The following is a 55,956-nucleotide window of genomic DNA, read 5'->3' as shown; positions in this document are numbered from 1 at the left end:
CGTCGGCGCGTACGTGACGCTGCGCGGCTTCACCGGCGGGTTCATGCGGGACATCGACCTCCATGCCGCACCCGACCGGTACGAGCCGGTCATCGAGCGGATCGGCCGGGTGGGCTACGTGGCCAAGGGCATCGCCTTCGCCGTCTCCGGTGGCCTGCTGGTCTACGCGGCGGCCACCGCGGACGTGTCGACGGCGACCGGTCTGGACGGGGCGCTCAACGCGATCGGCGCCGTCCCGACCGGGCAGTGGCTGCTCACCGCGGTGGCCGTCGGGTTCGCCGCCTTCGGCGGGTACGCGCTGGCCCGGGCACGCTACCCCGACCGCGACCCCTCGACCTGACGACGGACCCTCCGCCGAGCACGACGGCCGGCCTTCAGGAGCCCGCGCCGAGCCTGCGAGGCGTGGGGGAAGGCCGGTCCTTCAGCAGTCCTCGACGACGGTGAAGATGTCCCAGAGGCCGGTGATCTGCAACGGGCGAACGACGGCGCGGGCGGTGCCGCAGCGGACCCGCAGGACCCGGTCGGCGCCGACCGCGGCGCGGTGCGCGGTGGCCAGCGCCGAGAGGCCGGCCGAGTCGAGGAAGGTGACCTGGGAGAGGTCGACCTCCACCGGAGCGGCGCCCGGACGTTCGAGGGCGGCCAGCAGGCATTGACGCAGCCCCGGGGCGGTCGACGAATCGACCTCGCCCACGACGGTGATCCGGCAGCCGTCGGCCGATGTGGTCAGGCGGACGTCGATGCAGTCGGGGTCGAGTTCTACAGGAAATGCGGTCATGGACGCCTCCGGCGGGCCGGGCCGGTGGCGGGACCCACCGGCCGGTGCGTCGGGCAACGTGCACCCGAGCGCGGCTGCTGGTTGAACCGCGCCGCCGACGCTAGGGATCCGATGCGTTGTGCGCAAGAGTCTCTCGGCGTGGCGGCCCCACGGCACCGGGTGACGGGCACCCGGGCGCTGCCGGACCTCAGCCCCAGACCTCCTGGGCGGTCTCCACGACCAGGGCCAGCTTGGCGATCTGCTCGTCCCGGGTGAGGGAGTTGCCCTCGACCGTGGAGGAGAAACCGCACTGCGGGGAGAGCGCCAACTGCTCCAGCGGCACGAACCGGGCCGCCTCGTCGATCCGCCGCTTGAGGTCGTCCTTGGCCTCCAGGTCGGGGCGCTTGGTGGTGACCAGGCCGAGGACGACGCGCTTGCCCGGCGGCACGAACCGCAGCGGCTCGAAGCCACCGGAGCGGGCGTCGTCGTACTCCAGGAAGAAGCCGTCGACGTCGAGGTCGCCGAACAGCGCCTCGGCGACGAAGTCGTAGCCGCCCTCGGCGACCCAGGAGGACCGGAAGTTGCCGCGGCACAGGTGCGTGGTGACGGTGAGCCCCGCGGGCCGCCCGGCGAGCGCGGCGTTGATCTGCCGGATGTAGCGCTCGTGCTGGTGCTCGGCATCCCGCCCCTGACCGGCCAGCTCGGCCCGCTGGGCAGGGTCGTTGAGGTAGGCCAGCGAGGTGTCGTCGAGCTGCAGGTACCGGCAGCCCTGCGCGGCGATGCCCTGCACCTGCTGGCGGTAGGCCGCCGACAACGCATCCCAGAAGGCGTCCTCGTCGGCGTACACGCTCGGATCGATCGCGGCCGCGCCGCCGCGGTAGTGGACCATCGACGGCGACGGGATGGTGAGCTTCGCGGTCTGACCCTCCCCCACGACCGACTGCAGGTACCCGAAGTCGGCGGCGAAGATCGGCTCGTCGATCGACAGCGGGCCGTCGACGTGCAACCCGGCCGGTGACCAGTCGATCGAACCGTCGGCGTTCTTGAAGTGGACCGGCCGGCCCCCGCCCTCGACCCGGGTGATCCCGGTGATCGCGTAGATGAAGTCCATGTGCCAGGTGCTGCGGCGGAACTCGCCGTCGGTCGCCGTCGCGAGGCCGGCGTCCTGCTGCAGCCGGACGACGTCGGCGATCGCCTCGTCCTCGACGGCGCGCAGCCCGGCGGCGTCGAGCTCCCCGGCCGCGAACCGGGCGCGGGCGTCGAGCAACCCCGGGGGTCGCAGCAGGCTCCCGACGTGGTCGGCGCGGAACGGGGGGCCGGAGGTGTCGGACATGCCCGCCAGCATGCGCCGGCCCGGCCGGTTCCGGGGCGCGGTCGGGCCGCTCCCGAGGGGAGGCCCGTCGGCCGTCGGAGAACAGGCGGATACTGGTGGCATGTCGAAGCGGGTCGTCGTCGCCGGGGCCATCTGGGTCGTCCTCACCGTCCTGGCGTTCCTCGTCGACCCGATCCTCGGCGCCTGCGTGCTGATCTTCGGCGGCATCGGCGTGGTCGTCGCGGCGCTGGGCAGCACCTACGACCAGCACCCCGATTTCGAGGCCCGCGAGCTGGCCCGGGCCCGCAGGCGCAAGGCCAAATGGGAACAGCACCGGGTCAAGAACGCCGACGCGATCGAGCGGGACCGCGCGCGCTACACCGCCCACCAGGCCAAGCTCGCCGCCAGGCGCGAGGCCGCCGAACGCGAGGCCACCGACCGGCCCGCCTCCTGACCGTCGCCGTAAACCGCTCGACCTCCGCCGACCCGGCGTCGTACGGTCCCCGGCATGGGCACTTCCTCGCTGCGGCTGCGCACCCCCTGAGCTGATCCGCGGGCGCTGCCGAGCAGCCCCGCCGTCCGCCGGTCCGCTGCCGACCGGCCGCGACCGCTCCTCCCCTTTTCCGGCGTGCCCGCGCCGATGTCGCGGGCACGCCCCTACCCGCCCTCCCGGAGACTCCCCATGTCACGCCCCACTCCTGCCTCCGCCGGCCCGGCCGGCGATGCCCGCGGCCAGCTGCCCGAGGAGGCCCGCGCCGGCTTCGACCGGCTGGTGCACGCGGTGCTGGCCGCCCCCGGCGCCACCCGGTCCGCCGCCCTCGGCGCGGCGCTGCGCAGCCAGCTGCCCGGCACCGCCGGGGTCCGCTGGCTGCACGCGGCCGGCCTCTCCCCGACGTCCCGGGCAGCCGACCTCACCGCGGCACACTGGCTCTCGCTGCACCAGGCCTGGCTGGCCCACGAGCAGGCACCGCGAGCGGGAACCCGGGCCGCCGGGCACGGCCCGCGGGCCGACAGCCGGCACGGGCACGCCCCCGGCGCGCAGGCCATCCCGCGCTACTACTGAAAGGACCCTCCTGCCCCCCATCGCTCGCAGGCTCGCGACGGGCCCCTGCAGGAGGGCCGTCACCGGGGGCCGGGCGGGGTCCATCAACCGGAGATCGCGTCCTCCGCGGCCAGCTCGGCCGCCCGGTCGGGCTGCGCGAAGGCCTCGGCCAGCGCCTGCCGCAGCGGCCAGGCACCGGCCCGCCACGCGAGCGCGCGGCCCAGCGCGGCCGGGCTGCCGTCCACGGCGTCGGCCTCGTCGCCCGGCCACCAGGCGACCGCCCGGTTCCCGGTCACGGTGAGCCGGCGGTGCACCGCGACCCGGCCGGTCAGCTCCGGCACGTCCAGCCGGGCGGCGGCCAGCTCCGCGCCGGGCACCTCGGCCCAGCCGAGCTCCCGGTCGGGCCGGCTGGTCACCCGCGCCCGCACCACCTCGCTCGCCAGCGGCAGGTCCAGCAGGTCCGCGACCGGGCCCGGCGCACCGCCCGCCGGCACCACGGCCGAAGGGACCAGTGGCTGTAACCACGGCGCGTCGAGGACGACGGCGTCCGCGCTGACCTGCGTGGGAGCCACCCGCACCCGGTCCGGCGGGACGACGTCGACCCCGTCGAGCGCCACCGCGAGGCGGGCGTGGACGTTGCGCAGCAACGGCGCCGGCACCGTCCGGGCCGGGTCGCCCAGCCGGTCGAGCAGATCGAGGGCGTCCTCCACATCGGCCAGCACGTCGGCGACGGTCGCGGGTGGCCGCAGCAGCGCGCGGACGGCGTCGTCCAGCGGCGGAGCGGGTTCATACAGTCCCTGCAACTGCGTGCTCGCCGGGTCGCGGAGCCGGTCGGGCCGCTCGCCGCCGAGCACCGGCGAGGTGCGCAGCCACCAGCGCAGGTAGCCCGGTACGACGGTGCCGCCGAGGTCGACGTCGGCCCGGGCCGCGGCCGGCAGCGCGGCGAGCAGCGGCAGCGCCCGTGCCCAGTCGCGCACCAGCTCCAGGTCGCGCACCGCGGTCAGCGGTGGCCAGACCGGTGGGGGCGCGCCCGCGGGCAACCGGTCCAGGACGGCGTCCACCCAGTCGGCGGCGCGGTCGACGTCGAGGTCGTCGGGGTGCTCGGCGGTGATGCGGGCGAAGGTGTCCAGGACGCCGACCGCCCGCAGCGCGCCGGGGTCCTGCCCGGCGGCGAAGGCGGTGTCGAGGGTGCCGAGCGACCCGGGCTCGAGCACCTCGGCCAGCGCCGATCCGGGCAGCACCAGCTCGCCGGCCGCCGCCCAGCCGCCGTCGTCGTCGGGCAGCGCCAGGTCGGCCAGCCAGGGCAGCTCCCCCGGCGCCGGGCCGGCCGCGGCGACCAGGCTGAGCACCGCGACCGCCAGGTCCTCGACGTCCTGCTCGTCGGCGCCGCCGTCGTCGGCCCGCTCCAGCGAGGTCCCGACCACCGTGCGCACCTGCGGGTCGGCCAGCACCGCGGCCGCCGTGGCCGGCTGCGCACCGAGCCGCTCCAGCACCCGCCGGGCCGCGCCGGCCACCACCGCCGGCTCGGCGATCCGCAGCCCCAGCGGGGCGAGCCGGGCCACCGGGAGCGACTCCTCGGCCAGCAGCACGCCGGCCGGGCTCTGCGCGGTGCGGCCGTCGGCCAGCGGCACCGGCAGGCCGGCGAGCTCGTCGCGGTCGGCGTCGGCGAGCGCGGCGTAGAGCGCGGCCCACCACTCCGGCGGGCGCCGCACGCCGCGCACCGCCTCGACCACCTCGGCGAGCCCGGCCCGCCGCACCCCGAGCGCGCGCAGGGCGCGGGCGCCACCGCGCCGGGCCCAGCCGGCCGGCAGCAGCCCGGGGAGCACGCCGGTGAGTGCGGCCACCCGCTCCTCGGTCGGGTCGTCCAGCGCGACGGCCCGGTCGGGTCGCTGCAGCGACTGCTCGCCGGCGACCGGCAGCCAGGCGGCCGCGGCCAGCCGGGTGAGGATCGCGCTGCCGAGGGCGGCATCCAGCTCCGCGGCGGCCAGCCCCGCCGCCGGCACGAGGTCGAGCACCACCGGGTCGGGCGATCCCCCCGCGGTGAGCTCGGCGAGCAGGTCCGCGTAGGCGCCGGCGGCGGCGGCGAGCAGCGCGTCGGTGACCGGTCCCGGAACGACGTGCCGCCGGTCGGGGCCGAGCGGGAACGGCGCGATCAGCCGGGCCGGCAGCGAGATCGGCTCGTCGCTGGCCGTCGGGGCGTGCAGCACCTGGCGGCCGGTCAGCGGGCGGGGTGCGCCGTCGTCGTCCAGGGGCACCGCCCAGGTGAGGGTCCAGCCGCGGCGGTCCCGCTCCTCGACCGGCCGGTCGGCGACGAGCGTGGCCGGCAGTTCCCCCGAGCACCGCCGGACGTGCCACGTCGTCGCCCGGTCGCCATCGGTCAGGCGTGCTTGCTGTACCGACAGCACGCAGGCGAGCCGCCGGACGGCGCCACCGGTGACCACCTCGACCTCTGCCAGGCCCGGCAGGGCGAGGAGCAGCTCCGGCTCCAGCGCGGTCAGCGCCTCCCGCACGGCGTCCTCCGCGCCGGGGCGCAGCGGCAGCACCACCTCGGTGGCGAACCCGGCCGGTGGGGCGCCGTCGGCGTCGAACGGCAGCCGGAGCACCGGCACCGCTCCCCCGCGCCGGGCCAGCTCGTCGCCCAGCACCGCGACCCCGGCCACGGCCTGCCGGGTCTCGCCGGCGCTGAACCGCACCGAGCGGCCGGTGGACAGCACCGCGGGGGCGTCGCTGACCGCGAGCACCGCGGCGAAGCCGACGCCGAACCGGCCGACGCTGGCCGGCTCGTCGCGCTTGGCCGACGCCCGCAGGGTGGCCAGCGCCTGCACGCCGGCGTCGTCCAGCGGGGTGCCGGTGTTCGCCGCCCGCAGCACCGCGCCGCCCGGTCCGGCGGCCAGCTCGAGCCGCAACCGGCCGGGTACCCCGGCGCGGGCGGCGGCGTCGGCGGCGTTCTGGGCCAGCTCGATCAGCAGCCGGTCGCGGTACCCACCGCGGACCAGGTCCTCCTCGGCGTTGGCGTCCTCCCGGAAGCGGGCCGGCGAGTCGGTCCAGGCGGCGAGCACCCGGCGGCGCAGCTCGGCGGGGAGGGCGGGGTCGGGCATGGGGGCCAGCATGTCAGCGGGCCGGGCTGCAGCGGCGCGCCCCGGATCAGGGACGGACGCCGCAGTAGTCCTCGGCGAGCATCCGCCGGCCCGGCTCGCGAGTGGCCAGGCCACGCAGCTCCGCGGCGCGCAGCGAGTCCTCGAACGGATCGCCGGAGGCGTGCAGCAGCCGGGCCATGCCGCAGGAGAACGACATCGCCCACCACACGTGCTGCAGGCAGGTGGCCGTGTAGGCGTCGGCGAGCGCGGGGTCGCCGCGCAGGAGGGCCACCAGTGCGGGGGCGAGCACCCGCACGTCGCGGACGGCGAGGTTGAGGCCCTTGGCGCCGGTTGGCGGCACGATGTGCGCGGCGTCCCCGGCCAGGAAAAGCCGGCCGGCCCGCATCGTGTCCGAGACGTAGGCCCGCAGCGGGGCGATCGCCCGCTCCAGTACCGGGCCCTCGGTCAGCGACCAGCCCTCGGCCGACAGCCGGGTGTGCAGCTGTGCCCAGATCCGGTCCTCCGGCCAGTCCGCGAAGGTGTCGGTGGCCGGAACCTGCAGGTACAGCCGGGTCAGCGTCGGCGACCGCATGCTGTGCATCCCCAGGCCGGACCGGGAGAAGGCGTAGACGACGTCCCGCCCCGACGGCGGGGCGTCGACGAGCAGCCCCAGCCAGGCGATCGGGTAGTCGCGGGTGAACACCCGGGCCGCCGCCACGGTCCGCCGGCCCACGCCGTGGAAGCCGTCGGCGCCGACCACGACGTCGGCGGTCAGCGTCCGCTCGACTCCCTCGTACCGGTACCGGACGGTCGGGGCAGCGCCCGCGATGCCCTCGACGGCCAGCGCCTCGGCCTCGAACAGCAGCGGATGGCCGGCCGCCAGCCGGTGCGCGACGAGGTCCGCGACGACCTCCTGCTGGCCGTAGACGTACATCGGCTGCCCGCTCAGCTCGGTGACCGGCAGCACGTGCCGCTCTCCGTCGATGCGCAGCTCGAACTGGTGGGAGACCATTGCGGTGGCATCCAGCCGCTCCCCGACACCCAGCTCGCGCAGCAGCGCCACCGTGCCCGGCTCGAGCGCGCCGGCCCGCACCCGGGACTCGACGTGGGAACGGCTGCGGAGCTCCAGCACCACGCAGTCGACGCCCTCGCGGGCCAGCAGCGCGGCGAGCACCAGGCCGGCCGGCCCGGCACCGAGGACGGCGACCTGGGTGCGGGCCGGCACGCCGGGGGGTGGGGTCACACGGCACCTCTCGGATCGCAGAGCAGAGCACGGGCCCCCGTTCTCCCGGGCGGGAGGACGGGGGCCCGTCGGATCACTCCTGGCCGATGATCTCGGCGCTCTCGCCGGAGTAGTCCCACTCCATCTCGCTGGTCCAGCCGCCGGTCTCCGAGGAGTACGACGCGATCTCACCGGACTCGGCGATGAAGGGGTCCTCCGGACCGTTCGTGCTCTCCTCCGGGTGCAGCATGAGCGGCCGGGTGATGTCCATGTTCCAGGCGGCGTTCATGGTGTTCGCCCGGGTCAGGCCACCCTCCATCTCCGCCGCGTCGCGCAGGTTCTGCACCAGCAGCGTGGCGAAGTTGTAGCCGTCGAGCGCGTTGCCGAGGCGGGCGAGGTCCGTCTCCCCCGCGGCCTCCATATCGGCGAAGTACGCCTGCATGGCCTCGTCGTCGTTCCAGCGCGGGTCGGAGGGATCCTTGCGGAACAGCGGGGCCACCGCGCCGTCACCGGCCGGGTCGACCGGGGTGATCCACTGGCCGGCGCCGTTCGCCGAGGAGTTCAGCACCACGAGCCCGTCGTACCCGGCCCGGGCCAGGCCGGTGAGGAAACCGGGGGCGTAGTTCGGCAGCGCCTCGAGCACGATCGCGTCCGGGGAGCCGGCGACGGCGGCGGAGATCTGCGCGTCGATGCTCGTCGCCCCCGCCGGGATGGTCTGCGTCGGCTGGACGGTCAGCCCGGCCTCCTCGGCCAGGCCCGGGAGGGCTGCGTGGAAGTCCTCGGACAGCGCGTCGGAGCCCTTGATCTCCGCGATGCTGCCGCCGGGCACTTCCTGGGCGATGTAGTCGACGATGGCCTGCGCCTCGACCGGCGCCGACGGGATGCCGTTGATCGTCCACGGGTGCTCCGTGGGGTTGTTGAAGTCCGGGCCGGTGGTGATCGTCCACAGCTGCGGGACGCACGCGTTCTCGTAGATCGTCTGGGTCGCCCTGATCTGCGGCGTGCCGATCTGGGCGATGTTGGCGAAGACGTCCTCCGGACCGACGAAGGCCTGGGCGTTGCTCACCGCGCGGGCGGCGTCGTAGGCGTCGTCCTCGGCCACGAGCTCGATCTGGTGCCCGTCGATCCCGCCGGCGGCGTTGACCTTCTCGAGGACGGCGTTGATGCCGGCCACGTTCGCCGCGCCGCCGGAGGCCAGCGGACCGCTCAGCGGCTGGCTGGTGCCGATCCGGATGGGCTCGCCCTCGGGCAGCTCGGTGGTGGCCCCCTCCGGGCAGGCGGAGGTGTCGACGGTGAACTGGCCGTCGGCGCTGGTCTGTCCGCCTCCGCCGCCACCACCGGATGTGCCTTCGCTCCTGCTGTCGCCACAGGCGGCGGCTCCGAGCAGGAGCAGGCCTGCACCGGCGACGGCCAGCGATCGGGTCGTTCTCGTCATCGAGTTGTCTCCTGGTCGGTACGGATGGGTGCTTCAGGTGAGTGCGTGGGGTGCCCGCCGATGGCCGGGGTCGGCCCGGCCAGGCCTCCGTCGGGCTCGCCCGCGGTGGTGGCGCTGCCGGGGGCCGCGTCGGTGGCCACGGCCGCGGCCTCGGGCGGGACGATCCGGAGGAAGCGGGTGCGCAGCCGGGTGAGCAGCGGCACCAGTCCACCGGGGACGAAGTAGATGAACACGATCAGGACGACGCCGTAGATCACGTTGGCGAACAGCCCCGGTTGGTCGGTCAGGCTCCGCAGGAACGGGATCTGCCCGGCCCACTCGGCGGTGTAGTACGGCAGGAAGACCATCGCCAGGCCGCCGATCCAGGCGCCGGACACGGTGGCCGCGCCGCCGAGCACCATCGCGGTGATGAACAGCAGCGTGACGGTGAACCCGACCGTCGAGGGGCTGACGATGGGCGTGGTCAGCAGGTACATCGACCCGCCGATCGCGCCGTACATCGCGCTGACGGCGAAGGCGACCGTCTTGACCTCCGCCGGCCAGATGCCGGAGATGGCCGCAGCGGTGCCGTTGTCCCGCAGCGCCACCATCGACCGGCCGACCCGGCTGCGCACCAGCCCGGTGGCCAGCCAGAACAGCAGACCGGCGACGGCCGCCATCACCAGGAACATCCACCCGCGGTCGGAGACGTCCAGGCCGAACCAGCCCGGCTTGTCCCAGCTGATCCGGGCGGTCTTGCCGGCGACCCCGCCGGTGCCCAGCGCCAGGCCGATCGGCTGGCTCACCACGACCGGGAAGGCGACGCCGACGGCGAGGGTGATGACGGCGAGGTAGAGCCCGTGCAACCGCAGCGCCGGAACCCCGACCGCGAAGCCCAGGGCCAGGCCGAGCACGGCGGCCAGCGGCACCGTGGCCGCCCACGCCCAGCCGTGGTCGGTCACCAGGATGGCGGTGGTGTAGGCGCCGATCCCGAAGAAGGCACCGTGGCCCAGGGAGATCTGACCGCTGAACCCGGTGACCAGGTTCAGCCCCAGCACGGCCACCGAGTAGGCGATGACCAGGCTGAACTGCCCGATCCGGAAATCGCTGACCAGCACCGGCAGCAGCAGCACGACCAGGGCCGCCAGCAGCAGGCCGGTCCCCTGCCAGACCCGGTGCGACCGGGATCCCTCGAGGACGACGCGCGCGCTCACGAGTGCTCCTCGCTGACGCTCGTCGCTCGCGAGCGCGGCCATGCTGCGCTCATCGTCGAGCTCGCTCATACCCTCTCCAAGGTCTTGGTGCCGAAGAGGCCCTGCGGCCGGACCAGCAGTACGACCAGCACCACGATCAGGGCGATGACGAGGCTGAGGTCGCCCTCGATGAAGGTGAACAGGCCGGGGACGAAGGCCATGATCAGGCCCAGGGCCAGCCCGCCGACCGCCGCGCCGGGAACGCTGTCGAAGCCACCCAGGGTGGCCGCGGCCAGGCCGAAGATCAGGATGGACGCCATCGAGTTGAAGTCCAGGGTGCCCGCGGTCTCGGCGACCAGCGCGGCCGCGAGAGTGCCCAGCGCGCCGGCGATCCCCCAGCCGAACATGAACATCCGCCCGACCGGGATGCCCATGACCTCGGCCGCCTCCCGGTTGGCCGCCACGGCCCGGTAGCCCAGGCCGAGCTTGGTCTTCTCCAGCAGCAGCCACAGCCCCACCAGGAGCAGCACCAGCACCGCCAGGATGCCCAGCGCGACGTAGGTGATGAAGAAGGGCGGCGGCCCCACGAGGACGTCGATCTTGTCCTCGATCTCCCGGGGGAACGGCTCGGGGGCCGGCACCGGCTGGGTGCCCCAGATGATCGCGATCACCGCGTTGATGATCAGGAACAGCGCCAGCGTGGCCAGCACGACCGGGAAGATCCCGCGCTTCTCCAGCGGCCGGATCAGACCGCGTTCCACGCCGGCCCCGAAGACGAAGGAGACGACCAGGGCGATCGCGATGGCGATCCAGACCTGCACGCCCTGCTGGGTGAGGGCGAAGACGACGAAGGCGCCCAGGGTGGCCATCTCGCCCTGGGCCAGGTTGATGTGGCTGGTGGTCTTGTAGACCAGCACGACGGCGAGGGCCACCAGCGCGTAGAGCGCGCCGTTGGTCAGCCCACCGACGAGCAGCTGCAGCAGGAAGGCGGGGTTGTCGATGTTCGGGGACATGGCGGCGCCTCAGTAACCCAGGTAGGCGCGGCGCATCTCGTCGTTCCCGCGCACCTCGTCCGCGGTGCCCGACAGCACGATCGAGCCGGACTCGATGACGTAGCCCCGGGAGGCGAACGAGAGCGCGAGCTCGGCGTTCTGCTCGACGATCAGCATGGACACGGACTCCTCGCGGTTGATGTCCTCGAGCTGGGCGAACAGCCCGCGCGTGATGATCTGGGCCAGCCCGAGCGACGGCTCGTCCAGCAGCAGCAGCTTCGGCCGGGCCATCAGCCCGCGGGCGATGGCGAGCATCTGCTGCTCCCCGCCGCTCATCCCGCCGGCCAGCTGGCCGCGGCGCTCGCCCAGGCGCGGGAAGACCCCGTACCAGCGCTCGATGTCGGCCTCGATGGCCTTGGTGTCCTTGCGGCCCCAGGCCCCGACCCGGAGGTTCTCCTCCACGTTCAGCACGCCGAAGACCCCGCGGCCCTGCGGCACGTGGGCGATGCCCCGGCGGATGATCCACTCGGTGGGCCGCCCCACGAGCTCGGTGCCGCCGAGGCGGATCGACCCCCGGGTGCCGACCATGCCGCAGATCGACCGCAGCGTCGTCGTCTTGCCCGCGCCGTTGGCCCCGAGCAGGACGACGACCTCGCCCTCCCCCACGACCAGGTCGATGCCACGCAGCACCTCGGCGTCGCCGTAGGCGGCGTGCACACCGGACAGCTCCAGGAGCGGCTCAGCCACGGTGGCTCCCGGAGGGGCGGGTCCCGGTGGCGGCCGGGTCGGCGGCCGGCTCGCCGTCGGCGGCGGCGTCCCCGCCCAGGTAGGCCTCGATGACCGCCGGGTCGCGCTGCACCTGGGCGGGCGTGCCGTCGGCGATCCGCCGGCCGAAGTTCAGCACGGTGACCCGGTCGCTGACGCTCATGACCATCTTCATGTGGTGCTCCACCAGCAGGACGGAGATCGAGAAGTCGTTCCGCAGCGCCTTGATCACCGCGCCGAGCTCGTCGACCTCGGAGTGGGTGAGCCCGTTGGCCGGTTCGTCGAGGAGCAGCAGCTTGGGCCGGGCCGCCATGGCGCGGGCGATCTCGATCCGCTTCATGGTGCCGAACGGCAGCCCGGCCACCGGTCGCAGCGCCAGGTCGGCCAGACCCAGCCGGTCCAGCAGCTCCATGCCGGCGGTCCGGGCCGCGGAGTCGTTCCGGCGGGTGCCCAGCCGCAGCGCCGACCGCACCCACCCGCCGGTCCCCCGGGAGTGGGCGCCGACGGCGATGTTGTCCAGCACCGTCATCGTCGGGAACAGCGCGATGTTCTGGAACGTCCGGGCCACCCCGACCGAGGCGATCCGGTGCGCGGGCAGCCGCAGCAGGTCCGTGCCGTCGAGCAGCACGCGGCCGGAGCTGGCGTTGTAGACCCGGCTGACGACGTTGAACATCGTCGTCTTGCCCGCGCCGTTGGGGCCGATGAGCCCGCAGATGGTGCCGCGCGGGACGTCGAAGGACAGCCCGTCGAGGGCGACGACGCCGCCGAAGCGCACGCTGACGTCCTCCACGCGCAGCAACGGGTCCGCGTCGGCCAGGAGTGCGCCGTCCGGCTGCGGAACGGCGGCGGTCGCACCGGTCATCGCGTCACTGCCACCGGAGGAAGCCCATACCGCAGCCGGTGCCGGCCGACGTGCGGTAGCACGGGGCGTACTCCGACCAGGCGACCTCGCGGTCGTGCATGGCGCCGGCGACGGCGACCCAGTTGCGGATCTCCGAGGAGCCCGCATGGAGCTTGTCGGCCGGGATGGTGCGCAGCGACTCGGCGTCGCGGTTCGCGATGCCGTCGAGCACCCGGCGGTCGAGCTCCTCGTCGACGACGAAGTGGCTCAGCCCGCCGGAGGCGACCAGCACGACCCGGGCGTCGACCGGGGAGGCCTCGATCGCCGCGGCGAGGGCCTTGCCGAAGTCGTAGCAGCGCTTGGCCGAGGGCTGGTTGGGCGGGTAGTAGGTGTTGAGCATGACCGGCACCACCGGGACGTCGGTCCGTTCGCCCAGCAGCCGCTGGATGATGAAGCCGTAGGCGTGGCCGAAGCCGTGCCCGGGCGGGGTGGTGGCGATGCTGGCCACGTCGAACTCGGCGCCGACCAGGCCGGTGATGGCATCGAGGGCAAGCTGCGGGTGCCCGTCGAACTTGTGCACGACGTCCATCGCGTAGCCGGTCTTCACCGCCTCGAAGAACTCCCCGGGCGGGGCGCCGTCCATCGTCTGGGTCTCCCAGCTGTCGCCCCAGAAGATCGCCATCGACGGCTGGTTGCTGGCGTCGAAGACCTCCTCCTGGTCGTCGCCGATGACCACCAGCACGTCGGGCCGCAGCTCGGCGAGGTCGGCGGCGAGCCGGTCCATGCCCTCGAGGCAGGCGGTGTAGCGCTGCTCCCAGACCTCGTCGGAGAGCTCGGCGGTGTACGCCTCACCGACGGCGGCGCTCAGCTCGTCGAAGGTGACGTGCCGGCCGGCCGTGTCGAACAGCTCCTTGTTGCTCCGGTCCTGGGCCGCCCGCTCCCGCCACAGCCGCGGGTTGGTGAGCAGCATGGGGCTGTGGGACGTGCCGATCGCACCGACGATGGTGGCCATCAACGCTCCTCGAGAAGTAGGCAGGGTCCGGCGGACGTGCCGCCGGGCGGTGGGAGTGACGAGGAGCCGGGGGCCACGGGGGGCCGGTCCCGTCCGGCTCGGACGGGGTGACCTGGGTCACGAAGTCGTTGTGCACACTTTGGACGGCCGACAACGATGTGTCAAGGCGCGTCGCCGTCGCGCGGTGTCCGCCGGCCGACCCGGAGGCCGACCGGCGGACCGCCGTCAGTCGGTGACCGGGTTGCCGGTCACCGGGTGGTCGTAGTGGAACGGCACCGTCTCGGTGCGCGGGAACATGCCCCAGTCGTCGACGATCTCGTCGGGACCGTGCGGGTCGTCCGGATAGGTGTCGGTCAGGTAGCCGGCGTACTCCACCGGCGCCTTGGACCAACCCTGGTCGAACTGCCCCTGCCACAGCGAGCGGAAGTTCAGCACCTTGATCCGCCACTGACCGTCGACCTTGACGTACTCGTTCTCGTAGACGCCGCCCTCCCACCACTGGCGGAAGCCCTCGACGGTCTCGTGGTTGCCGGCCGACATCAGCGAGCGGAACCGGCCGCGCGCCGACTGCCCGTCCTCGGACAGCGTGATGACGCCCTGCATCTGGGGGTGGTCGAGCAGCCGGCCGTAGCGGGGGCCGTTGTGGCCGTCGGCGAACTTGGTCATGAAGCGGCCGGTGTAGAGCCGCTGGGCGCCGGCCTTGCCGTGGAAGACCCCGTGCAGGAAGTGCACCCGGGTGTCCTCGCGGTCGGCGAACAGCTCGACGACCTCCTCGTAGTAGGTCTTGTCGAGGTAGTAGCCGTACTGGTACTGCAGCTTCCGGACCGCCTCGATGTCCTCGGCCCGCGTGAGCCGGTCCTCCAGCTGTGCGAGGCGCGCCTCGAGGGCTGCCACCTGGTCGCTCATGTGAATCCTCCGTGTTCGGCCTGCCGGCGCCGCCGGTCGCGACGGGCCACCGGAGGGAACCTAGGTGTGTTCCTCGCCACCGTCAACGATTCGCCCAACGTTTCCGTCGCACGGCAGGGATCCGGCATTCCGCAGCGTCGAACCATCCCCTGACACGACGGGGTTTTCGCTGGTCAGCGGCTCGTCGTCCGGGTCGGCGACCCCCGATCAGCGTCTCGTCGGTCTGATGCGCTTCCTTGACGGCGGGAGTGCCGGATGACAGCATCGCGGCCACTGACAGGCTGGTCGTGACACGCCCGCGAGGCGGCCTGCGCCGCCGGGCGACCGCCCGGCCGACGGGCCGCGCGCCCGGCGGAGACGAAGGGGACACCATGCTGATCGACGCTGCGGCCAGGCTCGAGCCCGACGCCCTCCGGTGCCCCTTTCCGGCCTATGCGGAGCTGCGCGAGCGGGGGGTCACCTTCGTCGAGGCGGCCAACGCCTTCCTCGTGACGCGCGCCGAGGACATCGACACCGTGCTCCGGGACGTCGAGACCTTCTCCTCCCGCAACGCCATCGGGGCGCCGCCGATCCCGCCGGACAGCGAGCTGGCCAAGCGCGTGCCGTTCCTGCTGCTGTCCGACGAACCGGAGCACTCCGCGCGGCGCAGGCTCGTGCAGCGGGCCTTCACCCCGAGCCGGCTGGCCAAGTTCGAGCCGCGGATGCGTGAGCTGTGCACCGAGCTCGTCGAGGGCATGCGCGGCCGCACCGAGGTCGACTTCATGGCCGAGTTCGCCGTTCCGCTGCCGATCGCGGTGATCACCACGGTGCTCGGCGTGCCGGACGACGAGGCGCCCTCCCTCCGCCGGCTCTCCGAGGAGCTCGCCGGCACCGTCGGGCACCACGGCGCCGACCCGGCCGAGATCGTCCGGATCGCCGAGGAGTTCGCCGCGCTGCTCGCGCCGTCGCTGGAGGCAGCGGCCGCCGCGGCGGAGGAGCAGACGATCCTGCACACCATCGCGGCCGCCGAACGCACCGCCGGGCTGCCCCGCCACGACTCCACCCGGTTCGTGATGGAGCTGCTCATCGCAGGCAACATCACGACGACCGACCACATCGGGAACAGCATGATGCTGCTCGCCCGGGATCCCGAGCTGGCCGACCGGGTGCGCCAGGACCCCTCCCGGCTGATGTACTTCATCGAGGAGTCGCTGCGGTTGGAGTCGCCGATCCAGGGGCTGTTCCGGATGGCCACCCGGGACACCGAGGTCGGCGGCACGGCCATCCCGGCCGGCTCCCGCGTGCAGGTCATGTTCGGCGCGGGCAACCGGGACGAGGCCCTCGTCGAGCGGCCCGACGAGCTGGACCTGGCCCGCAAGTCGCCCTCGGCGCACCTCGCCTTCGGCAAGGGGATCCACTCCTGCCTGGGCAACATCGTCGCCCGGATGGAGAGCCGGGTCGCCCTGGAGACCGTGCTCGGCAGCATCCCGCGGTTCGAGCTCGCGGTCGACGCCGGCGCGGTCGAGTACCTGCCCAGCCTGGCCAACCGCGGGCCCGTCTCGCTCCCGCTGCGCCTGCAGTGGTGACCCCGCGACCGGCCGTGGCGGTCGTCACCGGCGGCGCCCGCGGGATCGGCCGGGCGCTCGCCGAGCGGCTGTCCGCCGACGGGCACGCGGTCACGGTGCTCGACGTCCTGGAGCCGGCCGACGGCGCGCTGCCGGGGGTCGGGTGGCTCTACTGCGACGTCACCGAGCCCGACCAGCTCCAGGCCGCCATGACGACGGTGGCCGAGCGCGGCGGTGGCATCGACGTCCTGGTCAACAACGCCGGGCTGATCTCGCCCCGCCGTTCCTACACCGACAGCGGCAAGGCCGAGCTGATGCGGTATCTGGAGGTCAACGCGGTCGGCTACGCGCTGGCCACCCAGGCCGCGCACCCCTGGCTGGTGGCCGGCGAGCGGGGTTGCGTGGTCAACGTCGCCTCCCGGACCTTCTTCACCGGCAGCCCCGGCCAGCTGGCCTACGTCGCCAGCAAGGGCGCCGTTCTCGGGATGACCCGGGTGCTCGCCCGCGAGCTCGGGCCGCACGGCGTCACGGTCAACGCCGTCATGCCCGGGCAGGTCGCCACCCCCGGCACCGAGCAGTACAACGACGAGGCCGACTTCGACCGCACGATGGCCGCACAGGCCATCCGCCGGCGGATCCAGCCCGAGGACCTCGCCGGCCTGGTCTCGTTCCTCGCCGGCCCGGACGCCCGGATGGTCACCGGCCAGACGATCATCTGCGACGGCGGCGGCCACCTGCACTGACAGCCCCCCACCGGGCTTTCGGTCCCGGAAGCCCGGTCAGCGGGGCAGGCCGAGGGCGCGGGCGACCAGGTTGCGCTGGATGTCGTTGGTCCCGCCGGCGACGACGGCCATGATCGAGAACCGCAGCGCCGCCTCGAACGACTGGGGCGCGCCGGCCGGGCCGCCGTCGGCGAGCGCCGCCGCCGGGCCGACCACCCGCAGCACCGCCTCGCCGAACTCCTCCTCCAGCTCGCTGCCGACGATCTTGGCCATCGGCGCCTCCGCCCCGCTGCCGGCACCGGGGTCGAGGGTGCGCCGGGCGCTGGCCGCGACCAGCGCACGGGCCGCCTGCAGCCGGGCGGCGAGCGCGGTCAGCTCGCGGCGGGCCGCCGAGTCCCGTCCCCCCGCGAGCTGGGGGTCGGCGCGCAGCAGCACCAGCAGGTCGTCGAACAGCCGCAGCAGCCGGGCGGTGCCCGAGGCGATCACGATCCGCTCGTGGGCCAGCGCCTCGGTGAGCACCTGCCAGCCGCCGTTCACCTCGCCGATCCGCGCGGAGTCGGGCAGCCGGACGTCGTCGAAGAACGAGGTGCAGGAGATGCCGCCGGCCAGTGACCGGTGCGACTGGATGCTCCAGCCGGGCAACCCGACCGGCACGCAGAAGACGGTGATCCCGGCGTGTGCCTTCGCCGCCGGGTCGGTACGCACGGCCAGCCAGATCCACTCGGCCTGGTCGGCCCCGGTGCCCCACATCTTCGTGCCGTTGACCACCCACTCGTCACCGTCGCGCACCGCGCCGGTGCGCAGGGAGGCGAGGTCGGAGCCGGTCTCGGGCTCGGAGTAGCCGAGGTAGAACGGCATCCGGCCACGGCTGATCAACGGCAGGAACCGTGCCTGCTGCTCCGGGGTGCCCCGGTGCGCGATGGAGGGGGCGAGCATCCCGGCCGCGGTGCGGGCCAGCGGGGCCAGCCCGGCGTAGGTCAGCTCCTCGCTGATGGCCACCTGCTCGGCCGGGTCCGCGCCCCGCCCGCCGTGCCCCGGGGCGAGCCCGGGGGCGAGGTAGGCGGCGCCGGCGAGCAGGTCGACCAGCGCCGGGTCCTCCCCGGTCAGCCCGGCGGGCACCTGCTCGGCGATGAACGCCCGCACCTCGGTGCGGGCTGCCTCGGCGCGCTCGCCGAGGTCCAGCGGCGGCAGGCTGCCCCCGCCCTCGAGCAGCAGGTCGGCCGGCTCGCCGGCGGCCAGCGGCAGCACGGCCAGCCGGGTCACGTCGGCGTGCACCCGGCGGAAGAGCCAGGGTGCCTCGTGCTCCTCGAAGTAGCCGGTGGCGGCCAGCGTGTGGTGGGCGCCCAGCTGCACCCGCGGGGCGGCGACGACGGCGTGCGCGACGGCGAGCTCGGCGGCCAGCAGCCAGCCGGGATCGCCGGCCAGGCCCCGGTGCACGGCCTCGTCGGCCAGCGCGGTGAACGCGGCGACGTCGATCGCGCCGTCGACGCTGCGGTGCGAGACGGCCTGGAACGCCCCGATCGGCCGGCCGAACTGGTGCCGCAGCGAGGCGTGCGCCAGCGCGAGCTCGGCCGACCGGGCAGCCGCCCCGAAGGCGCGCGCCGCCAGCGACAGCCGGAGCACCGCCCGGGCGCGCTCGGCCACCGCCGCGGACACCGGGACGGGCACCGCGGCGGCGGCCGACCACTCGACCTCCGACCAGTCCGGCCGGGCGATGCCCGGGGTCGGGCGCACGGCGGTGATCGGGGCGAGCGTCGCCTCGCCGTCACCGGCGGGCAGCAGCAGGACGTGGGTGGCCGCCGCGGCGGCCTCGGCGAACCGGACCACTCCCCCGGTGGCGGACTCCACGGCCGCGACGACCGGGCGGACCCGGCCCTCGCCGATCGCCGCGACCAGGTCGCCGGAGCCGGCCAGCAGCTGCGTGGCGACGTACCCGTCGGCCAGCGGCAACGGGCAGGCCAGCCGGCCCAGCTCGGAGACGACGGCCAGCAGCGCGTCGAGGGCGTCCTCCGGGCCGAGCTCGGTCCAGCCCTGCCGGGCCGCGACCTGCCAGGCAGAGCCCAGCAGCGCGGACCCGGCGTCGGGGCGGCCGGCCGCCTGGGGCCCGCTCCAGGCCTCCCGCAGCCCCCCGGCGACGGTGCTGCGCAGGTCGGCGAGCTCGCCGACGGCCAGCGCGGTCATGCCGACGCGGGCGCCGGGCCCTGCCAGCGGCTGAAGACGCGGCGGGCGTTGCCCTCGAAGACGGCGGCGCGGTCGTCGTCGGAGAGCGAGGGAATGCCCTCGATGACCGGCTTGAGGTCGTCGAAGGGCCGGCCGGTGTCCGGGTCGGTCACCGAGCCGGACCCGGGCTTCTCCGTGCCGAACAGCACCCGGTCGGGACCGACCGTGTTGAACAGGTGCACCAGCGACGACTGGTCGTAGAGGCAGGTGTCGAACCACAGCCGCCGCAGCGACTCCTCGAACCGCTCGTCGAGGGCGTCGTTGCCCAGGCCGGGCGCCAGCCGGGCCGCCTTCCAACGGCCGATCTGGTACGGCACCGAACCTCCACCGTGCCCGACGATGATCTTCAGATCGGGGAAGTCGAGGAAGGTGCGCGACCGCATCAGCGAGAGGACGGCGATCGACTCCTCGGTGATGAAGTGGTCGCTGTAGACTTCCCGGCCGTTGAAGCAGCCCGCGGAGTGGATGAGCGCCGGCACGTCGAGGGCAACCATCTTCTCCCACAGCGGGTACCAGAACTCGTCGCCCAGGGTCGGGGTGTGCCCGGTCCCCTCGTACGGGTCGGGGTTGAGGCTCACGCCGATGAACCCCAGCTCCTCGACGGCGCGGGTCAGCTCGTCGAAGCAGGTCTCCACCGGGGCTCCCGCGGTGAGCGGCAGGCCCGCGACGCCGGCCAGGCGGTCGGGGTGCAGCGCGACGCTCCTGGCGATGATGTCGTTGTTCGCGCCGATCCAGGAGTGCACGATGCCGGCCGGCTTGGCCGAGTGCATCTGCTGGAAGGGCCGCGGCGAGATGAACTGCACGTCGGTGCCGACGCTGTCCATGATCTTCACGTTGGCCCCGGCGGCGCCGGCGAGCTCCTGGTCGGAGTACTTCGGGCCGTCCTGGTGGTAGCCGCCGTGCCCGATCAGCTGGGCGCGGTAGGCGTAGAAGACCTCGGGGGCGAGGACGTGGGCGTGGGCGTCGATGATCACGATTGCTCCTTCTGGTCGTCGGCGACCATGGCGATGACCTCGCACTGCACGGCGAACATCGGCGGCAGGTCGGCGGTCTGGGTGTGCCGGGCCGGCCGGCTGTCGGGGTCGGGGAACATCCCCAGCCACTGCTCGTCGATGGCGGCGCGGGCGGCGCGGTCGCGGACCAGGAAGGTCAGCTTGGCCACGTCGGCGACGTCGGCACCGCCGGCGGCGAGGATCCGGCGCACGTTGGCGAAGACCAGCACGACCTGTTCCTCGACGCCCTCGGGCACCTCACCGGTGGCCGGGTCCTGGCCGAGCACGGCGCTGGAGATCAGCAGCGGGCCCACCCGGGAGGCCAGCGGGATGGGCGTCGGGCCGTGGTGCAGCCCGGGCACGGCGATCGACCGGCGGGCGGTCACGCCCGCGACCCCGCGGGGTCGAGCTGGGACGCCGGTCCGGCCGCCGGCGCGGGCCGGGTGAGGTCGGCCGCGCGGCCGGACCGCCGTCCGCGGGTCACACGTACTGCCGGACGACGATCGTCGCGACGCAGGCCGGCTTGCTGCCGCCCTCGACCTCGAAGGTCAGCGTGCACTGCATCTGCACGCCGCCCTTGATCTCGGTGACCTCGTCGATGACGGCGCCGGCCCGCAGCTTGCTGCCCACGGGCACCGGCGAGGGGAAGCGAACCTTCTCCGTGCCGTAGTTGACGCCCATCGAGAAGCCGGTGAAGTTCATCAGCTGGGGCAGGAACAGCGGGGTCAGCGACAGGGTCAGGTAGCCGTGGGCGATCGGGCCGCCGAACGGGCTCTCCTTCTTCGCCCGCTCCGGGTCGACGTGGATCCACTGGTGGTCACCGGTGGCGTCGGCGAAGAGGTCGACCTTCTCCTGGGTGATCTCGATCCAGTCGCTCGTGCCGAGGTCCTTGCCGACCAGGCTCTTGACGCCCTCGACGCCGTCGACGGTGATGGGGGTGCTCATGGCTGTTCTCCTACTCGTTGGGGGTCTGGGACACAGTGTGCGTGGCGAGGCCGCGGGCCCAGCTCAGATCGGCCTTCCCCGAGGGACTGCGGCGCAACCGGTCGACGACGACCAGCTCCCGGGGGCGCTTGTGGTCGGCCAGCCGTGCGCCGACGTGCTCGCGCGCCTCGGCGTCGGTGAGCCGGGCGCCCTCGTGCAGGGCGACGACGGCCACGATCCGTGAGCCCCAGCGCTCGTCGGGGGCACCGACCACCATGGCGTCCCGGACGGCGGGGTGGGTGAGCAGCGCCTGCTCCACCTCCTCGGCGAAGACCTTCTCGCCGCCGGTGTTGATCACCCGGCTGCCGCGGCCGTGGAAGACGACGGTGCCGTCGGCCGCCAGGCTGGCCATGTCGCCGGGCACGACCCAGCGGCGCCCGCCGATCTCCCGGAACGTCGCGGCGGTGGCCGCGTCGTCGCCGTCGTACCGGATGTGCTCGTCGGCGGGGGCGGCGAGCACACCGACCTGGCCGGAGCCGGGGACGACGTCCTCGCCGCGCTCGTCGATCACCCGGGCGCCGGGCACCAGCCGGAACTGCGCGGTGACCGTGGCGTCGCCGCGGCGGGTCTCCATCACCGCGAACGGGCCGCCCTCCGACGCCGCGACCAGGTCGCGGCAGACCAGATCGGCGTGCTGGAGCAGGCGCTCCTTCACGTCGGCGCTCCAGGTGACCCCGACGCTGATGACCCGGCGCAGGCTGGACAGGTCGTAGGGCCGCCCGGCGGCCGCGGCCGCGTCGAGGGCGTCCGCCAGCGGCCGGGCGAACACGTCGCCGACGATCGACACCGTGTCGACCTGCTCGCGCTGCACGGTGGCCGCCAGCTCGTCGGGGTCGTAGGACGCCGAGGGCAGGTAGACCACCCGGCCGCCGGCCAGCAGCGCCCCGAAGGAGGTGTACATGCCGGTGGAGTGCATCAGCGGCGGGGCCGGCAGGCAGACCATCGCGTCGCGGTCGGTGCCCAGCCGCTCCAGCGTGGCCCGCAGCTCCGCCGGCGTCTGCGGAAAGGGTTCGCCGAGCAGCAGGAAACCGTTGGCGCAGACCACGTCGTAGAGCCAGGAGTGCCGGACCAGCACGCCCTTGGGCCGGCCGGTAGTGCCGCCGGTGTACATCAGCCAGTGGTCGTCGCCACGTTCCTGGCGGGGCGCGGGCTCGGCGCCGGTGACCGCCGCCTCGTAGCCCGTCGCCCAGTCCGGAACGGCGTCGTCCCCGTGGACCTGCAGGAACGTGGCCAGCTGCGGCAGGTCGGCGCGGGCCTCGCCGATCCGCTCGGCGAGCGCGGCGTCGAAGACCACCGCGGCGGCCTGCGCGTCGCCGAGCAGGGCGACGAGTTCTTCGCGGCGGTACCGGTAGTTCACGTTCAGCGGCACCGCGCGCAGCTTGAGGACGGCGTAGACGCTCTCGAGGTACTCGATGCCGTTGTAGAGGCCCACCGCCACCCGCGATCCCGGGCCGATGCCCGCGGCGGCCAGGTGCCCGGCCAGCCGGGCGGCACGCTCGTCGAGCTCCGCCCAGGTGCGGCTGCGGTCGCCGTGGGTGACCGCGATCCGGTCGGGGCGGACGTCCCCGACGGTCTCCAGGACCGTGGCGAAGTTCGCGTTCACGACCCGGCCGCCGCCGCACCCGGCCGGAGCCCGAACAGCGCCACCGCGTTCTCCTTCATGATCTTCGGGCGGACCTCGTCCTTGATGCCGATGGCGGCGAAGTCCTTCATCCAGCGCTCCGGGCTGATCACCGGGAAGTCGCTGCCGAAGAGCACCTTGTCGCGCAGCAGGCTGTTGGCGTACTGCACCAGCTGCGGCGGGAAGTACTTCGGCGACCAGCCGGACAGGTCGATGTACACCTGCGGCTTGTGCGTGGCCACCGACAGCGCCTCGTCCTGCCAGGGGAACGAGGGGTGCGCCAGGATGATCTTCATGTCGGGGAAGTCGACCGCGACGTCGTCGACGTGCATGGGGTTGGAGTACTTCAGCCGCACCCCTCCCCCGCCCCGGGTGCCCGCGCCCACGCCGGTCTGGCCGGTGTGGAACAGCGCGATCAGGCCGTGCTCGGCGATGACCTCGTACAGCGGGTAGGCCGAGCGGTCGTTCGGGAAGAACGCCTGGGTGTTGGGGTGGAACTTGAACCCCTTGATGCCGTACTCGGTGACCAGCCGGCGGGCCGCCCGCACCCCGGCCGCGCCGCGGCCGGGATCGATGCTGGCGAACGGGATGAGCACGTCGGCGTTCTCCGCGGCGAGCTCGGCGACCTCCTCGTTGGAGGGCACCGGCTCCTCCCCGGAGGTGGTGTAGCCGTCGACGCCGAACACGACCGCGGCCATGTTGCGCTCGCGGTAGTGCGCGGCGAGCTCCGGCACCGTGTAGGTGGGCATGCCGCCGTGGCCGAAGTACTCCCCCAGCGCCTCGATGCTGCCGCTGCCCTCGGCGGTGTGCTCCGCGCCCCGCGCGGACCGGTGCACGTGGGTGTGCACGTCGATGGCGACCAGCGCATCGAGGTCCATGGTGTTCGAGCGCGCCACGTCGGTCACTTCCCGGCCGGCGCGCCGGGCGCCGTCGCCTTCCACTCCTGCAGGTGCGGGGCGAACGTGGTCGGGAACGCCTCGGCGAGCGAGTCGGCGGACCAGCCGCCCTCCCGCACCTCGGCGACGACCTCGGTCGGGTGCGACCAGATGGCGATCCGGTCGCCACCGGCGCCGATGGCCTGGCCGGTGACGCCGGCCGCCTCGTCGGAGGCCAGGAAGACCACCAGCGGGGCGACGTCGTCGGCGGTGCCCAGGCCACTGGCCCGGACGTCGGCCGGGAGCGGCTTGCCGGCGTCGGCGAGCTCCACGAGCTCTGCCATGCCGGGGATGGTGGCGACCATCCGGGTCAGCGCGACCGGGACGACAGCGTTGACCGTGGTGCCGCTGCGCTCGAGCTCGGCGGCCCAGGTGCGCACCAGGCCGACGATGCCGGCCTTGGAGGCGGTGTAGCCGGTCTGCCCGAAGCTGGCCCGCTGGCCGGCCGGGGAGCCGATCAGGATGAGCCGGCCGTTCCCGCCCTGCTCCTTGAACTGCTTCGCCGCGGCCCGGCCGCAGGTGAACGTGCCGCGCAGGTGGGTCTCGACGACGAGGTCGAAGTCGTCGTCCGTCATCTTCAGCAGCGAGCGGTCGCGCAGCACCCCGGCGTTGGTGACCATGACGTCCAGCCGGCCGAACGCCTCCACGGCCTTGGCCACGATCGCGTCGGCGGCCTCGGTGGAGCCGATGGCCGAGCCCTCGGCCACCGCCTGCCCGCCGGCGGCCTCGATGGCCTGCGCCGTCTCCTGCGCGAGGTCGACGTCGAGGTCGTTGACCACGACGGCGGCGCCCGCGGCGGCGAGCGCCTTGGCGTAGGCCTGACCGAGGCCGCGACCGGCACCGGTGACGACGGCGACCTTGCCGTTGAGCTGCATGGGAATCCTCTCGAGGGGCGTGAGACCGTCGGCAGGGCGGCGCGCACTGTGGCGCACCGGCGCTCTGCCGCCCTCGGAAGTTATTCACTTTCGTGGCGGACGTCAACGGGTGGGCGCAAATGTCGCGCCCGCCCGGCCGGCTCAGCGGGCGTCGTCCCCCGCGGGGTCCAGCCGCTCCACGAGGCCGGCGGCGATCGCATCGGCGCCGGCCTGGTAGCGGGTGCGCAGCCGCAGCGCGACGTGCTCGGCCCGCACCGCCGGCCAGTCGGCCGGGAGGTACTCGACCGGCAGGCCGGGGTCGTTGCGGGCCAGCAGCGTCCACTCGCCGAGCAACCACAGCTGGCGGGCCAGGTCGTCGGCGGCGTCGGGCAGCGGATCGGCGGTGTCCCAGCGCTCGAGGAACTGCTCGTAGCCACGGGCGATGGTCGGCACGTCCCAGGCGTCCTCGATCAGCTCGGCCACCTGGGTGGGTGCGGCCACCGAGGCGCGGAAGACCTTGAGGTGGTCGAGCACGTCGAGCCGGGCGAGCAGCGCCTCCACGTCGACCTGGCTGGGCGCCACCCACACGCCGTTCTGCAGCATGCCGAAGCCGGCCCACTGCAGGCGGGAGCGGAGCAGGTGCCGGTCGGCCCGCCGGCTCTCCGGCAGCGAGAAGCCGAGCAGCGTCCACTGCCCGTCCCAGGTGCGGTTGACCGGCGACTGCCACGCCCGCTCGCCGCCCTCGGCCAGCGCGACGCGGGTGGACGGCGTCGGCGAGAGGTAGATCCGCTTGCCGGCCCGGCGCCGCTGCAGGGTGCCCCGGCGGATCATCCGGCTGACCGTCGAGCGGGCGGCGTGCTCGCCCACCCCGACCCGGGCCAGGGCGCTGATCAGCCCGCCGGTGGAGACCGCGGCGCCGGGAGCCGGCAGGTGCGCGCCGCAGAACATCAGCACGTGGGTCTGCGGGCGGACGGCGGGGGCACCGGCGGGGATCGCGTCCGCCGCAGTGTCGTCGGCGGCGTCGTCGGGGGCCTCATCGGCGGCGTCGTCGGGGGCGTCGCCCACCGGGTCGAGCTCGGCCGTCGTCACGGCCGTCGTCCTGCGCCGGCCCGGGTGGCACCGCTGGCCATGATGTTCTCCTGCCGTCGGCCGGCTCCTGGCCGGCGCTGGGTGGTGGTGCAGGCATCCCGTCCTCCGGGAAGCGGGAGACCGCGGACGCCGTTGTCCGCGGTTCGGAACAACATACGCAGGATTGTGACGACCGCCAGTAGCCTGCCTCTCATGGAGGAAAACCTGGCCAGCGTGCTCGAGACCGTCGCCGACACGATGGACGACGCGGTCGCCGTCGTCCAGGGCAGCCGGCACCGCACCTGGGCCGAACTCGACGAGCGCGCGGCCCGGCTCGCCGCCGGGCTGGCCGAGCGCGGTGTCACCGCCGGCTCGCGGGTCGGCATCGGCCTGTGGAGCAGCGCCGAGTACGTCGAGGCGGTGTTCGCGGTCTGCAAGCTCGACGCCGTCCCCTTCAACGTCAACTACCGGTACCGCGCGGCGGAGCTCGGCCACGTGCTGGCCGACGCGGGCGCGGCCGGCCTGGTCTTCGACGCGACCACCAGCGCGGTCGTCGCCGAGGCGGCCGCCGGGCAGGCCGGGCTGACCGCCCTGGTCCGGGTCGGCGACGCCCCGGCCGGGGAGGTGGTCGGCGACGGGCTCGAGGACGTCGTCGCCGCGACCGCCCCGCTCGCCCGCACGCCGCGGCCGGACGGCGACTGGCTGCTCTACACCGGCGGTACCACCGGCCGGCCCAAGGGCGTGCAGTCCCGGCACTCCACCGTTTTCTCCGCCAGCTGCGTGCCCAACGGCTTCGCGAAGTTCGGCATCCCGGCACCGGAGTCGCTCGGCGAGCTGGCCGACCGGGTGCGCGAATCGCGCGCCGAGCCCGACCGGCTGGTCACCTGCACGCCCACCCCGCTCATGCACGGCACCGGCATCTACACGACGCTGGGCACGCTGGTGGCCGGTGGCCGGATCGTCTTCCCGGTCTCACGGAGCTACGACCCCGACGAGCTCGCCGCGCTGGTGCAGCAGCACCGGGTGACCGACGTGGTGATCGTCGGCGACGTGTTCGGCCGGCCGCTGCTCACCGCCCTGGACGCCGCCGCAGCGGCCGGGCGCCCGTACGACCTGGGCAGCCTGCGCCGGATGGTCTCCGTCGGCGCGGTGTTCAGCGCGGAGGTCAAGGCCGGGCTGCTGCGGCACGCCGACGCCGACATCACCGACGTCGTCGTCGCCTCCGAGGGCGGTCCGTACGCGCTGTCCCTCACCCGCCGCGGCGCCGTCGCGCCGACCTCGCGCTTCGTGCTGGCGCCCAACGCCCGGCTGCTCGACGAGGCCGGCCGCGACGTCGTCCCGGGGTCCGGGCAGCTCGGCGTGCTGGCCGCGCCGGCCCCGCGCGAGGTGCACTACACCGGCCGGCCCACTGCCAGTGGCACGACGTTCCGGGACGTGGACGGCGTCCGGTACTCGGTGCCCGGCGACCTGGCCACGCTGGAGACCGACGGGACCCTGGTGTTCCAGGGCCGCGGCAGCCGGGTGATCAACACCGGTGGGGAGAAGGTGCTCCCCGAGGAGGTCGAGCAGGTCGTGCTGCGCCACCCCGCGGTGCGGGACGCGATCGTCGTCGGGGTGCCCGACGAGCGGTTCGGCCAGCGGATCACCGCCGTCGTCTCGGTCGCGCCGGGGCACACGCTCACCGCCGAGGAGGTGCGGGCGGCGGTCGGTGCGGAGCTGGCCGACTACAAGCGCCCGCGCGAGGTCGTGTTCGTCGACGAGGTGCACCGCTCCCCGGTCGGCAAGGCCGACCTCTCCTGGGCCGGCCGGATCGCCCGCGGGGAGGGCTGACCGAACCGTCACCGGCGGCGCTACCCGCGGGTAACCTGCCGCACCATGCCGCTCTCCGACGACGCGCCCTCCGGCCGCGAGACGTTCGAGTCGACCGATCCCGGCTCCGGCGAGGTGATCGGGGTCTTCCCGGTGGCCGACGCCGGGACGGTCGCGACGGTCGTGGCCCGGGCGCGCACCGCCGCGGAGCGGTGGGCCGCGCTGGGCTTCGCCGAGCGCCGGTTGCGGCTGGCCGCCTACCGCGGGTACGTCACCCGGCGGGTGCACGAACTGGCCGACCTGGTGCACCGGGAGAACGGCAAGCCGCACGCCGATGCCGTCCTGGAGATCACCCTGGCCGTCGAGCACCTGGCCTGGGCCGCCGCGCACGCGCCGAGGACGCTGGGCCCGCGGAAGGTCGACCCGGGGCTGCTGGCGGCCAACCACGCCGCGTACCTGGAGTACCAGCCGCTCGGCGTGGTCGGCGTCATCGGGCCGTGGAACTACCCGGTGTTCACCCCGATGGGCTCGATCGCCTACGCGCTGGCCGCCGGGAACGCCGTCGTCTTCAAGCCCAGCGAGTTCACCCCCGCGATCGGCACGTGGCTGGCCGCCGCCTGGCGGGCCGCCGTCCCCGACGTGGCCGACGTCTTCTCGGTCGTGACCGGCGACGGCGGGACCGGCGCCGCGCTGTGCCGGGCCGGGGTCGGCAAGCTCGCCTTCACCGGCTCGGCGGCCACCGGCCGGACGGTGATGGCCGCCTGCGCGGAGACGCTGACGCCGGTGCTCATGGAGTGCGGCGGCAAGGACGCGATGATCGTCGACGACGACGCCGACGTGGCCGCCGCGGCCGACGCCGCGGTGTGGGGCGGGATGAGTAACGCCGGCCAGACCTGCATCGGCATCGAGCGGGTCTACGTCACCGGCGCGGTGTACGACCGGTTCGTGGCCGAGGTGACCCGACAGGTGGCCGGCCTCCGCCCGGGCACCGGCGCGGGGGCCGACTACGGCCCGATGACCATGGCGAGCCAGACCGACGTCGTCCGCCGGCACCTGGCAGATGCCGTGGCCACCGGCGGCCGGGCCGTGGTCGGCGGCACCGTGGACGGCGTCCTCGTCGCGCCGACCGTGCTGCTGGACGTGCCGGAGACCTCGGCCGCGGTCCGGGAGGAGACGTTCGGGCCCACGCTGACCATCACCAGGGTGACCGACGCCGAGGAAGGGCTGGCCCGGGCCAACGCCACCCCGCTCGGTCTGGGCGGCGCGGTGTTCAGCGGCACCCCGGCCCGGGCGATGGACCTGGCCCGCCGGATGCGCAGCGGGATGACCTCGATCAACTCGGTGCTCACCTTCGCCTCGGTGCCCGCGCTGCCCTTCGGCGGGGTCGGCGAGAGCGGGTTCGGCCGGATCCACGGCGAGGACGGGCTGCGCGAGTTCACCCGGGCCAAGGCGATCACCCGGCAGCGCGTCGGCCTGCCGGTGAACGTCATGAGCTTCAGCCGGCCGGCGCGGGCCGCCGACGCGCTGGCCCGGGTGATGCGGCTGGTGCACGGCCGGCACCGCTGACGCACCCCGGCTCCGGTGCGGCATCCGTCCCGCAATGCTGCTGTGCCGAGTTCCGCCAGCGGAACGGTCAGCCGTGCGCCTGGTCGGCCGCGGCCTGCACCGGCGTCCTCGGCAGGCCGGTGTCCGGTTCCCCCTGCCGCGGCTCGGGCCGCGGCCGGATCGCGATCGACAGCGCGGCGGCGACCAGGCACAGCAGCGCGGCGCCGTACCACGCGGCGTCGTAGGACCCGGTGACGTCGCGGACGACGCCGGCCCCGAACGCGGCCAGCGCCGCGCCGACCTGGTGGGCGGCGAAGACCCAGCCGAAGACGACCGGCGCCCGGGCGCCGAAGTACTGCCGGCAGATCGCCAGCGTCGGCGGCACCGTCGCCACCCAGTCCAGGCCGTAGAACACGATGAACGCGATCATCGAGGCGTGCAGGTCGGCCCCGAACAGCTGGGGCAGCAGGAACAGCGACATCCCCCGCAACCCGTAGTAGGCCAGCAGCAGCAGCCGGGGGTCGACCCGGTCGGTGAGCCAGCCGGAGAGGATCGTCCCGGCGACGTCGAAGATGCCGACCACCGCCAGCAGCCCGGCCGCCGTCGTCACCGGCATGCCGTGGTCGTGCGCGGCCGGGATGAAGTGCGGCTGCACCAGGCCGTTGGTCGAGGCCCCGCAGATGAGAAAGCCGCCGGCGAGCAGCCAGAACGCCCGGGTGCGCACGGCACCAGTGAGCCCGCGGATCGCGGTGCGCGCCGGGTTGCCGCCCACCGGGTCGACGTCGTCGGCCGGCGTGCCGCCGTAGGGGGCGACGCCCAGGTCGCGGGGCCGGTCGCGGAGCAGCCACGCCACGAACGGGACGACGGCCAGCGCGGCGGCGGCCGTGCCCAGGGCCGCCGGACGCCAGCCCCACCGCTCGCTCACCACCGCCACGACCGGCAGGAAGACCAGCTGCCCGGTGGCCCCGGCGGCGGTCAGCACACCCGAGACCAGGCCGCGGCGGGCGACGAACCACCGGCCGCTGACCGTCGCGACCAGTGCCAGCGCCATCGACCCGGTGCCCAGGCCGACCAGCACGCCCCACAGCAGGAGCAGCTGCCAGCTCGCCGTCATGAAGACGGTGAGGCCGCTGCCTCCGGCCACCACCAGCAGGGCCGCGACGACGACGCGGCGGATGCCGAACCGGTCCATCAGGGCCGCGGCGAACGGCGCGGTGAGGCCGTAGAGCGCCAGGTTGATCGCCACCGCCAGGGAGATCGTGGACAGCGACCAGCCGAACTCCTCGCGCAGCGGATCGATCAGCACCCCGGGGACGGCGCGGAAGGCCGCGGCACCGATCAGCGCCAGGAAGGTCACCGCGGCCACCCACCACGCCGGGTGCACCCGGCGGGTGTGCGGAACGGCGGCCGGGGACGGCGTGGCGGGCGGTGCGGTGGTCACGGCGCCATCCTCCGGTTCCGCTGCCTCCCCAACCAGCGGCCCCGCTGCCGCTCGCCGCGCCGGCATCGGTACCGGGGGCGGGTCGCTGCGGTGCCGGGTGCGGACCGATGTGAGCAGGAACTCCCCCCGTGCCCGCCCCGTCACGCTGCGCATCTGGCAGGGTGGGGGTCACCGGCGCCGCCCCTCGCTCATCCGAGAGCGTGTGGACTCGACGTCGGCGCGAGGCTGCGCCACCGAGGCGCGCCGGCGACCCGACGTCCGACCCGGATGAGCGAAGCGGCCCCCTGCGGCGGCCCCGCGCCCGGCGGATCGACGGTGGCCACCGGACCGTTGAGGACTCCTCCCCATGACCACCCCTGCCCTCCCCCCCGCCGACAGCGCCGACCGCTCGCGTCGCCGCGCCACCCGGCCGGCCACCGCACCGACCGGCACTCCGGCGACCCCCGCCTTCCAGCCGCCGCAGGCCCCCCGGACCGCCGCACCGGCGGACGCCGCGGCCGGCGCACCCGCGGACAACTCCGACGGCCCCCGCAACCGGCGCCGTCGCGGCGGCCGCGGTCGCGGCGTCGGCCCGCGCCCCGAGGACTCGGCCGCCCCGGTCGCCGGGACCCGCGGCACTGCCGCCGAGACCCACAGCACTGCCGTCGTCCCGGCCGGGGACGCCCCGACCGTGCTGCCCACCGACACCACGTTCGCCGACCTCGGCGTGCCCGCCCCGCTGGTCGAGGTGCTCACCGCGAGCGGCATCACCGCGCCGTTCCCGATCCAGGTCGCGACACTGCCGGACACCCTGGCCGGCCGTGACGTGCTCGGCCGCGGCCGCACCGGCTCGGGCAAGACCCTGGCGTTCTCCATCCCGCTGGTCGCGCGGCTGGCCGCCTCCACCAGCAAGCGGCAGCCGCGCCGGCCGCGGTCGCTGATCCTGGTGCCGACCCGTGAGCTGGCCAACCAGGTCGCCGCCGTCGTCGACCCGCTGGCCCGCGCGCTGAACATGAAGACCACCGTCGTGTTCGGTGGCGTGGGGCAGAACCCGCAGGTGCAGGCACTGGCCGGCGGTGTCGACGTGCTCATCGCCTGCCCCGGCCGGCTCGAGGACCTGATCGGCCAGGGTCACTGCGACCTCGGCGCCGTCGAGGTCACCATCCTCGACGAGGCGGACCACATGGCCGACCTGGGCTTCCTGCCCGGCGTCAAGCGGCTGCTGGACCGCACCCCCAAGGTCGGCCAGCGGCTGCTGTTCTCCGCCACCCTGGACAACGGCGTCGACGTGCTCATCAAGCGCTACCTCGACCGGCCGACCACCCACTCGGTCGACCCCGCGGTCGCGCCCGTCTCGACGATGACGCACCACGTGTTCCGGGTCGACGCCGCCGACAAGCCGGCGATCGTCCAGCAGCTGGCCTCCGGCCTGGGCCGCAGCCTGCTGTTCACCCGCACCAAGCACCAGGCGAAGAAGCTGGCCAAGCAGCTCACCGCCGCCGGCGTGCCGGCCGTCGACCTGCACGGCAACCTCAGCCAGAACGCCCGCGAGCGCAACCTCGAGGCGTTCAGCAACGGCGAGACCCGGGTGCTGTGCGCGACCGACATCGCCGCCCGCGGCATCCACGTCGACGACGTCGCGCTGGTCGTGCACGTCGACCCGCCGGCCGAGCACAAGGCCTACCTGCACCGTTCGGGCCGGACCGCCCGCGCCGGTGCCGGCGGCATCGTCGTCACCATCGCCACGCCGGACCAGGCCGGCGAGGTGCGACTGCTCACCCGCCAGGCCGGCATCACCCCGGAGGTCGCGGCCATCAAGCCCGGGGCCCGGGAGATCGTGGCCCTCACCGGACCGGCGGCGCCGCACGTCGAGCCGGCGCCCGCGCCGGCTCCGCAGCCGCAGGGCACCGGCGGGAGCGGCCGTCGTCGCAGCGGCGGCGGAGGCTCGCCGGCGGCACCCAGCCGGTCGGGCCGCGGTGGCGGCTCGGGCTCCTCGTCCGGCCGGTCGGCGGGCCCGGCGCGCACCCGGGCCGAGCTCGCTGCCCGCGCGGGGCAGGCGCCGGCCGGCGCCGGCCGCGGTCGTGGTCGATCGGGGCGCTGACCACTCCGGCCTCCGGGCCGGCCGACCGTCCGACGGGCCGGGCACCGTCTCCTGCGGGAGGCGGCGCCCGGCCCGTCCGGCGTGGCGGGGAGCACGATCCCCCCGGGCCCCGTCTGGTGGCCGCGGTGGTGGCGGGGAAGGATGCGGTTGAGCACTGCACCATCCCCGTTCCCCAGTGAGGTCGTCATGCGCCTGCCCATCACCCCCAGCGAGATCGCCCCCCGCATCGCGACCGGGGCGTTCATCCTCAACTCCGGCCTCGGCAAGCGGAACGCCGACGAGGGCACCGCCGCCGGGCTGCACGGCTTCGCCGCCGGCACCTACCCGTTCCTCAAGGACGTCCCGCCGGCCACCTTCGCCAGGACGCTGTCCACCACGGAGATCACGATCGGCGCGGCCCTGCTGATGCCGTTCGTGCCCACTGCCGTCGCCGGCGCCGCGCTCACCGGGTTCTCCGCCGGCCTGCTCGGCCTCTACCTGCGCACCCCGGGCATGACCAAGCCCGGCAAGAGCGTGGCCCCCACCCAGGAGGGGCTGCCGATCTCCAAGGACGTGTGGATGCTGGGCATCGGGCTCGGCCTGCTCACCAGCGGCTTGCTCGACCGCGGACCCAAGCCCTCCAAGGCCGCCGCCCGGGCCGCTCGGAACACCCGGAAGGCGGCGAAGAAGGCCGCCAAGCGCGCCTGATCCCCCGGCACACCCCGACGCCGGCCCGGCCGCTCCGGCGGTCCGGCCGGCGTCCTCCGGTGTCGCGGGACGGCGCGCTCAGTCGCCGGGGACGAGCACCGTGCTGACCAACCGCCGCCGCCGCTGCCCGTCGGGCTGGAGCTCGAGCCGCCGGCCGACGACGTTCCGGAGGTCGACCAGGAAGGCGGCGAACTCCTCGTCGTCCAGCCACAGCGCGGCCTGCCGGTAGCCGACCCCGTCGCGGGCCGGGTCGACGTCCCCCCGGTCGAGGTAGCGGCCGAAGTCGGCCAGCAGCGCCCCGACGAAGCTGGTGAACGCGCGGCCGTGGTCGGCAGCGGTCATCCCGGCCGTGTCGGCCGGCGCCACCGACGCGGCCTCGAGCACCAGCCGGTAGGTCCGCTCCGCCGCGCCGCGGACCCGGCGCTCGGCCACCACGGTCAGCAGGCCGGCGTCGGTCAGGGTCGCGACGTGCCGGTACAGGGTGGCGGTCGGGACGTCGGGCAGCAGCTCGTGCAGCTCGGCGGTGGTGAGCACGCGGTCGCCCAGGAAGGCCTGGACGACGCGCAGCCGGACCGGGTGCAGCAGGAGGTCGGCGGAGGCCATCGACTCACCGTTCTCATAGTTGACATCATTCGCATGGATGGGAATGATAATGCCATGGCGACCGTGCAGATGACCACCGAGACCCTCACCGTCCAGCTCGCCCGGCGCGAGAAGATCGCCGGCCTGCTGCGCGACCTCACCGTGCCGCTCGGTGCCGTCACCGACGTCGAGGTCGTGCCCGACGGGGCCGCCGCCGTCCGCGGCCTGCGCGCCCCCGGGCTGGGCCTCCCCAGCCGCAGGATCGGCACCTGGCGGCGGCGCGGCGAGCGGTCCTTCGTCAGCGTGCGGGGCGGCCGGCCCGCGCTGCGGCTGCGGCTGACCGGCCAGCGGTTCGACACCGTGCTGGTCGGGCTCCCCGACCCGGCCGCCACGGCGGCCGAGCTCACCCGCCTGCGGCCGGTCGGCTGACGTGCGCAAGCAGGACGTCGTCCTGACCGGGGACCAGGAGCTGGCCGGCACGCTGGCCCTGCCGGACAACCGGGCCGCGACCGGCCCCGTCCCGGCCGTGCTGATCGCCTCCGGCTCGGGCCCGATCGACCGGAACTCCAACCACCGCCGGATGCAGTTCGACGTGGCCCGGCAGCTGGCGACCACCCTCGCCGCGGCCGGGTTCGCCTCGCTGCGCTACGACAAGCGGGGTGTCGGCGCCAGCCCCGGTGACTGGCGGGCCGCCGGCCTCTACGACAACCTCGACGACCTCGCCGCGGCCCGCGACACCCTCGCCGCACGTCCCGAGGTCGACCCGGCGCGCCTGGTGGTCGCCGGGCACAGCGAGGGAGCACTGCTCGCCGCCGCGCTCGCCGCCCGGGGCGCACCACCGGCCGGGCTCGTGCTGCTGTCGTGCAGCGCCACGCCGGGTGAACAGCTGCTCCGCTGGCAGGCCCGGCAGCTGGCGCCCACACTCCCCGCACCCGTGCGCGGGGTGCTCCGGCTGCTGCGCACCGACCTGGAGACCAGGGTCGCGGCCAACCACACGAAGATCCGGGCCACCACCACCGACATCGCCCGGATCGACGGCGCCCGGCTCAACGCCCGCTGGACCCGGGAGTTCCTCGACCACGACCCGCGCACCGACCTCGCCCGGGTGACCGTGCCGGTGCTGGCGCTCACCGGCGAGAAGGACCTCCAGGTGGACCCGGCCGACCTCGACGTCATCGCGGCGACCGTGCCCGCCCCGGTCACCGTGCACCGGGTGCCCGACCTGACGCACACGCTGCGCCGCCAGCCCGGCCCGGCCTCGTTGCGCGCCTACCGGGAGGAGCTGCGCCGCCCGGTCGACCCGGCGGTGCTGGAGACCGTGGCCGGCTGGTGCTCAGCCCTCGTCCGCCCGGTCGCCTGACAGGCCCGCCACCAGCCGGGAGACGTCGCCCGGGTGGGTCTGCACCGTCATGTGCGCCGCCCCCGGCAGCTCGACCAGCCGGCCGGCCGGTGCGCAGCCGGCCAGGCGGGCGGCCCAGTCGTGCGGGCACAGCGCATCCCGGGTGCCCCGGACGACCACCACCGGCACCGCCACGCCCGCGAGCCGGGCATCGATCCGGTCCGGTGCGGTGACCCGCCACAGCGCGGTCATCGCCCGCGGCCCGGTCCGCAGCCACTGGGACAGCACGAGCGGCAGCTGCCACACCGGCTCGCGCACCGCCGTCCGCACCCAGCGCGCGGCGAGCACCCCCAGTCGGCGCAGCCGCGGGTCGGTCGTCGGCCCCAGCAGCAGCAGGCCGGCGACCCGCGGGTCCGCGGCCGCGGCGACGACCACCTGGCAGCTCTGCGAGTGCCCGACCAGCACCACCGGGCCCGGCCCGATCCCGGCCAGCAGGCGGGCGGCGAGCTCGTCGAGGGCGGGTACCGGTGACCGCCGTCCCATGCCCGGCAGGTGCACCACGTCGGCCGCCACCAGCCTCCGCAGCCGGGCCGAGGACCGCCGGTCCAGGCCCAGTCCCGGAACCAGCACCACCCGGGGAACACCCGGGCACTCCCCGGTGCTGCACCTGGCAGAGCTCACCGGCGCGCTCGCAGACCTGCCGGCCGCCCCAAGGCGGCCGCGGGTACCAGGAGCGAAGTGGGAGGATGAGTCATCATGACGACATCAGGAGGCACCGTGACCACCGGCCAGACCACCGCAACGCGACCCCGGGTGGTCATCGTCGGGTCGGGGTTCGGTGGGCTGTTCGCCGCCCAGCGCCTCCGCAAGGCGCCCGTCGACATCACCCTGGTCGCCAAGACCACCCACCACCTGTTCCAGCCGCTGCTCTACCAAGTAGCCACCGGGATCCTCTCCCAGGGTGAGATCGCCCCGGCGACCCGGGAGATCCTCAACTCCCAGAAGAACACCCGGGTGGTGCTCGGCGAGGTCACCGACATCGACCTCGCTGCCCGCACCGTCACCTCGACCGTGCTGGGCCGCACCGCCGTGCATCCCTACGACGAGCTCATCGTCGCCGCCGGCGCCGGCCAGTCCTACTTCGGCAACGACCACTTCGCCGAGCACGCACCCGGCATGAAGAGCATCGACGACGCCCTGGAGCTGCGCGGGCGGATCTTCGGCGCGTTCGAGCTGGCCGAGCTCGCCACCGACCCGGCCGAGATCGACCGGCTGCTCACCTTCGTGGTCGTCGGCGCCGGCCCGACCGGGGTGGAGATGGCCGGCCAGATCGCCGAGCTGGCCCGCCGCACCCTGCACCGCGACTTCACCCGGATCGACCCGAGCTCGGCCCGGGTGATCCTGCTGGACGCCGCTGACCAGGTGCTGCCGCCCTTCGGCGACCTGGGCAAGAAGGCGCACACGCGGCTCAACGAGATCGGCATCGAGGTCCAGCTGGGCGCGATGGTGACCGACGTCGACGCCGAGGGCATCGTGGTCAAGGACGCCGACGGGCAGGAGCGCCGCATCCGCGCCGCCACCAAGATCTGGGCGGCCGGCGTGCAGGCCAGCCCGCTGGGCAGGCAGCTGGGTGAGCAGTCCGGCGCCGCGGTCGACCGGGCCGGCCGGATCACCGTCCAGTCCGACCTGACGCTGCCCGGCCACCCCGAGGTGCACGTCGTCGGCGACATGATCAGCCTGAACCGGCTCCCCGGCGTCGCGCAGGTCGCCATCCAGGGCGGCCGCTTCGCCGCCGACGCCATCACGGCGCGGCTCGCCGGCCGGCCGACGGCGCCGGAGTTCCACTACCACGACAAGGGCAGCATGGCGACGATCTCGCGGTTCTCCGCGGTCGCCCAGGTCGGCAAGCTGAAGCTCAGCGGCTTCCTCGCCTGGATGATGTGGCTGGTCGTGCACCTGGCCTACATCGTCGGCTTCCGCAGCCGGGTCACCACGGTGCTGCACTGGATGGTCAGCTTCCTGGGCCGCGGCCGCTCCGAGCGGGCCGCCACCCAGCAGCAGGTCTACGGCCGGCTGGCGCTGGAGGAGCTCGGCCCCGACTTCGAGGCCTCCAAGACCGGCGGACGACGCCGGATCGGCGACCGCGTCGACATGACGGGACGCAGGTCCGCCTGACCCCGGCACGGACGGCACCGGCCCGGCCCCCGCAGCGCGGGGGCCGGGCCGGTGCCGTGTCAGCCGGGGATCAGAACGGATAGGCCGGCAGGTCGCCGCGCAGCGTCACCCACTGGGTCTCGGTGAACGCCTCGATGGTGGCCTGCGCGCCGCCGTGAGTGACGGCAACGACCGAGCCGCCTCGCGGACAACCCGCACCTCGACGTCCTCCGCGAGTCGGACAACAGTCCCCCCAATCCATAGACTGGCCCCGTGGCGACGAGCGCAGACACCTCCTGTCCGGACGTCGCACCGCACCTCGCCCACCTCCCGGGCCACCTGATCCGACGGGCCAGCCAGGTGCACACCGAGATGTGGACCCGCTACGTCGCGGGCTCGGTGTCCTCCGTGCAGTACGCCGTGCTGTCGACGCTCGCCCGTCACGAACCGCTCGACCAGGCAAGCATCGCCCGGTTGATCGCCCTCGACCCGGCGAGCACGCACGCCGTCGTCCACAGGTTGAAGGCGGCCGGCTACCTGACCATGGAGCGGTCCACCCAGGACGGACGCCGCTTCGAGCTCCGGCTCACCGACGCCGGCCTGGCCCTGCGCGCCGAGATCGAGCCCCGCGTCGAGCAGCTCCGCCAGGCCTTCGAGGCCCGGCTCCCCCCGGAGAAGACGACGGTGTTCCTCCAGCTCCTCGAGGAGTTCATCGCGGCGGAGTGAGCCCTTGCGCTCGCCTGAAAGATTTCTTAACGTACGAACTTGCCTGCGGCTTAATGAGGCACGTCACACCCCTGTGATGCCGCACACCGCTCGTACGCGGCCTGACCGTCCGTGCTCGCCAGAGCCACGCCCGTGTCCGGCCCGTCTTCCACGCTCGGCCGCGCCGGTCCGCCCGGCGGGTGCCTGACCGCCGCCCACCAGCAGCCGGAACCGAGCTAACCACCCGACCCTGAACCCAGAGGGACAACGATGATGTGCGCACAGCCGGCCGAGCAGGATCCCGCACCCGACCTCGAGTTCGGCCTGTTCGACTGGATCGATGCCGCTCCGGGCCTGTCGACCGCCGAGGTCTACGAGGCCCGGCTCCGCATCCTGGCCGAGGCCGACCGAGGCGGGTTCAGCACCTATCACATCGCCGAGCACCACGGCACGCCGCTGGGCCTGGCACCTTCTCCCTCGGTGTTCATCGCCGCTGCGGCGCGGGAGACCGAGCGGATCCGGCTGGCTCCCACGACCTTCATCGTGCCGCTGTACGACCCGCTCCGGCTGGTGCAGGAGATCTGCATGCTCGACCAACTCAGCCACGGCCGGCTCGACGTCGGCGTGGGGAAGGGCTCCTCCCCCATCGAGGCGGCGATGTACGGGCTGACCCCGCCACAGACCGCCGAACAGTTCGAGACGCTGTTCCCGGCCATCGTCGAGGCCCTGGAGACCGGACGGTTCCGGCGCCCGGGGGCCGAGGGCCCGTCCGGCGAGGAGATCGAGCTGCACGTGCCCGTGTACCAGCGGCCCCACCCCCCGCTGTGGTACCCGTCGTCGAACGCCGCCTCGATCCCGCGACTGGGCGACGAGGGGTACAACGTGCTCTTCGGGTTCGGGTTCGTGTCCCCACCCCTCCAGGTGATCCGCGAGCAGAGCCGGATCTTCTTCTCCCACTTCCATGAGTCGGCAGCTCGTGGCAGCGTCCGCTACAGCCTGCCCGGGCGGACGCCGCGCTTCGGCCTGCTCCGGCACGTGGTCGTGGCGGCGACCGACGAGGAGGCCACCGCACTCGCCCGGCCGGCGTTCGAGGACCACTACGCCAGCTTCACCCACCTCTGGCGGCTCCACGGCAGCGACCGGTTCACCGGCCCGCTGGACTTCGACCAACTGGTCGCCGAGCGCAAGCTCTTCGTCGGCTCGCCGGAGACCGTCGCCGCCCAGGTGACCGAGGCCGTGACGGTCGGCGAGATCAACTACCTCGCCGGCGCCTTCGCCTGGGGCTCACTCGATGTCGAGGCGGTCCTCGCCTCCGTGCGCCTGTTCCGCGACGAGGTGGTACCCGCCGTCCTGTCGGCGACCTCGCCCCGCGCCGGACTCACGTCGTCTGCCGTCGGTCCACCCCCCAGCGTCTGACGACCGACCGACCGACCGGGTCGGTCGCGGCCTCGGCCGCGCGACCGGCCAGCACTGCTTCCCTACACCCGCCCATGCGATCCCCCCAACGTCGAGAGGCTCTCCATGTCCCGCCTGCGCCTGACCGTCCTGTTGTCCTGCTCGGTGTTGCTCACAGCGTGCGGCGGAGGTGCCGACGGCGGGACCACGGGCGCCGGCTCGAGCGACGCGCCCCGCCAGGTGACCGTCGGTGTCATCCCGATCGCCGACGTCGCCCCCCTGTACCTCGGCGTCGAACAGGGCTTCTTCTCTGATCGCGGGCTGGAGCTGGAGCTGGTGAGCGGCCAGGGCGGCGCCGCACTCGTGCCTGCCGTGGTGAGCGGGCAGATGGATTTCGCGTTCAGCAACACGCTTTCCCTACTGGTGGGGCAGGAGGCCGGGCTGCCGATCCAGGTCGTCGCCCCCGGGAACGCATCGACCGGCGACCCTGCAGAAGACTTCGCCTGTGTGATCGTGCCCGCGGACAGTTCCCTGCAGTCCGTGACTGACCTGGCCGGAGCCCGGGTCAGCACCAACACGCTGAACAACATCAACGTGGCGGTCATCCGCGACCTCGTGGATGGGGCGGGCGCCGACTCATCGAGCATTCAGTTCGTGGAGATTGCGCATCCCGACGTGCCGCAGGTCATCGCGAACCGACAGGTGGACGCCGGCGTGGCGGTCGAACCGTTCAAGACGATCGCGCTCCAGCAGGGAGCGCGCTGCCTCTCCAACGTCTTCGCCGAGGTACAGGACGAGCCCTTGCTCATCGGCGCCTACTTCACGACGACGGAACTCGCGCAGTCCGACCCGGAGCTGGTGGAAGCCTTCGTCGAGGGCCTGCAGGAGTCCTTCGCCTACGCGACCGACAACCCCGACGAGGCGCGGCGCATCCTCGGGAGCTACACGGAGCTCACCCCGGAACTGGCCGAGGCGATCACGCTGGCGGGCTGGCCACGGGAACTGGATCGGGCGTCCCTGGAGTACATGTCCGAGGTCGGGTCGCGCTACGGGATCCTCGAGTCCCCCGCCGACCTGGACGCGCTCCTGCCCGAGCAGTGACCCCCGTCGGGATGCCGGCCGGCCCGGACGACCGCCACGAGCGCCGGACCGGGCCGGCGGAGGCGGGAGGAGCACAGGTGGAGCGACCCCAGTGGCAGGCGAGCGACGTCGAACCGGGAACGGTCGTCGTGGTGACCGGTGGCGCCCAGGGGATCGGCGCCGAGGTGAGCCGGCATCTCGCCGCAGCAGGCGCGGCCGTCGTCACGGCGGACGTCGCCCGGGCGGGATGGACGACCGACGGCCTGGACGTCACGCACGTGCACGCCGATGTGAGCGACGAGGCGTCCTGGGCCCAGCTGGTGGGCGCGGCCCTGGACCGCCACGGACGAATCGACGCCCTGATCAATAACGCAGCGATCTACCAGGGCCTGGGGTCGAAGCGGCCGTTCACGGACATCACCGTCGCTGAGTGGGACAGGGTGATGGCGGTGAACACGCGTGGCGTCTGGCTGGGGATGCGAGCCGTGCACCCTGTCATGAAGCGGCAGGGCCGCGGCCGCATGGTCAACATCGCCTCGTCCACGGTGCACATGGGTGTGCCCTACTTCGCGCACTACACCGCCTCCAAGGGCGCGGTCATCGCGCTGACCCGCAGCGTGGCGCGCGAGGTCGGCCGGGACGGCATCACCGTCAACGCCATCGCTCCCGGGCTCGTCGAGACCGAGGCCACGCGCGACATGAACGACGACGACTACCTCGCGGCCTCCGCGGGACGTCGTGCGGTACCGCGACGGATGGAACCCAGCGACCTCTGCCCTGCGGTCTCCTTCCTCTGCTCACGGGGGAGCGGCTTCATCACCGGCCAGACCCTGATCGTGGACGGCGGCCTCGCCTTCAGCTGACGCCACGTCCGGGAGCCACACCCGGCGAGCGGCCCGTTCCCGATTCGACCCAGGGCACCCGAGGAGCCCGTGACCTCAGTGAGGACAGACATGACCGGACCCGGTGTCGCGGACGCCACTTTGGGGATCCCCCCATGGTGACCACGACGCAGCGCCCCGCGCGCGGGGAGGCGCGGGCGGATGGTCCACGCGTGCGCCGGGACCTCGTCTACTCCGTCGCGGATGGGCACGACCTCCGGCTGGACCTGTACGTCCCCGACGGCCCTCCGGCTCCCCTCTGTGTGTGGCTGCACGGAGGCGGTTGGATGCGCGGGTCGCGGGCCGACCGGGCCGCCGAGCGCCTCGTCCCGGTGGCCGGCAACGGGGTCGCGGTGGCCGCGGTCCAGTACCGGCTCAGCGAGCAGGCCACCTTCCCGGCTCCGCTCCAGGACGCGCGGGCGGCGGTCAGATGGCTGCGAGCGCACGGCCACGAGTACGGCGTCGACGCGGGCCGGATGGGCGTCTGGGGAGCGTCGGCCGGCGGCCATCTCGCGTCGCTGCTGGCCCTCACCTCCGACGGACGGGACGCCGACCTCGGGAACTCCTCCGTGCAGGCCGCCGTGTGCTGGTTCGCCCCCTCGGACCTGCTGCAGATGGCGAATGACGTGCCCGAGGGACCTCCTCCCCCCTTCGTGACCGGCCCCCCGGTGCAGCCGTCATTCGAGGCCCGGCTGCTGGGCGCCGACGCGGCGGAGGACGTTCCCGACGAGGCACGCGCGGCCAGTCCGGTGAGTCACGTCCACCCGGGGGCACCCCCCTTCCTGCTCATGCACGGGGACCGCGACGGGCTCATCCCGGCGGAGCACAGCCGGCGGCTCTTCCACGCTCTTCGCACGCACGGCGTCGACACGGCCCTGTGGCTGCTGCACGGGGCCAACCACGAGGACGCCGCCTTCGAGGAGCCTGCGAGTCTGGCCGCAGTCAGCGGCTTCCTCCGCGACAGGCTCCTCGTCCGCGGTGAGCACACCGCCGAGGCGGACTGAGGGAAGAGTCGCCGGGCGCGGCACTGCCGTTCCTGGTGTCGTGCGCCAGCTGCCGCACGACACCGGCCCGGCCTCCGCGTTGCGGGGACCGGGCCGTCGTCGTGCCGGGGGTCAGAACGGGTAGGCCGGCAGGTCGCCGCGCAGCGTCACCCACTGGGTCTCGGTGAACGCCTCGATGTTCGCCTGCGCGCCACCGTGCCGGGACCCGGTGCCCGAGGCGCCGACGCCACCGAAGGGGGCGACCGCCTCGTCGTTGACCGTCTGGTCGTTGATGTGCACCAGGCCGGCCGGGATCCTCTCGGCCAGCTCCAGGCCGGCGTAGACGTCGCGGGTCAGGATGCCCAGCGACAGGCCGTACTCCGTGCCGGACGCCAGGCCGACGACCTCCTCGAGGGAGGAGAACGGGGTCACCGGGGCGACCGGGCCGAAGATCTCCTGCTGGTAGGCCGGGGCGTCGACCGGCACGTCGCCGAGCACGGTCGGCCGGTAGAACAGCCCCTCGTAGGTGCCCCCGGTGCGCAGCGTGGCCCCCTGCTCGACACTGGAGGTGACCAGCCCGTGCACCCGGTCGCGCTGGTTGGCGTCGATGATCGGGCCGAGCGCCACCTGGTCGCGGAAGGTGTCACCGACCGGCAGGTTCTCCACCTTGGCGGTCAGCACGGCGGTGTACTCCTCGGCGATCGAGGAGTGCACCAGGTGCCGGCTGGTCGCCATGCAGATCTGTCCCTGGTGGGCGAACGTGCCGTAGGCGCCGACCGAGGCAGCGGCGGCGACGTCGACGTCGTCCATCACGATCAGCGCGGAGTTGCCGCCGAGCTCGAGGTGCGCCCGCTTGAGGTGCTGGCCGGCCAGCGCGCCGACGGCGCGCCCGGCCTTGGTGGAACCGGTGAAGGCGATGACCCGCACGGCGGGCTCGACCACCAGCGCCTCGCCGACGTCGGCGCCGCCGGGCAGCACCTGGAACACCCCGGCCGGCACGCCGGCCTCCTCGAAGATGCGGGCGAACATCGCACCACCGGACACCGCGGTGCGCGGGTCGGGCTTGAGGATGACCGCGTTGCCCAGCGCCAGCGCCGGGGCGATGGCCCGGATGGCCAGGATGGTCGGCACGTTGAAGGGGGCGATGACGCCGACCACGCCGACCGGCACCCGCCGGGCGAAGGACAGCCGGGGCGCACCGCTGCGGAGCAGCTCACCGTAGGGGTGGCTGGGCAGCGCGGAGGCCTCGTAGCACTCCTGGGCGCTGGTGTGCACCTGGAAGTCGCCGAAGGGCTGGATGGCGCCGGTCTCGCGGGCCAGCCAGGTCTTGATCTCCGCGGAGTTCGCGGTCAGCAGGTCGCCGGCGCGGCGCAGCACCGCGGCCCGCTGCTCGAACGGGAGGGCGGCCCAGGAACGCTGGGCGTCCACCGCCCGCGCGGCGGCCTTCTCCACGTCGGCCGGGGTGGCGTTGCCGACCTCGCCGAGCTCCTCCCCCGTTGCCGGCTCGACCGCGGCGTAGGTGCCGCCGCTGCCGTCGGTCCACGCCCCGGTCCACACCTTGCCGCGCCACGCGCCGTCCTCGAGCAGTGCCATCTGTGCCCCTCGTCTCCTCGTTGAGTGATCAACCACTGGGGCCAGGATATGCCCGCCGGATCCGTCGTCCCGGTCGGCTCCGCTACCGGTGCTGGCGCCGACTGCCCCCGTGCCAGTCCTCCGAGACGCCGACGTCCCCGGTGGGCACACCGAAGGAGGGCAGCTGCGGGCGCTCGCGGAGGCTGCGCTTGAGCTCGGCGAACCCGGGGAAGGCGGCCAGCCCGACGACGTGGTCCCACAACTCGACCGCCTGGTCGGCGTCCGGGAGCCGGCTGATCACCGGGCCGAAGAAGGCGGTGCCGGCCGGTGGCCGGAAGTGCAGGATCGGGGTGCCGACGTCCTTGCCGGTCAGCGCCAGCGCCTCGTCGGTCTCCGCCTGGACCTGGGCGTCCCAGGACGTCTCCGCCAGCGCCGCGGCCAGCCCGGTCGGCAGGCCGGCGGCGGTCAGGGCGGGCTCGACGAACTCCCGGGTGCCGCGCCGGCCGCCGTCGCCGTCGGCGGGCCCGGACTCGAACACCCGCGCCCCCAGCGCCGCGTACAGGTCGGCGACGGCCGCGTGCCCGTGCTCGGCCCGGGTGCGGGCGGCCACCCGCAGCAGCCGCAGGCCGGCGGTGTGGCCGGCCTCGTAGCCGGGTGGGAACTGGGCGTCGTAGTCGACCGAGGCGTTGAGCAGCCGCAGCGAGATGAACCGCCACTCGACGGCCATGTCCCGCTGCGCGGCCACCAAGCGCACCCACTTGCTGGTCAGCCAGGCGAAGGGGCAGACGGGGTCGAAGTAGAAGTGCAGGTCCGCGTTACTCACCCGTCGACGGTAGCCCGGCTCCAGCCGGGTGGCCGACCTGCCGATGGCGGACCTGACATGGAGACGACGGGAACGTTCGGGGGCAGGTCACCGCAGGTGGCACTGCTGGTGCTGCTGCACGCGCTGGCCGGGGCGCTGTGCGGGGTCAGCGCGGTGTGGCCGATGTCGGAGGCGACGCCGGTGCGGCTGGCCTGGCTGCTCGCCGGCACCGGGCTGACCGTCGCGGCGGTGCTGTGGGCCATCGGCCCTCGCGTGCCCGCCGCGACGCACGTGGCGCTGGGGCTGCTGTCCGCGTGCACCGGTGTCCTGGCCTGGCGGTCGGGCACCGCGGTCGGCATCGTCGGCCTCGGCCCGGTGGTCATCGCGGTGGGCCTGTACGCCGCGCACTTCTTCTCTCTCACCGCCGCCCGGATGCACGCCGCACTCGTCGTCGGCCTGGCCGGCGCCGGCGCGGTCGCGGCGGAACCCAGTGGCTTCGCGCTGCCCGGGGTGATCGCCGTCCTGGCCGCCGGCATCCTCACCGAGGCCCAGGGCCGGCTCAGCGCGCGGCTGCGGACCGCGGCGTCCACCGACCCGCTGACCGGGCTGGCCAACCGGCGGGCCTGGGAGGCCGAGGCCACCCGCAGCCTGGCCCGGGCCAGCCGCGGCGGGGAGCCGCTGACCATCGCGGTGCTCGACCTGGACGGGTTCAAGCAGGTCAACGACCGGGAGGGGCACGGCGCCGGGGACGACCTGCTGCGCCGGCTCACCGCCCAGTGGTCGGCACGGCTGCGCGCCTCCGACCTGCTCGGCCGGCACGGCGGCGACGAGTTCGTGCTGTGCCTCCCGGCCACCGACGCGGTCGGCGCCGTCGAGGTGCTCGACCGGCTGACCGGCGGCGCCCCGGCCACCTGGTCGGTGGGGACGGCGACCGCTGGGGACGGCGACACGCTGCCCGCCCTGCTGGCCCGCGCCGACGCCGCCCTCTACCTGGACAAGCACCGCCGTCGCGCCGCCCGCGGTCCGGGCACCGGCTGAGTCCTCATCCCTCCGGCGCCGGGCCGCGCAGCCGCTCCAGCCGCTGCTGCGACCGGTCGCGGATGGCCGCCGCGGTCCGTGCCCGGCGGATGGCGGCATCCCGGCGGTGCTCGGCCTCCTGCAGGTCGGCACCGGCGGTGGTGACCCGCTGCTCGGTGCGGCGCAGCTCCTGCTGCAGCTCGGCGACCCGCGCCTGCAGCTCCTCCCGCCGCGCCGTGGTGTCCGCGACGCGCTGGTCGGCGGCCTCGGCGGCGGCGGCGGTGTCCCGAGCGACGGCGGCGGCCTCCTCGGCGTCCTGCTCGGCCTGGGCCAGCTCGCGCCGGCGGGCCTCCTCGGCCTCCCGGCGGGCCCGCTCCTCGGCCTCCTTGCGGCGCTGCTCCCGGGCCGCCCGGTCGCCGTCCCTGCCGGCCGTACCCGTCGCCGGCGCGTTCGCGGGCGCCTTCCCCGGTGCCTTCGTCGGCGGCGTCGCGGACGTCCTCGCGCGGGCCACCGCGCCGCTGAGGTCGACCGGACCGAGCCCGCTGTAGGTCAGTGCGGCGGTCAGCTGCCCGCCCAGCAGCGCGGCCCCGGCGTCGGTGTCGGCCACCGCGGCGCGCAGCGTGCCCTGCACCTGTTCGGCGATCGCACTGCTCACCGGGTGCCCCTCCGCCGCGGCCAGTGCCCGGGCCTGCCGGGTGAGCGCCGCGATCACCTGGGCACGCTGCTTGCCCAGCTCCTTCAGCTGGTCACCGGAGAGGGTGGCCTGCGCGGTGCGCATGAGTCCGCCGAGCTCGACCAGCTGGGCGATCTCCCCGTGCTGCCGGCGGGCCAGCAGGTTGCACACCCATGCCGCCGTCGACGGCTTGGGCAATCCGGCGATCTCCGCGGCCAGCGCCTTGTCCCCCGCCGCCCTGGCCCGGTCGCGGGCCGCGGTCCGCTCGGCGACGAAGTCCTCCGGCGGGACGGCGTAGAGCCCGTCGGCGATGTCGGCGAGGTCCATGCCGCCATGGTGCCGCCCCCAGCGGCCGGGGAAGCCCTTCCCCGGTCTCCGCGCCGGCTCGGGTCACGGGTCGGTCGCGATCCCGCGCCACGCGGCTGCACGACCGGATCGCGGGTATCCCCCGGCATGCTCCGGTACCGCGCGCTGCTGGTCCTGCTCGCCGTCCTCGCGCTGGCGAGCGGCTGCGCGGTCGATCTCAGCGGGTCGCCCCGGGGCAGCGCACCGGCCCCCCAGTCCGCGCCGGCCGGCGGGGAGTCCGCCCCCGCCGAGGAGCAGATCGCACGGGCGGTGTTCGACCGGGTGAACGACGAGCGGGAGGCGCGCGGGCTCGCCCCGGTGTCGTGGAACGACGCGCTGGCCGGCGTCGCCCGGGAGTGGAGCGCCGAGATGGCCGCCACCGGCACGTTCGAGCACCAGGACATCGGCCAGGTCCTCCGGCGGGAAGAGCTGGCCGGCTTCCGCGCGATGGGCGAGAACATCTTCCGGGCCACCGGGCCGGTGCCGGCCGGGACGATCCACGCCGGCTGGATGCGGTCCGACTCCCACCGGGTCAACGTGCTCAACCCCGGTTGGGACCGGCTGGGTGTGGGCGTGGTCTGCGCCGACGACGGCTCGGTCTGGGCCACCCAGGAGTTCGGCCGGACGGCGGGCGCGGACCTGCCGGCGGTGGCGTCCACGACGCCGCCGGCCGAGCCGGTCGTCCGACCGGAGGACGACGGCCCGTCCTGCGGCTGACGCGGTCGGCGCCCCGGTCAGCGCCGCCGGCGACGGGAGCGGCGCAGGAACGTCCGCCGGACGCGGCTCCACCGGTCGGGGGTGCGCTCGGCGTCGAGCAGCTCGGTCGCGGACAGGGCGCGATCGACGACGCCCTGCTCGGGCGGCTGGAACGGCCGCAGCGACCGCCCCGCCGGCCGGAGCAGGCTGTCCACCGCGCGGACGAGGGACCCGTCGTGGGCCGCGACCGCGTCGGCCACCGCGCCGGGATCGACGCCGAGGTGCTCCCCGAGCAACCGGTGCCGCATCCCGAGGACGACCGCGGCCAGCTCGTCCCGGCGGGCGTCGTCCGGCCGGACCTCCACCGTCACGTCGCATTCGGTGTCCAGGCCCATGGAGCGGTTGTTGAGGTTGGAGCTGCCGATCCGCAGCATCCGGTCGTCGACCACCAGCACCTTGGCGTGCACGTACACCGGCCGGCCGCCGTCGGTCACCGGCACGTAGACCCGGAAACGGTCGTGCACGTCGGCCCGCCGGACCAGGCCGAGCAGCCGCGCCCGGGCGGTGCCCATCGCCTTCTCCTCCAGCCAGCCGTCGGCCGCCTCCGGGTTCACCACCACGAACTCCGGACCGTCCGCCTCGCCCAGGCGCTCGGCGATCGCCTCGGCGACCCGGCGGTTGGCGAAGTACTGCGCCTCGATGTAGACGGTCTCCCGGGCGCCGGCGATGGCCGCCAGCCACAGCAGCTCGATCTCGTGCACGAGCTCCGTGCCGCCGTGCCGGGGACGGGTGCGGGAGATGGCGACGTCCACGTCGGTCAGCAGCGGCTGCACCCCGTCGGGCCAGCACGCCTGCTGGTCCGCGACCGGTTCCAGCCGGTTCCCGGTGCCGCTCTCCCACCGTTCGCGGGCCAGGTCGCCCAGGGCGCGGGCCGCGGGACCGGAGACCAGCGTGGTCACGTCGTGCCAGGGGCCGGTCGACCGCCGGGACGTGGGCCGGTGCCGGTGCCGGTGCCAGTCGAGGTGGTCGGAGGTGTCCCACCGGTCGGCGGTCACGTCGATGCCGCCGGCGAAGGCCAGGCAGTCGTCGATCACCACGATCTTCTGGTGGTGGGCGGCGCCGAGCGGGTGGTGGTGGTCGGCGGCGAAGCGGAGCCGGTCGGGTGCCCGGCGACGGAGCAGCACGACGGGCACCAAGCCGCGCCGCAGCGACTCCAGCATCCCCATGCCCCACTGCAGGACACCGATCTCCAGGTCCGGGTTGCCCCGCACCGCCGCCTCCAGGATCCGCCCGAGGCGGTCGTCCCGGGCCCGGCCGGGGCTCCGCGGGTCCAGCCGGATGCGCGGCTCGAAGTCCCAGCCGATGAACAGCACCCGTCGCCGGGCACGCAGCACCGCCTGCTTGAGGACGGCGAAGTAGTCGGCGGCGTCGACGAACACGACGTACTCGTCCGCCCGCTCGATGCGCCAGCACGTCTCACCGGGCACCAGCACGGTGCCGTCCCGGACGTCCGGGACGGCGCACGCCGCGGCAGCGGTCGACGGGGCCGGGCTCTCGGTCATCCGGTCAGTGTGCCGGGTCGGCGGACCTCGTAGCGGCGGCCCGGACCCCCGCCCGGAGGAAGACCGGCGTCGCCGGTCCCGCGGGTGCAGGTGAACCGCGGTGTCGGCCGGTGACCCGACGACCTGCCCGGTGGGGCGGTCGTCATCCTGTGCATCGTGATGACCAGCCAGTGCCGCGACACCGCCGCCCGTCCGGAGGCCGGCCGGCCGGCCGCCCGGTGAGCGGTGTCCTGTCGGGGTTCTCCGTCATCGGGGCCGTGATCGCGGTCGGCTACCTGCTCGCCCGGAGCGGCACGCTCGGGCCGCACGCCCCGGCGGTGCTGTCCCGGGTGGCGTTCTCCGTGGCGACTCCCGCGCTGCTGTTCACGACGCTCGCCGCGGCCGACCTATCCGTGGTGTTCTCCCGCACGCTGGTCGTCATCTCCGGCGCGGCACTGCTGTCGGCAGCGCTGTTCGCCGCGGTCGGTGCGGTCCGCCGCTGGGGCGTGGGGACGACGACCATCGGGGCCCTCGGCGCCAGCCAGGTGAACGCGGCGAACCTGGGCATCCCGATCGCCGTCTACGTGCTGGGCGATGCCGGCGCGGTCGCCCCGGTGCTGCTCTTCCAGCTGGTCCTGCTGGTTCCCGTGGCGCTCACCGTGCTGGACGTGACCGTGGCGGACGGCACGGGTACGAGGTGGTCGCGAGTGTGGACGCCGTTCCGCAACCCCGTGCTGGTGGGCTCGGTCGCGGGGCTGGTCGTCTCCGGGACAGGCTGGTCGCTGCCGCCCTTGCTGCTGGACCCGGTCGGGGTGATCGGCGGGCTCGCGGTGCCGGCGGTCCTGCTGGCGTACGGCATGTCGCTGCGGGGCAGCCCATGGCCCGGCCGGGGGCCCGACCGGGGTCCGGTGCTGCTGGCGGTGGCGCTCAAGCTGCTGCTGGCCCCGACGGCGGCCTGGCTGCTGGGCACCGGGCTGGGCCTGGACCGCGACGGGTTGCTGGTCGTCGTGGTGCTGTCGGCCCTGCCGGCGGCGCAGAACCTGCTCGTCTTCGCCGTGACCTACCGGACCGGCGTGGACCTCGCCCGGGAGACCATCACGCTCAGCACGGTGCTGTCCGTGCCGGTGCTGTTCGTCGTTGCGGCGCTGCTCGGGTGACCCGGCACGGTCGGGCCGGGCTCAGGGGCGGCGCCACTCGTCACTGGTCAGGTGCGACCCGGCCTGCGGGCCCATCTGCATCATCCCCCCGTCCACCGGCCAGGACGCCCCGGTGACGTAGCTCGCCGCCGGCGAGGCGAGGAAGGCGATGACGGCGGCCACCTCACGCGCGTTCCCGGGCCGGCCGAGCGGGACGCCGGGGCGCTCGTGCCCGGCCGCGGTGGGGTCCTCGTCCTCCTGGCCGGTCATCGCGGTGGCGATCTCACCGGGAGCGACCGCGTTGACCGTGATGCCGTGCTCCCCGAGTTCCAGCGCGGCCACCCTGGTGAGCAGGCCGAGGCCGGCCTTGGCCGCGCTGTAGGCGGCGTTGCCGACCCGCGGCTGGTGCTCGTGCACGCTGGTGACGTTGACGATCCGGCCGCCGCGGCCGGCGGCGACCATCCGCCGCGCGGCCCGCTGCAGGCAGAGGAACGCCCCGTCGAGGTCGGTGGTCAGCACGGTGCGCCAGGTGTCGTAGTCGGTCTCGAGCACCGTGGACAGGTGCCCGGTGCCGGCGCAGTTGACCAGGACGTCGAGCCCGGCGAGCGCGTCGGCGAGCTCGTCGACGACAGCGGCGGCGCCGGGCAGCGCGGTCAGGTCGAGGTGCCGCAGCTCGGCCCGCCGCCCGGCCCGGCGGACCAGCTCCGCGGTCGCCTCCCCGTCGCCCCGGTCGCGGTACCAGGTGACGCCGATGTCGCAGCCCTGCTCGGCCAGGGCCACGGCGGTGGCCCGGCCGATGCCCGACTCCGACCCGGTGACGACGGCGACGCGACGGTGCTCTCCGGGCCCGGTCGTGGTCTCGGTCATGGTCATGGTCATGGCCGCTGCCTACCCGGTCGGTGACGTGCTTCACACCGGGTGCCGGTCCGTGCCAAGGTCAGGACCGGACACCGCGGCCGCCGCGGTGCCCGCCCCGCACCTGACGGACAGCGAGGTCCCGATGCCAGCCCCCTCTCCCGTGCCCGCCCGCGAGTCCGCGGCGCCCGTCCCCGCCGACCGCCCCGCCGACCTCAGCGCCGACGTCGTGGTGGTCGGCGGCGGTGGCGGCGGCCTGCCGACCGCCCTGTTCAGCCGGTGGCTCGGCAACGAGGTGCTGCTGCTGGAGAAGGCGCCACAGCTCGGCGGCACGGCCGCGAAGGCCGCGTTCTGGTACTGGGTGCCCAACAACGAACCGATGCGCGCGGCCGGGCTGGTCGACGACGAGCAGGACTACCTGCGCTACGTCGCCCGGCTCGCGCGCCCGGCCGGCTACGACCCCTCCTCGCCGACCTTCGGGCTGTCGGAGTGGGAGCACGCGATGTGCCGGGCCATCTACGAGAGCGCCTCACCGGCCGCCGAATTGCTCGCCGAGCGCGGGGCGCTGAGGTACCGGCACTGCCCCGACGTCGTCGACTACTGGTCGGAGCTGCCGGAGGACAAGGCGCCGAAGGGTCGCGTGCTGGTGCCCGCGGGCGCACGGGAGTCGATGTCGGACGGCGGCGCGGTGGGCGTGGCCGCGATGGCCGCCGCAGCGGAGCGGGACGGCGTCGGGGTGCGCACCGGGCACCGGGTGCAGCGGCTGGTCGTCGACGACGGCGCCGTCGTCGGGGTGGAGGCCACCACCATCGACGGGCGCACCGTCCGGGTGGCCGCCCGCAAGGCCGTGGTCTTCGCCAGCGGCGGCTTCACCCACGACCCGGACCTGCGGCGGAACTTCCTGCCGCCCTCCGTCGCCGGCGGCTGCGCGGCGGTCACCAACGAGGGCGACTTCCTCGCCATCGCCGGCCCGGTCGGCGCCCAGCTGCGCAACATGAACAACGCCTGGATGTGCCCCGTCCCGCTGGAGCGGGCCGTCGCCCGGGACCCCGGCATGATCGGCATGTTCTCGGTGGCCGGGGACTCCACCGTCTTCGTCGACGTCCGCGGCTCGCGGGTGGTGAACGAGAAGCTCCAGTACAACGAGCTGGCCCAGACGTTCGGCCGGTACGACGCCGCGACCGGCACCTATCCGTACCTGGTGCTGGTGCAGCTCTGGGACCAGCGCACCCAGGACTGCTCGGCCAGCGACGAGTACGGCCGCCAGGTAGTGCCGCCCGGCGCCGACGACTCGCACGTCATCAGCGGCGCGACCTTGGAGGAGCTGGCCGCCGCCGTCGCTGCGCGCCTGGCCCGGTACGCCGCGGTCACCGGCGGCCTCGCGCTGAGTGACGACTTCCTCCCGAACCTGCGGGCCACGATCGAGCGCTTCAACGGCTTCGCCGCACGCGGGGTCGACGAGGACTTCCACCGCGGCGAGAAGCCGGTGCAGCTGCTGTTCAACGGCCCGGTCAAGGACGAGCCCGGCCGCACCAACCCGACCATGTGGCCGATCGGGGACGGCCCCTACTACGCCAGTCTGATCACCGCCGGCACGCTGGACACCAAGGGCGGCCCGCGCACCAGCCCCGACGGTCAGGTGCTGGACAGCATCGGCGCTCCCGTCCCCGGCCTCTACGGGGTGGGCAACTGCGTGGCCTCGGCGTCCGCGCAGGCGTACTGGGCCGGCGGCGCGACGCTCGGCCCGATCATCGCCTTCGCCCACCGCGCCGCCACGGCCGCCGACCGGGAGCCGGTCCGCGACCCGTCCACCACCCCCGCCTGACCCGTCACCGACCTCCTCCACCCGACTCCCCCTTCGACTCCCCCTTCGATGACGCAGGAGACCCCATGGCCCTGACCCGCGAGACCATGACCGACGAGCAGCGCAAGTCCGTGGCGCTGGAGTACCTCAAGGCGTTCGACAACGGCGGGGTCACCTCGACCGGCGGCAGCATCCTCGACCTGTTCGCCGACGACGCCCAGGTCGCCTTCCCCAAGTGGGGCCTGGCCACCGGCAAGGAGCAGATCGGCCAGATGTTCGGGGACATCGCCGGCACGCTCGAGTCGATCCAGCACCACTACTCCGAGTTCACCTGGATCTTCTCCGGCTCCGACCTCGTCGTGGCCGAGGGCACCAGCCACGGGGAGCACCAGGACGGTCCGTGGCGGGCCGGCGTCCCGGAATGGGGTGCGGGCCGGTGGTGCGACGTGTTCGAGATCCGCGACTGGCTCATCCAGCGGTGCTTCATCTACCTGGACCCCGACTACGCGGGGCAGGACACCGCCCGCTACCCCTGGCTCGCTGACCCGAGCTGAGCGACTGGAACTGGCCGACCAGTCGCTGCCGGCGGCGTCCAGCAGGGGGCGCACCTCCACCTGGTCGCGCCGCTCGATGCGGGCGCTCGCGACGAGGTCCTCGGCCGGGATGGCGTACGGGCTGTCCGTCATGGCCGCAGGGTCTCCCCTTCCCGCGGCGCTGCTGAGACCAGCGGCCGGGACCGCATACCGCCCGCGGCGGGCGCTGGGCAAACTGGTAGGGCGACCACCGGCCCCCGTCGTCCGTTGAGCGGGGTGCTGGCCGGTTTCGTCGTCATCGGCGCCGTCATCGCGGTCGGCTACCTGGTGGCCCGGGCCGGGACCCTCGGACCGGAGGCCGGATCGGTGCTGTCCCGCGCCGCCTTCTCCGTGGCCACCCCGGCACTGATGCTCGAGACCCGGCGGGGCCGACCTGTCCGCGGTCTTCTCCCCCACCCTGGTCGTGGTGTCGGCGACGGGTCTGCTGTCGGCTGCCCTCTTCGCGGTCATCGGTGCGCTCCGCCCGTGGGGGGTGGGGCGGACGACCATCGAGGCGCTGGGAGCCAGCCAGGTCAACGCGGCGAACCTGGGCATCCCGATCGCGGTGTACGTGCTCGGTGACGCCACCGCGGTGGCCCCGGTCCTGCTCTTCCAGCTCGTCCTGCTGGTGCCGCCGGCGCTCACCGTGCTGGACGTCACCGGCCCCCAGCGCGATGCCTCGGTGTGGTCGCGGATGTCGGCCCCGTTCCGCAATCCCGTCCTGCTGGGCTCCGTGGCCGGGCTGGTCGTCTCGGGGACGGGATGGTCGGTGCCGGCGGTCCTGCGCGAGCCGGTGCAGCTGATCGGTGGACTCGCGGTTCCGGCGGTGTTGCTGGCCTACGGCATGTCGCTGCGCGGGAGCGCGCTGCCGGGTCGAGGGCCCGAACACGGCCCGGTGTTGATCGCCGTGGCGGCACTGCTGGGCTGACTGTGAGCCGGCCCGCCCCGGCCCGGTTGTGACCCATCCCACAAGCGGCGGAACGGGGCCGCTACGGTGCGGCGCATGAATGGACGGCAGCGAGGACGGGCGGCAGCAGGGGCCGCGGGAGTGGGGATGGCGGTCGCGCTCACCGCGGGGGCCGTGCCGGCCGCGGCCTCGTCGGGAGGCTTCCCGGTGGAGGAGGCGAGCGTCGCGTCGATCCGTGCGGCGATCGCCGATGGATCGACGACGTGCAAGGAGGTCGTGCAGGAGTCGCTGGACCGCATCCAGGCCTACGACGACCAGGGCCCGCAGCTGCGGGCGGTGCTCACGGTGAACGACTCCGCGGTCCGGAAGGCCGCCCGGCTGGACGCGCACTACCGCAGTTCCGGCTTCGCCGGGCCGCTGCACTGCGTCCCCGTGCTGCTCAAGGACAACTACGACACCGGCGATCTGCCGACGAGCGCCGGGTCGGCGCTGCTCGCCGAGATGCAGCCGGAGGACGACGCGACCACGGTCGCCCGACTCCGGGAGGCCGGTGCGGTCGTCGTCGGCAAGGCCAACCTCCACGAGTTCGCGGTCGCCGGCTTCACGGCCGGCTCCCTCGGCGGCCAGACGCTCAACCCCTACGACCTCACCCGGACGCCCGGCGGGTCCAGCGGCGGCACCGGCGCGGGGGTGGCGGCCGGCTTCGCCGTCATCGGCACGGGCACCGACACGGTGAACTCGATCCGGTCGCCGGCGTCGGCGAACAACCTGGTGGGGCTGCGCCCCACCCGCGGCCTCGTCAGCCGCGACGGCATCGTCCCGGTCTCCTCCACCCAGGACGCGGCCGGCCCGATCACCCGGACGGTGGCGGATGCGGCGGCGGCGCTGCAGGCCATGGCCGGGTACGACCCGCGGGACTCGGCGACCGACGTCCTCACCGGTCGGGAGCTGCCCGACTACGTCGCGGCGCTCGACGGCGAGGGGCTCGCCGGAGCCCGGATCGGGGTCGTCACCGACTTCCTGCTCGACGGCGAGGTGTACGAGCCGGTCAACGAGGTCGTGGCGCGGGCCCGGCAGGACCTCACCGACCTCGGTGCCGAGGTGGTCGACGTGAGCATCGGCAGCACCGCGGGGCAGCTCGCGTCCGAGCACGACGTGCAACGGTTCGAGATGGAGCCGCTGCTGGAGTCCTACCTCGCGGCGACGGACGCGCCGGTGGACACGCTCGAGGACATCCGGGCCAGTGGCGTTCCGCACCCCTCGGTCGAATCGGCCCTGACCGCGGCGGACGAGACGGGTGACGGGCGGGCCGACCAGGAGTACGCGCAGCGGCTGGTGCGTATCGCCGAACTCCGTGAGCGCGTCCTGCAGATCATGGACGACGAGGGCCTCGACCTGCTCTTCTACCCGATGCAGAGCCGCCTCGTGGAGCCGGTCGAGGAGCAGGCGCAGCGCGACCGCAACGGGATCCTCGCCGCGCTCACCGGCTTCCCGGCCCTCACGGTGCCGGGTGGTTTCAGCGCACCCTCGGCGACCGCCCCGCTCGGGGTGCCCGTGGGCGTCGAGTTCTTCGCCCGGCCCTTCGACGAGCCGCTGCTCCTGGCGGCCGGGCAGGACTACGAGCAGGCCACCCAGCACCGGGAGCTGCCGCCCACGACCCCGCCGTTGGGATGGCACGCGCCCTGACCTGATCCGGTCGCGGTGCACGATGAGGGGCGAGGTCCAGCCGGACCTCGCCCCTCGTCGTGTGGCTGGGCGGCAGCACGCTGCCCGCGCACGCCAGGTGCCGACGTAGGCGGCGAGATGCTCGCCGGTGAGCGTGGAGCGGTCGGTGACGAGGGCGGCGGGGGTGCCCTCGCAGACGATCCGGCCGCCGTCGTGGCCG

The 55,956-nt window shown here is 74.4% G+C and carries 51 protein-coding genes (1 of these 51 only partly in view); 24 read left to right on the top strand and 27 right to left on the bottom strand.

Annotated elements, in window-relative coordinates:
- A protein-coding gene (locus ACYVG5_RS16485) for a DUF1206 domain-containing protein (protein WP_222050173.1) crosses the window boundary here: on the top strand, positions 1-340 show its end. It extends 602 nt beyond the left edge of the window; only the last 340 of its 942 coding nucleotides appear in the window; its start codon lies off the left edge, out of view; its stop codon occupies positions 338-340.
- 81 nt (positions 341-421) lie between these two features.
- Here ACYVG5_RS16485 and ACYVG5_RS16480 read toward each other — a convergent pair whose 3' ends face one another.
- Together ACYVG5_RS16480 and ACYVG5_RS16475 are read right to left on the bottom strand one after the other, a co-directional pair.
- A complete protein-coding gene (locus ACYVG5_RS16480) occupies positions 422-775 on the bottom strand; it encodes an STAS domain-containing protein (protein ID WP_222050172.1) in 354 nt (117 codons plus the stop codon).
- 187 nt (positions 776-962) lie between these two features.
- On the bottom strand, positions 963-2,087 hold the full coding sequence (locus tag ACYVG5_RS16475) for a 5-methyltetrahydropteroyltriglutamate--homocysteine S-methyltransferase (protein ID WP_222050171.1): 1,125 nt from the start codon (positions 2,085-2,087) through the stop codon (positions 963-965).
- 100 nt (positions 2,088-2,187) lie between these two features.
- Here ACYVG5_RS16475 and ACYVG5_RS16470 point away from each other — a divergent pair, with 100 nt between their 5' ends.
- Together ACYVG5_RS16470 and ACYVG5_RS16465 are read left to right on the top strand one after the other, a co-directional pair.
- Entirely contained in the window at positions 2,188-2,520 is a 333-nt protein-coding gene (locus tag ACYVG5_RS16470) for a hypothetical protein (protein ID WP_460683357.1), read from the top strand.
- 228 nt (positions 2,521-2,748) lie between these two features.
- Positions 2,749-3,129, top strand: coding sequence for a hypothetical protein (locus tag ACYVG5_RS16465; protein ID WP_222050169.1), 381 nt, complete (start codon positions 2,749-2,751; stop codon positions 3,127-3,129).
- Positions 3,130-3,212: 83 nt separating this feature from the next.
- Here the strand turns inward: ACYVG5_RS16465 and ACYVG5_RS16460 are convergent, their stop codons facing one another.
- The 9 genes from ACYVG5_RS16460 to ACYVG5_RS16420 all read right to left on the bottom strand — a co-directional run bounded on the left by ACYVG5_RS16460 (position 3,213) and on the right by ACYVG5_RS16420 (position 14,530).
- Positions 3,213-6,206: a sacsin N-terminal ATP-binding-like domain-containing protein gene (locus ACYVG5_RS16460; protein WP_222050168.1), complete on the bottom strand. Its 2,994-nt coding sequence runs from the start codon at positions 6,204-6,206 to the stop codon at positions 3,213-3,215.
- A gap of 46 nt (positions 6,207-6,252) precedes the next feature.
- Entirely contained in the window at positions 6,253-7,428 is a 1,176-nt protein-coding gene (locus ACYVG5_RS16455) for a 4-hydroxybenzoate 3-monooxygenase (RefSeq protein ID WP_460683356.1), read from the bottom strand.
- 73 nt (positions 7,429-7,501) lie between these two features.
- A complete protein-coding gene (locus ACYVG5_RS16450) occupies positions 7,502-8,842 on the bottom strand; it encodes an ABC transporter substrate-binding protein (protein ID WP_222050167.1) in 1,341 nt (446 codons plus the stop codon).
- Complete coding sequence (locus tag ACYVG5_RS16445; RefSeq protein ID WP_460683355.1) at positions 8,839-10,035, bottom strand: branched-chain amino acid ABC transporter permease; 1,197 nt, start codon at positions 10,033-10,035, stop codon at positions 8,839-8,841. The genes ACYVG5_RS16450 and ACYVG5_RS16445 overlap by 4 nt, the downstream gene beginning before the upstream one ends.
- Positions 10,036-10,100: 65 nt before the next feature.
- Positions 10,101-11,027, bottom strand: a complete 927-nt coding sequence (locus ACYVG5_RS16440) for a branched-chain amino acid ABC transporter permease (RefSeq protein ID WP_222050165.1) — start codon at positions 11,025-11,027, stop codon at positions 10,101-10,103.
- A gap of 9 nt (positions 11,028-11,036) precedes the next feature.
- Positions 11,037-11,753 (bottom strand): ABC transporter ATP-binding protein, encoded by a 717-nt coding sequence (locus ACYVG5_RS16435; protein ID WP_222050164.1) that lies wholly within the window; start codon positions 11,751-11,753, stop codon positions 11,037-11,039.
- Complete coding sequence (locus ACYVG5_RS16430) at positions 11,746-12,633, bottom strand: ABC transporter ATP-binding protein (protein ID WP_222050163.1); 888 nt, start codon at positions 12,631-12,633, stop codon at positions 11,746-11,748. Before ACYVG5_RS16430 ends, ACYVG5_RS16435 begins: the two co-directional genes overlap by 8 nt.
- A gap of 4 nt (positions 12,634-12,637) precedes the next feature.
- Positions 12,638-13,624, bottom strand: a complete 987-nt coding sequence (locus ACYVG5_RS16425) for a DODA-type extradiol aromatic ring-opening family dioxygenase (protein ID WP_222050162.1) — start codon at positions 13,622-13,624, stop codon at positions 12,638-12,640.
- Between the two features lie 225 nt (positions 13,625-13,849).
- Complete coding sequence (locus ACYVG5_RS16420; RefSeq protein ID WP_222050161.1) at positions 13,850-14,530, bottom strand: nuclear transport factor 2 family protein; 681 nt, start codon at positions 14,528-14,530, stop codon at positions 13,850-13,852.
- Between the two features lie 371 nt (positions 14,531-14,901).
- Between ACYVG5_RS16420 and ACYVG5_RS16415 the strand changes: the two genes are divergently transcribed.
- Together ACYVG5_RS16415 and ACYVG5_RS16410 are read left to right on the top strand one after the other, a co-directional pair.
- The gene (locus ACYVG5_RS16415; RefSeq protein ID WP_460683354.1) at positions 14,902-16,095 is read left to right on the top strand and encodes a cytochrome P450; all 1,194 of its coding nucleotides are present in this window, start codon (positions 14,902-14,904) and stop codon (positions 16,093-16,095) included.
- A complete protein-coding gene (locus ACYVG5_RS16410; RefSeq protein WP_222050159.1) occupies positions 16,092-16,817 on the top strand; it encodes an SDR family oxidoreductase in 726 nt (241 codons plus the stop codon). The genes ACYVG5_RS16415 and ACYVG5_RS16410 overlap by 4 nt, the downstream gene beginning before the upstream one ends.
- A 36-nt stretch (positions 16,818-16,853) precedes the next feature.
- Here the strand turns inward: ACYVG5_RS16410 and ACYVG5_RS16405 are convergent, their stop codons facing one another.
- The 8 genes from ACYVG5_RS16405 to ACYVG5_RS16370 all read right to left on the bottom strand — a co-directional run bounded on the left by ACYVG5_RS16405 (position 16,854) and on the right by ACYVG5_RS16370 (position 25,491).
- Positions 16,854-18,977, bottom strand: a complete 2,124-nt coding sequence (locus ACYVG5_RS16405) for an acyl-CoA dehydrogenase family protein (protein ID WP_222050158.1) — start codon at positions 18,975-18,977, stop codon at positions 16,854-16,856.
- Positions 18,974-19,990 (bottom strand): amidohydrolase family protein, encoded by a 1,017-nt coding sequence (locus ACYVG5_RS16400; protein WP_222050157.1) that lies wholly within the window; start codon positions 19,988-19,990, stop codon positions 18,974-18,976. The genes ACYVG5_RS16405 and ACYVG5_RS16400 overlap by 4 nt, the downstream gene beginning before the upstream one ends.
- Positions 19,987-20,394: a RidA family protein gene (locus tag ACYVG5_RS16395; protein ID WP_222050156.1), complete on the bottom strand. Its 408-nt coding sequence runs from the start codon at positions 20,392-20,394 to the stop codon at positions 19,987-19,989. Before ACYVG5_RS16395 ends, ACYVG5_RS16400 begins: the two co-directional genes overlap by 4 nt.
- Before the next feature lie 94 nt (positions 20,395-20,488).
- Positions 20,489-20,953 (bottom strand): MaoC family dehydratase, encoded by a 465-nt coding sequence (locus ACYVG5_RS16390; RefSeq protein WP_222050155.1) that lies wholly within the window; start codon positions 20,951-20,953, stop codon positions 20,489-20,491.
- A 10-nt stretch (positions 20,954-20,963) separates the two neighbouring features.
- Entirely contained in the window at positions 20,964-22,595 is a 1,632-nt protein-coding gene (locus ACYVG5_RS16385; protein WP_222050154.1) for an AMP-binding protein, read from the bottom strand.
- Entirely contained in the window at positions 22,592-23,509 is a 918-nt protein-coding gene (locus tag ACYVG5_RS16380) for an amidohydrolase family protein (RefSeq protein WP_460683353.1), read from the bottom strand. The genes ACYVG5_RS16385 and ACYVG5_RS16380 overlap by 4 nt, the downstream gene beginning before the upstream one ends.
- 5 nt (positions 23,510-23,514) lie before the next feature.
- Positions 23,515-24,423 (bottom strand): SDR family NAD(P)-dependent oxidoreductase, encoded by a 909-nt coding sequence (locus ACYVG5_RS16375; RefSeq protein ID WP_222050153.1) that lies wholly within the window; start codon positions 24,421-24,423, stop codon positions 23,515-23,517.
- Between the two features lie 141 nt (positions 24,424-24,564).
- A complete protein-coding gene (locus ACYVG5_RS16370) occupies positions 24,565-25,491 on the bottom strand; it encodes a PaaX family transcriptional regulator (RefSeq protein WP_222050152.1) in 927 nt (308 codons plus the stop codon).
- 192 nt (positions 25,492-25,683) lie between these two features.
- Between ACYVG5_RS16370 and ACYVG5_RS16365 the strand changes: the two genes are divergently transcribed.
- Together ACYVG5_RS16365 and ACYVG5_RS16360 are read left to right on the top strand one after the other, a co-directional pair.
- A complete protein-coding gene (locus ACYVG5_RS16365) occupies positions 25,684-27,300 on the top strand; it encodes an AMP-binding protein (protein ID WP_222050150.1) in 1,617 nt (538 codons plus the stop codon).
- A gap of 45 nt (positions 27,301-27,345) precedes the next feature.
- Positions 27,346-28,845, top strand: coding sequence for an aldehyde dehydrogenase family protein (locus ACYVG5_RS16360; RefSeq protein ID WP_222050149.1), 1,500 nt, complete (start codon positions 27,346-27,348; stop codon positions 28,843-28,845).
- A gap of 67 nt (positions 28,846-28,912) precedes the next feature.
- Here ACYVG5_RS16360 and ACYVG5_RS16355 read toward each other — a convergent pair whose 3' ends face one another.
- Positions 28,913-30,265, bottom strand: coding sequence for an MFS transporter (locus ACYVG5_RS16355; protein WP_460683352.1), 1,353 nt, complete (start codon positions 30,263-30,265; stop codon positions 28,913-28,915).
- Between the two features lie 346 nt (positions 30,266-30,611).
- Here ACYVG5_RS16355 and ACYVG5_RS16350 point away from each other — a divergent pair, with 346 nt between their 5' ends.
- Positions 30,612-32,345 (top strand): DEAD/DEAH box helicase, encoded by a 1,734-nt coding sequence (locus ACYVG5_RS16350; RefSeq protein WP_222050148.1) that lies wholly within the window; start codon positions 30,612-30,614, stop codon positions 32,343-32,345.
- 186 nt (positions 32,346-32,531) lie between these two features.
- On the top strand, positions 32,532-33,032 hold the full coding sequence (locus tag ACYVG5_RS16345; protein WP_222050147.1) for a hypothetical protein: 501 nt from the start codon (positions 32,532-32,534) through the stop codon (positions 33,030-33,032).
- A 78-nt stretch (positions 33,033-33,110) separates the two neighbouring features.
- On the opposite strand, the gene ACYVG5_RS16340 is transcribed toward ACYVG5_RS16345, so the two are convergent.
- Positions 33,111-33,635, bottom strand: coding sequence for a helix-turn-helix domain-containing protein (locus tag ACYVG5_RS16340; RefSeq protein WP_222050146.1), 525 nt, complete (start codon positions 33,633-33,635; stop codon positions 33,111-33,113).
- Between the two features lie 54 nt (positions 33,636-33,689).
- On the opposite strand from ACYVG5_RS16340, the gene ACYVG5_RS16335 reads away from it, so the two are divergent.
- The gene (locus ACYVG5_RS16335; RefSeq protein ID WP_222050145.1) at positions 33,690-34,043 is read left to right on the top strand and encodes a hypothetical protein; all 354 of its coding nucleotides are present in this window, start codon (positions 33,690-33,692) and stop codon (positions 34,041-34,043) included.
- Position 34,044: 1 nt separating this feature from the next.
- Complete coding sequence (locus ACYVG5_RS16330) at positions 34,045-34,974, top strand: alpha/beta hydrolase family protein (protein WP_222050144.1); 930 nt, start codon at positions 34,045-34,047, stop codon at positions 34,972-34,974.
- On the opposite strand, the gene ACYVG5_RS16325 is transcribed toward ACYVG5_RS16330, so the two are convergent.
- Entirely contained in the window at positions 34,948-35,586 is a 639-nt protein-coding gene (locus tag ACYVG5_RS16325; protein ID WP_460683351.1) for an alpha/beta fold hydrolase, read from the bottom strand. The genes ACYVG5_RS16330 and ACYVG5_RS16325 overlap by 27 nt on opposite strands.
- A 123-nt stretch (positions 35,587-35,709) precedes the next feature.
- On the opposite strand from ACYVG5_RS16325, the gene ACYVG5_RS16320 reads away from it, so the two are divergent.
- The 6 genes from ACYVG5_RS16320 to ACYVG5_RS16295 all read left to right on the top strand — a co-directional run bounded on the left by ACYVG5_RS16320 (position 35,710) and on the right by ACYVG5_RS16295 (position 42,172).
- Positions 35,710-37,128 (top strand): NAD(P)/FAD-dependent oxidoreductase, encoded by a 1,419-nt coding sequence (locus ACYVG5_RS16320; protein WP_222050142.1) that lies wholly within the window; start codon positions 35,710-35,712, stop codon positions 37,126-37,128.
- Between the two features lie 252 nt (positions 37,129-37,380).
- Entirely contained in the window at positions 37,381-37,833 is a 453-nt protein-coding gene (locus ACYVG5_RS16315) for a MarR family winged helix-turn-helix transcriptional regulator (RefSeq protein ID WP_222050141.1), read from the top strand.
- Between the two features lie 252 nt (positions 37,834-38,085).
- Positions 38,086-39,228: an LLM class flavin-dependent oxidoreductase gene (locus ACYVG5_RS16310; RefSeq protein ID WP_460683350.1), complete on the top strand. Its 1,143-nt coding sequence runs from the start codon at positions 38,086-38,088 to the stop codon at positions 39,226-39,228.
- 105 nt (positions 39,229-39,333) lie between these two features.
- Positions 39,334-40,308, top strand: coding sequence for an ABC transporter substrate-binding protein (locus ACYVG5_RS16305; RefSeq protein ID WP_460683349.1), 975 nt, complete (start codon positions 39,334-39,336; stop codon positions 40,306-40,308).
- Positions 40,309-40,385: 77 nt separating this feature from the next.
- Positions 40,386-41,150 (top strand): SDR family NAD(P)-dependent oxidoreductase, encoded by a 765-nt coding sequence (locus ACYVG5_RS16300; protein WP_460683348.1) that lies wholly within the window; start codon positions 40,386-40,388, stop codon positions 41,148-41,150.
- 134 nt (positions 41,151-41,284) lie between these two features.
- Complete coding sequence (locus tag ACYVG5_RS16295; protein ID WP_222050138.1) at positions 41,285-42,172, top strand: alpha/beta hydrolase; 888 nt, start codon at positions 41,285-41,287, stop codon at positions 42,170-42,172.
- A 111-nt stretch (positions 42,173-42,283) separates the two neighbouring features.
- On the opposite strand, the gene ACYVG5_RS16290 is transcribed toward ACYVG5_RS16295, so the two are convergent.
- Complete coding sequence (locus ACYVG5_RS16290; RefSeq protein ID WP_222050137.1) at positions 42,284-43,744, bottom strand: benzaldehyde dehydrogenase; 1,461 nt, start codon at positions 43,742-43,744, stop codon at positions 42,284-42,286.
- An 82-nt stretch (positions 43,745-43,826) separates the two neighbouring features.
- Positions 43,827-44,546, bottom strand: a complete 720-nt coding sequence (locus ACYVG5_RS16285; protein ID WP_222050136.1) for a DsbA family protein — start codon at positions 44,544-44,546, stop codon at positions 43,827-43,829.
- 57 nt (positions 44,547-44,603) lie between these two features.
- Here ACYVG5_RS16285 and ACYVG5_RS16280 point away from each other — a divergent pair, with 57 nt between their 5' ends.
- Positions 44,604-45,563 (top strand): GGDEF domain-containing protein, encoded by a 960-nt coding sequence (locus ACYVG5_RS16280; protein WP_222050135.1) that lies wholly within the window; start codon positions 44,604-44,606, stop codon positions 45,561-45,563.
- A gap of 4 nt (positions 45,564-45,567) precedes the next feature.
- Here ACYVG5_RS16280 and ACYVG5_RS16275 read toward each other — a convergent pair whose 3' ends face one another.
- Positions 45,568-46,542 carry a hypothetical protein gene (locus ACYVG5_RS16275; RefSeq protein ID WP_222050134.1) on the bottom strand — a complete coding sequence of 325 codons (975 nt, stop codon included), beginning with the start codon at positions 46,540-46,542 and terminating at the stop codon, positions 45,568-45,570.
- Between the two features lie 126 nt (positions 46,543-46,668).
- Here ACYVG5_RS16275 and ACYVG5_RS16270 point away from each other — a divergent pair, with 126 nt between their 5' ends.
- Positions 46,669-47,277, top strand: coding sequence for a CAP domain-containing protein (locus tag ACYVG5_RS16270; RefSeq protein WP_222050133.1), 609 nt, complete (start codon positions 46,669-46,671; stop codon positions 47,275-47,277).
- 17 nt (positions 47,278-47,294) lie between these two features.
- On the opposite strand, the gene ACYVG5_RS16265 is transcribed toward ACYVG5_RS16270, so the two are convergent.
- Complete coding sequence (locus tag ACYVG5_RS16265) at positions 47,295-48,818, bottom strand: phospholipase D-like domain-containing protein (RefSeq protein WP_222050132.1); 1,524 nt, start codon at positions 48,816-48,818, stop codon at positions 47,295-47,297.
- Between the two features lie 218 nt (positions 48,819-49,036).
- Here ACYVG5_RS16265 and ACYVG5_RS16260 point away from each other — a divergent pair, with 218 nt between their 5' ends.
- Positions 49,037-49,954: an AEC family transporter gene (locus tag ACYVG5_RS16260; protein ID WP_222050131.1), complete on the top strand. Its 918-nt coding sequence runs from the start codon at positions 49,037-49,039 to the stop codon at positions 49,952-49,954.
- Between the two features lie 21 nt (positions 49,955-49,975).
- Here ACYVG5_RS16260 and ACYVG5_RS16255 read toward each other — a convergent pair whose 3' ends face one another.
- Positions 49,976-50,812, bottom strand: a complete 837-nt coding sequence (locus ACYVG5_RS16255; RefSeq protein ID WP_246630917.1) for an SDR family oxidoreductase — start codon at positions 50,810-50,812, stop codon at positions 49,976-49,978.
- A gap of 121 nt (positions 50,813-50,933) precedes the next feature.
- On the opposite strand from ACYVG5_RS16255, the gene ACYVG5_RS16250 reads away from it, so the two are divergent.
- The 4 genes from ACYVG5_RS16250 to ACYVG5_RS16235 all read left to right on the top strand — a co-directional run bounded on the left by ACYVG5_RS16250 (position 50,934) and on the right by ACYVG5_RS16235 (position 55,757).
- Entirely contained in the window at positions 50,934-52,613 is a 1,680-nt protein-coding gene (locus ACYVG5_RS16250) for an FAD-dependent oxidoreductase (RefSeq protein ID WP_246630919.1), read from the top strand.
- 65 nt (positions 52,614-52,678) lie between these two features.
- Positions 52,679-53,146: a nuclear transport factor 2 family protein gene (locus tag ACYVG5_RS16245; protein ID WP_460683347.1), complete on the top strand. Its 468-nt coding sequence runs from the start codon at positions 52,679-52,681 to the stop codon at positions 53,144-53,146.
- 445 nt (positions 53,147-53,591) lie between these two features.
- Entirely contained in the window at positions 53,592-54,092 is a 501-nt protein-coding gene (locus tag ACYVG5_RS16240; protein WP_222050791.1) for an AEC family transporter, read from the top strand.
- Positions 54,093-54,218: 126 nt separating this feature from the next.
- Positions 54,219-55,757 (top strand): amidase family protein, encoded by a 1,539-nt coding sequence (locus tag ACYVG5_RS16235; RefSeq protein WP_460683346.1) that lies wholly within the window; start codon positions 54,219-54,221, stop codon positions 55,755-55,757.
- Positions 55,758-55,956: the final 199 nt, after the last annotated feature.

Source organism: Modestobacter lapidis, from assembly GCF_054780755.1.
This window is presented reverse-complemented; position numbering and strand designations above follow the sequence as displayed.

Excerpts from the sequence above, each read along its gene's own strand:
- ACYVG5_RS16335 (WP_222050145.1), top strand. The coding sequence starts at position 33,690 with ATGGCGACCGTGCAGATGACCACCGAGACCCTCACCGTCCAGCTCGCC.
- ACYVG5_RS16235 (WP_460683346.1), top strand. The coding sequence starts at position 54,219 with ATGGCGGTCGCGCTCACCGCGGGGGCCGTGCCGGCCGCGGCCTCGTCG.
- ACYVG5_RS16375 (WP_222050153.1), bottom strand. The coding sequence starts at position 24,423 with ATGCAGCTCAACGGCAAGGTCGCCGTCGTCACCGGTGCCGGTCGCGGC.
- ACYVG5_RS16475 (WP_222050171.1), bottom strand. The coding sequence starts at position 2,087 with ATGTCCGACACCTCCGGCCCCCCGTTCCGCGCCGACCACGTCGGGAGC.
- ACYVG5_RS16270 (WP_222050133.1), top strand. The coding sequence starts at position 46,669 with ATGCTCCGGTACCGCGCGCTGCTGGTCCTGCTCGCCGTCCTCGCGCTG.
- ACYVG5_RS16340 (WP_222050146.1), bottom strand. The coding sequence starts at position 33,635 with ATGGCCTCCGCCGACCTCCTGCTGCACCCGGTCCGGCTGCGCGTCGTC.
- ACYVG5_RS16440 (WP_222050165.1), bottom strand. The coding sequence starts at position 11,027 with ATGTCCCCGAACATCGACAACCCCGCCTTCCTGCTGCAGCTGCTCGTC.
- ACYVG5_RS16250 (WP_246630919.1), top strand. The coding sequence starts at position 50,934 with ATGCCAGCCCCCTCTCCCGTGCCCGCCCGCGAGTCCGCGGCGCCCGTC.
- ACYVG5_RS16350 (WP_222050148.1), top strand. The coding sequence starts at position 30,612 with ATGACCACCCCTGCCCTCCCCCCCGCCGACAGCGCCGACCGCTCGCGT.
- ACYVG5_RS16415 (WP_460683354.1), top strand. The coding sequence starts at position 14,902 with ATGCTGATCGACGCTGCGGCCAGGCTCGAGCCCGACGCCCTCCGGTGC.
- ACYVG5_RS16405 (WP_222050158.1), bottom strand. The coding sequence starts at position 18,977 with ATGACCGCGCTGGCCGTCGGCGAGCTCGCCGACCTGCGCAGCACCGTC.
- ACYVG5_RS16430 (WP_222050163.1), bottom strand. The coding sequence starts at position 12,633 with ATGACCGGTGCGACCGCCGCCGTTCCGCAGCCGGACGGCGCACTCCTG.
- ACYVG5_RS16310 (WP_460683350.1), top strand. The coding sequence starts at position 38,086 with ATGTGCGCACAGCCGGCCGAGCAGGATCCCGCACCCGACCTCGAGTTC.
- ACYVG5_RS16290 (WP_222050137.1), bottom strand. The coding sequence starts at position 43,744 with ATGGCACTGCTCGAGGACGGCGCGTGGCGCGGCAAGGTGTGGACCGGG.
- ACYVG5_RS16360 (WP_222050149.1), top strand. The coding sequence starts at position 27,346 with ATGCCGCTCTCCGACGACGCGCCCTCCGGCCGCGAGACGTTCGAGTCG.
- ACYVG5_RS16255 (WP_246630917.1), bottom strand. The coding sequence starts at position 50,812 with ATGACCATGACCATGACCGAGACCACGACCGGGCCCGGAGAGCACCGT.
- ACYVG5_RS16460 (WP_222050168.1), bottom strand. The coding sequence starts at position 6,206 with ATGCCCGACCCCGCCCTCCCCGCCGAGCTGCGCCGCCGGGTGCTCGCC.
- ACYVG5_RS16365 (WP_222050150.1), top strand. The coding sequence starts at position 25,684 with ATGGAGGAAAACCTGGCCAGCGTGCTCGAGACCGTCGCCGACACGATG.
- ACYVG5_RS16470 (WP_460683357.1), top strand. The coding sequence starts at position 2,188 with ATGTCGAAGCGGGTCGTCGTCGCCGGGGCCATCTGGGTCGTCCTCACC.
- ACYVG5_RS16390 (WP_222050155.1), bottom strand. The coding sequence starts at position 20,953 with ATGAGCACCCCCATCACCGTCGACGGCGTCGAGGGCGTCAAGAGCCTG.
- ACYVG5_RS16345 (WP_222050147.1), top strand. The coding sequence starts at position 32,532 with ATGCGCCTGCCCATCACCCCCAGCGAGATCGCCCCCCGCATCGCGACC.
- ACYVG5_RS16320 (WP_222050142.1), top strand. The coding sequence starts at position 35,710 with ATGACGACATCAGGAGGCACCGTGACCACCGGCCAGACCACCGCAACG.
- ACYVG5_RS16275 (WP_222050134.1), bottom strand. The coding sequence starts at position 46,542 with ATGGACCTCGCCGACATCGCCGACGGGCTCTACGCCGTCCCGCCGGAG.
- ACYVG5_RS16280 (WP_222050135.1), top strand. The coding sequence starts at position 44,604 with ATGGAGACGACGGGAACGTTCGGGGGCAGGTCACCGCAGGTGGCACTG.
- ACYVG5_RS16305 (WP_460683349.1), top strand. The coding sequence starts at position 39,334 with ATGTCCCGCCTGCGCCTGACCGTCCTGTTGTCCTGCTCGGTGTTGCTC.
- ACYVG5_RS16245 (WP_460683347.1), top strand. The coding sequence starts at position 52,679 with ATGGCCCTGACCCGCGAGACCATGACCGACGAGCAGCGCAAGTCCGTG.
- ACYVG5_RS16295 (WP_222050138.1), top strand. The coding sequence starts at position 41,285 with ATGGTGACCACGACGCAGCGCCCCGCGCGCGGGGAGGCGCGGGCGGAT.
- ACYVG5_RS16425 (WP_222050162.1), bottom strand. The coding sequence starts at position 13,624 with ATGGCCACCATCGTCGGTGCGATCGGCACGTCCCACAGCCCCATGCTG.
- ACYVG5_RS16420 (WP_222050161.1), bottom strand. The coding sequence starts at position 14,530 with ATGAGCGACCAGGTGGCAGCCCTCGAGGCGCGCCTCGCACAGCTGGAG.
- ACYVG5_RS16450 (WP_222050167.1), bottom strand. The coding sequence starts at position 8,842 with ATGACGAGAACGACCCGATCGCTGGCCGTCGCCGGTGCAGGCCTGCTC.
- ACYVG5_RS16465 (WP_222050169.1), top strand. The coding sequence starts at position 2,749 with ATGTCACGCCCCACTCCTGCCTCCGCCGGCCCGGCCGGCGATGCCCGC.
- ACYVG5_RS16265 (WP_222050132.1), bottom strand. The coding sequence starts at position 48,818 with ATGACCGAGAGCCCGGCCCCGTCGACCGCTGCCGCGGCGTGCGCCGTC.
- ACYVG5_RS16480 (WP_222050172.1), bottom strand. The coding sequence starts at position 775 with ATGACCGCATTTCCTGTAGAACTCGACCCCGACTGCATCGACGTCCGC.